The 55566-nt window shown below is 60.0% G+C and carries 53 protein-coding genes, 1 tRNA gene and 1 riboswitch (2 of these 55 only partly in view); of the genes, 23 read left to right on the forward strand and 31 right to left on the reverse strand.

Annotated features, from left to right (window positions below; translation table 11 throughout):
• The 3 genes from OA90_RS02850 to OA90_RS02860 form a co-directional block, all read left to right on the forward strand.
• Positions 1–1081, forward strand: partial view of a 3-hydroxyacyl-CoA dehydrogenase NAD-binding domain-containing protein gene (locus OA90_RS02850; RefSeq protein ID WP_068406895.1) — the end only. 1130 nt of this gene lie to the left of the window's left edge; the window shows 1081 of its 2211 coding nt (coding positions 1131–2211); its start codon lies beyond the left edge, outside the window; it ends in the stop codon at positions 1079–1081.
• 160 nt (positions 1082–1241) lie between these two features.
• Positions 1242–2300, forward strand: a complete 1059-nt coding sequence (locus OA90_RS02855; RefSeq protein WP_082836812.1) for an AraC family transcriptional regulator — start codon at positions 1242–1244, stop codon at positions 2298–2300.
• 598 nt (positions 2301–2898) lie between these two features.
• Positions 2899–3174, forward strand: coding sequence for a DUF6460 domain-containing protein (locus tag OA90_RS02860; protein WP_068407731.1), 276 nt, complete (start codon positions 2899–2901; stop codon positions 3172–3174).
• Positions 3175–3231: 57 nt separating this feature from the next.
• Here OA90_RS02860 and OA90_RS02865 read toward each other — a convergent pair whose 3' ends face one another.
• On the reverse strand, positions 3232–4167 hold the full coding sequence (locus OA90_RS02865) for a histone deacetylase (RefSeq protein WP_068406899.1): 936 nt from the start codon (positions 4165–4167) through the stop codon (positions 3232–3234).
• Positions 4168–4316: 149 nt separating this feature from the next.
• Between OA90_RS02865 and OA90_RS02870 the strand changes: the two genes are divergently transcribed.
• Positions 4317–5669, forward strand: a complete 1353-nt coding sequence (locus OA90_RS02870) for an MATE family efflux transporter (RefSeq protein ID WP_068406902.1) — start codon at positions 4317–4319, stop codon at positions 5667–5669.
• 23 nt (positions 5670–5692) lie between these two features.
• On the opposite strand, the gene OA90_RS02875 is transcribed toward OA90_RS02870, so the two are convergent.
• Entirely contained in the window at positions 5693–6787 is a 1095-nt protein-coding gene (locus tag OA90_RS02875; protein WP_082836813.1) for a quinone-dependent dihydroorotate dehydrogenase, read from the reverse strand.
• The gene (locus tag OA90_RS02880) at positions 6784–7128 is read right to left on the reverse strand and encodes a DUF952 domain-containing protein (RefSeq protein WP_068407734.1); all 345 of its coding nucleotides are present in this window, start codon (positions 7126–7128) and stop codon (positions 6784–6786) included. The genes OA90_RS02875 and OA90_RS02880 overlap by 4 nt, the downstream gene beginning before the upstream one ends.
• Before the next feature lie 257 nt (positions 7129–7385).
• Here OA90_RS02880 and OA90_RS02885 point away from each other — a divergent pair, with 257 nt between their 5' ends.
• Positions 7386–8273 (forward strand): thermonuclease family protein, encoded by an 888-nt coding sequence (locus OA90_RS02885; protein ID WP_068406908.1) that lies wholly within the window; start codon positions 7386–7388, stop codon positions 8271–8273.
• Between the two features lie 69 nt (positions 8274–8342).
• On the opposite strand, the gene OA90_RS02890 is transcribed toward OA90_RS02885, so the two are convergent.
• Positions 8343–10001 carry a lysine--tRNA ligase gene (locus OA90_RS02890; protein WP_068406911.1) on the reverse strand — a complete coding sequence of 553 codons (1659 nt, stop codon included), beginning with the start codon at positions 9999–10001 and terminating at the stop codon, positions 8343–8345.
• Between the two features lie 362 nt (positions 10002–10363).
• On the opposite strand from OA90_RS02890, the gene OA90_RS02895 reads away from it, so the two are divergent.
• Positions 10364–10738 (forward strand): tellurite resistance TerB family protein, encoded by a 375-nt coding sequence (locus OA90_RS02895; RefSeq protein ID WP_068407737.1) that lies wholly within the window; start codon positions 10364–10366, stop codon positions 10736–10738.
• A 117-nt stretch (positions 10739–10855) separates the two neighbouring features.
• On the opposite strand, the gene apaG is transcribed toward OA90_RS02895, so the two are convergent.
• Entirely contained in the window at positions 10856–11287 is a 432-nt protein-coding gene (apaG, locus tag OA90_RS02900; RefSeq protein WP_068406914.1) for a Co2+/Mg2+ efflux protein ApaG, read from the reverse strand.
• 157 nt (positions 11288–11444) lie between these two features.
• On the opposite strand from apaG, the gene OA90_RS02905 reads away from it, so the two are divergent.
• Positions 11445–12053 carry a CDP-alcohol phosphatidyltransferase family protein gene (locus OA90_RS02905; protein WP_068406917.1) on the forward strand — a complete coding sequence of 203 codons (609 nt, stop codon included), beginning with the start codon at positions 11445–11447 and terminating at the stop codon, positions 12051–12053.
• Here the strand turns inward: OA90_RS02905 and OA90_RS02910 are convergent.
• Positions 12050–13249: an O-succinylhomoserine sulfhydrylase gene (locus tag OA90_RS02910; protein ID WP_068407748.1), complete on the reverse strand. Its 1200-nt coding sequence runs from the start codon at positions 13247–13249 to the stop codon at positions 12050–12052. The two genes, OA90_RS02905 and OA90_RS02910, sit on opposite strands and share 4 nt — an antisense overlap.
• 43 nt (positions 13250–13292) lie before the next feature.
• Positions 13293–13372, reverse strand: a riboswitch (SAM riboswitch).
• A gap of 119 nt (positions 13373–13491) precedes the next feature.
• Here OA90_RS02910 and OA90_RS02915 point away from each other — a divergent pair.
• Both OA90_RS02915 and OA90_RS02920 read left to right on the forward strand, forming a co-directional pair.
• Positions 13492–14628 carry a 2'-deoxycytidine 5'-triphosphate deaminase gene (locus OA90_RS02915; protein ID WP_068406920.1) on the forward strand — a complete coding sequence of 379 codons (1137 nt, stop codon included), beginning with the start codon at positions 13492–13494 and terminating at the stop codon, positions 14626–14628.
• Between the two features lie 6 nt (positions 14629–14634).
• Positions 14635–15183, forward strand: a complete 549-nt coding sequence (locus tag OA90_RS02920) for a YigZ family protein (protein ID WP_068406922.1) — start codon at positions 14635–14637, stop codon at positions 15181–15183.
• A gap of 291 nt (positions 15184–15474) precedes the next feature.
• Here OA90_RS02920 and OA90_RS02925 read toward each other — a convergent pair whose 3' ends face one another.
• Positions 15475–16275, reverse strand: coding sequence for an ion transporter (locus OA90_RS02925; protein WP_068406925.1), 801 nt, complete (start codon positions 16273–16275; stop codon positions 15475–15477).
• 147 nt (positions 16276–16422) lie between these two features.
• On the opposite strand from OA90_RS02925, the gene OA90_RS02930 reads away from it, so the two are divergent.
• A tRNA-Gly gene (locus OA90_RS02930) sits at positions 16423–16496 on the forward strand.
• 54 nt (positions 16497–16550) lie between these two features.
• Here OA90_RS02930 and OA90_RS27915 read toward each other — a convergent pair.
• Positions 16551–16943, reverse strand: a complete 393-nt coding sequence (locus tag OA90_RS27915) for a DUF1127 domain-containing protein (RefSeq protein WP_082836832.1) — start codon at positions 16941–16943, stop codon at positions 16551–16553.
• Between OA90_RS27915 and OA90_RS02940 the strand changes: the two genes are divergently transcribed.
• On the forward strand, positions 16917–17366 hold the full coding sequence (locus tag OA90_RS02940; protein WP_068406931.1) for an Lrp/AsnC family transcriptional regulator: 450 nt from the start codon (positions 16917–16919) through the stop codon (positions 17364–17366). The genes OA90_RS27915 and OA90_RS02940 overlap by 27 nt on opposite strands.
• 22 nt (positions 17367–17388) lie before the next feature.
• Here the strand turns inward: OA90_RS02940 and OA90_RS02945 are convergent, their stop codons facing one another.
• On the reverse strand, positions 17389–19008 hold the full coding sequence (locus OA90_RS02945; RefSeq protein WP_068406934.1) for a GMC family oxidoreductase N-terminal domain-containing protein: 1620 nt from the start codon (positions 19006–19008) through the stop codon (positions 17389–17391).
• A 310-nt stretch (positions 19009–19318) separates the two neighbouring features.
• On the opposite strand from OA90_RS02945, the gene OA90_RS02950 reads away from it, so the two are divergent.
• Entirely contained in the window at positions 19319–20200 is an 882-nt protein-coding gene (locus OA90_RS02950; RefSeq protein WP_208985947.1) for a transporter substrate-binding domain-containing protein, read from the forward strand.
• Between the two features lie 145 nt (positions 20201–20345).
• Here the strand turns inward: OA90_RS02950 and OA90_RS02955 are convergent, their stop codons facing one another.
• The gene (locus OA90_RS02955; RefSeq protein WP_068406939.1) at positions 20346–21170 is read right to left on the reverse strand and encodes a sterol desaturase family protein; all 825 of its coding nucleotides are present in this window, start codon (positions 21168–21170) and stop codon (positions 20346–20348) included.
• A gap of 112 nt (positions 21171–21282) precedes the next feature.
• On the opposite strand from OA90_RS02955, the gene OA90_RS02960 reads away from it, so the two are divergent.
• Positions 21283–21924: an alpha/beta family hydrolase gene (locus tag OA90_RS02960; RefSeq protein WP_068406942.1), complete on the forward strand. Its 642-nt coding sequence runs from the start codon at positions 21283–21285 to the stop codon at positions 21922–21924.
• Between the two features lie 23 nt (positions 21925–21947).
• Here OA90_RS02960 and OA90_RS02965 read toward each other — a convergent pair whose 3' ends face one another.
• The 5 genes from OA90_RS02965 to OA90_RS02985 form a co-directional block, all read right to left on the reverse strand.
• Positions 21948–25340 carry an efflux RND transporter permease subunit gene (locus OA90_RS02965; protein ID WP_068406944.1) on the reverse strand — a complete coding sequence of 1131 codons (3393 nt, stop codon included), beginning with the start codon at positions 25338–25340 and terminating at the stop codon, positions 21948–21950.
• A gap of 11 nt (positions 25341–25351) precedes the next feature.
• Positions 25352–26662, reverse strand: coding sequence for an HlyD family efflux transporter periplasmic adaptor subunit (locus OA90_RS02970; RefSeq protein WP_208985948.1), 1311 nt, complete (start codon positions 26660–26662; stop codon positions 25352–25354).
• Positions 26663–26924: 262 nt separating this feature from the next.
• Positions 26925–27899 carry an Hsp33 family molecular chaperone gene (locus OA90_RS02975; RefSeq protein ID WP_068406950.1) on the reverse strand — a complete coding sequence of 325 codons (975 nt, stop codon included), beginning with the start codon at positions 27897–27899 and terminating at the stop codon, positions 26925–26927.
• Positions 27900–27911: 12 nt separating this feature from the next.
• Positions 27912–28841: an ornithine carbamoyltransferase gene (gene argF / locus OA90_RS02980; protein WP_068406953.1), complete on the reverse strand. Its 930-nt coding sequence runs from the start codon at positions 28839–28841 to the stop codon at positions 27912–27914.
• Positions 28838–30037: an aspartate aminotransferase family protein gene (locus OA90_RS02985; RefSeq protein WP_068406956.1), complete on the reverse strand. Its 1200-nt coding sequence runs from the start codon at positions 30035–30037 to the stop codon at positions 28838–28840. Before OA90_RS02985 ends, argF begins: the two co-directional genes overlap by 4 nt.
• Before the next feature lie 429 nt (positions 30038–30466).
• Here OA90_RS02985 and OA90_RS02990 point away from each other — a divergent pair, with 429 nt between their 5' ends.
• Positions 30467–30997: a GcrA family cell cycle regulator gene (locus tag OA90_RS02990; protein WP_068406959.1), complete on the forward strand. Its 531-nt coding sequence runs from the start codon at positions 30467–30469 to the stop codon at positions 30995–30997.
• Positions 30998–31136: 139 nt separating this feature from the next.
• On the opposite strand, the gene phoB is transcribed toward OA90_RS02990, so the two are convergent.
• From phoB to OA90_RS03030, 8 genes are all read right to left on the reverse strand, one after another.
• Complete coding sequence (gene phoB / locus OA90_RS02995; protein WP_068406962.1) at positions 31137–31835, reverse strand: phosphate regulon transcriptional regulator PhoB; 699 nt, start codon at positions 31833–31835, stop codon at positions 31137–31139.
• A gap of 186 nt (positions 31836–32021) precedes the next feature.
• Complete coding sequence (gene phoU, locus OA90_RS03000; RefSeq protein WP_068406965.1) at positions 32022–32720, reverse strand: phosphate signaling complex protein PhoU; 699 nt, start codon at positions 32718–32720, stop codon at positions 32022–32024.
• 31 nt (positions 32721–32751) lie between these two features.
• Positions 32752–33549, reverse strand: coding sequence for a phosphate ABC transporter ATP-binding protein PstB (gene pstB, locus OA90_RS03005; protein WP_068406969.1), 798 nt, complete (start codon positions 33547–33549; stop codon positions 32752–32754).
• Positions 33550–33560: 11 nt separating this feature from the next.
• Positions 33561–34910 (reverse strand): phosphate ABC transporter permease PstA, encoded by a 1350-nt coding sequence (gene pstA / locus OA90_RS03010; protein ID WP_068406974.1) that lies wholly within the window; start codon positions 34908–34910, stop codon positions 33561–33563.
• A complete protein-coding gene (gene pstC / locus OA90_RS03015; protein WP_068406977.1) occupies positions 34910–36382 on the reverse strand; it encodes a phosphate ABC transporter permease subunit PstC in 1473 nt (490 codons plus the stop codon). Before pstC ends, pstA begins: the two co-directional genes overlap by 1 nt.
• A gap of 83 nt (positions 36383–36465) precedes the next feature.
• A complete protein-coding gene (locus OA90_RS03020) occupies positions 36466–37503 on the reverse strand; it encodes a substrate-binding domain-containing protein (protein ID WP_068406980.1) in 1038 nt (345 codons plus the stop codon).
• A gap of 367 nt (positions 37504–37870) precedes the next feature.
• Complete coding sequence (locus OA90_RS03025) at positions 37871–39250, reverse strand: ATP-binding protein (RefSeq protein ID WP_068406983.1); 1380 nt, start codon at positions 39248–39250, stop codon at positions 37871–37873.
• Positions 39251–39437: 187 nt separating this feature from the next.
• Positions 39438–39917 (reverse strand): SRPBCC domain-containing protein, encoded by a 480-nt coding sequence (locus OA90_RS03030; protein WP_068406986.1) that lies wholly within the window; start codon positions 39915–39917, stop codon positions 39438–39440.
• Between the two features lie 526 nt (positions 39918–40443).
• Between OA90_RS03030 and OA90_RS03040 the strand changes: the two genes are divergently transcribed.
• On the forward strand, positions 40444–41349 hold the full coding sequence (locus tag OA90_RS03040; protein WP_068406993.1) for an MBL fold metallo-hydrolase: 906 nt from the start codon (positions 40444–40446) through the stop codon (positions 41347–41349).
• A 21-nt stretch (positions 41350–41370) separates the two neighbouring features.
• Here the strand turns inward: OA90_RS03040 and OA90_RS03045 are convergent, their stop codons facing one another.
• Complete coding sequence (locus tag OA90_RS03045; protein WP_068406996.1) at positions 41371–42360, reverse strand: DUF1499 domain-containing protein; 990 nt, start codon at positions 42358–42360, stop codon at positions 41371–41373.
• 493 nt (positions 42361–42853) lie between these two features.
• Here OA90_RS03045 and OA90_RS28460 point away from each other — a divergent pair, with 493 nt between their 5' ends.
• Both OA90_RS28460 and OA90_RS03050 read left to right on the forward strand, forming a co-directional pair.
• Positions 42854–43024 carry a hypothetical protein gene (locus tag OA90_RS28460; RefSeq protein WP_156510366.1) on the forward strand — a complete coding sequence of 57 codons (171 nt, stop codon included), beginning with the start codon at positions 42854–42856 and terminating at the stop codon, positions 43022–43024.
• Positions 43025–43153: 129 nt separating this feature from the next.
• Entirely contained in the window at positions 43154–44128 is a 975-nt protein-coding gene (locus OA90_RS03050) for a magnesium transporter CorA family protein (RefSeq protein WP_068407754.1), read from the forward strand.
• Between the two features lie 31 nt (positions 44129–44159).
• Here the strand turns inward: OA90_RS03050 and pdxH are convergent, their stop codons facing one another.
• On the reverse strand, positions 44160–44795 hold the full coding sequence (gene pdxH, locus OA90_RS03055) for a pyridoxamine 5'-phosphate oxidase (RefSeq protein WP_068406999.1): 636 nt from the start codon (positions 44793–44795) through the stop codon (positions 44160–44162).
• 80 nt (positions 44796–44875) lie between these two features.
• On the opposite strand from pdxH, the gene OA90_RS03060 reads away from it, so the two are divergent.
• Together OA90_RS03060 and OA90_RS03065 are read left to right on the forward strand one after the other, a co-directional pair.
• The gene (locus tag OA90_RS03060) at positions 44876–45343 is read left to right on the forward strand and encodes an RT0821/Lpp0805 family surface protein (protein WP_208985949.1); all 468 of its coding nucleotides are present in this window, start codon (positions 44876–44878) and stop codon (positions 45341–45343) included.
• A gap of 375 nt (positions 45344–45718) precedes the next feature.
• Positions 45719–46699: a J domain-containing protein gene (locus OA90_RS03065; RefSeq protein ID WP_068407003.1), complete on the forward strand. Its 981-nt coding sequence runs from the start codon at positions 45719–45721 to the stop codon at positions 46697–46699.
• 198 nt (positions 46700–46897) lie between these two features.
• Here OA90_RS03065 and OA90_RS03070 read toward each other — a convergent pair whose 3' ends face one another.
• The gene (locus tag OA90_RS03070; protein ID WP_068407007.1) at positions 46898–47386 is read right to left on the reverse strand and encodes an SRPBCC domain-containing protein; all 489 of its coding nucleotides are present in this window, start codon (positions 47384–47386) and stop codon (positions 46898–46900) included.
• An 11-nt stretch (positions 47387–47397) separates the two neighbouring features.
• The gene (locus OA90_RS03075; protein ID WP_068407011.1) at positions 47398–47751 is read right to left on the reverse strand and encodes a metalloregulator ArsR/SmtB family transcription factor; all 354 of its coding nucleotides are present in this window, start codon (positions 47749–47751) and stop codon (positions 47398–47400) included.
• Between the two features lie 97 nt (positions 47752–47848).
• Between OA90_RS03075 and OA90_RS03080 the strand changes: the two genes are divergently transcribed.
• Complete coding sequence (locus tag OA90_RS03080) at positions 47849–48379, forward strand: MarR family transcriptional regulator (RefSeq protein ID WP_068407014.1); 531 nt, start codon at positions 47849–47851, stop codon at positions 48377–48379.
• Between the two features lie 122 nt (positions 48380–48501).
• Positions 48502–49185: a GNAT family N-acetyltransferase gene (locus tag OA90_RS03085; protein WP_068407017.1), complete on the forward strand. Its 684-nt coding sequence runs from the start codon at positions 48502–48504 to the stop codon at positions 49183–49185.
• Between the two features lie 29 nt (positions 49186–49214).
• Here OA90_RS03085 and OA90_RS03090 read toward each other — a convergent pair whose 3' ends face one another.
• From OA90_RS03090 to OA90_RS03100, 3 genes are all read right to left on the reverse strand, one after another.
• Positions 49215–49856 carry a GNAT family N-acetyltransferase gene (locus tag OA90_RS03090; RefSeq protein ID WP_068407020.1) on the reverse strand — a complete coding sequence of 214 codons (642 nt, stop codon included), beginning with the start codon at positions 49854–49856 and terminating at the stop codon, positions 49215–49217.
• On the reverse strand, positions 49856–51178 hold the full coding sequence (locus tag OA90_RS03095) for an FAD-dependent oxidoreductase (protein ID WP_068407023.1): 1323 nt from the start codon (positions 51176–51178) through the stop codon (positions 49856–49858). The genes OA90_RS03090 and OA90_RS03095 overlap by 1 nt, the downstream gene beginning before the upstream one ends.
• A 282-nt stretch (positions 51179–51460) precedes the next feature.
• The gene (locus OA90_RS03100; RefSeq protein WP_068407026.1) at positions 51461–52786 is read right to left on the reverse strand and encodes an FAD-binding oxidoreductase; all 1326 of its coding nucleotides are present in this window, start codon (positions 52784–52786) and stop codon (positions 51461–51463) included.
• 211 nt (positions 52787–52997) lie between these two features.
• Between OA90_RS03100 and OA90_RS03105 the strand changes: the two genes are divergently transcribed.
• A complete protein-coding gene (locus tag OA90_RS03105; protein ID WP_068407759.1) occupies positions 52998–53228 on the forward strand; it encodes a hypothetical protein in 231 nt (76 codons plus the stop codon).
• A gap of 159 nt (positions 53229–53387) precedes the next feature.
• Here the strand turns inward: OA90_RS03105 and OA90_RS03110 are convergent, their stop codons facing one another.
• Positions 53388–54272, reverse strand: coding sequence for a LysR substrate-binding domain-containing protein (locus OA90_RS03110; RefSeq protein ID WP_068407764.1), 885 nt, complete (start codon positions 54270–54272; stop codon positions 53388–53390).
• Positions 54273–54455: 183 nt separating this feature from the next.
• On the opposite strand from OA90_RS03110, the gene OA90_RS03115 reads away from it, so the two are divergent.
• On the forward strand, positions 54456–55566 hold the 5' portion of the coding sequence (locus tag OA90_RS03115) for a GMC family oxidoreductase N-terminal domain-containing protein (RefSeq protein WP_068407768.1). Its footprint extends 506 nt past the window's final position; only the first 1111 of its 1617 coding nucleotides appear in the window; its start codon is at positions 54456–54458; its stop codon lies off the right edge, out of view.

The raw sequence follows: 55566 nt of genomic DNA on the forward strand, positions 1-55566 counted from the left end.
CGGCCGCGCCAGCGAGGAGCAAAAGGCTAAACTGCTTTCCAGAATTAACGCGACCACCAATTACGCTGCGCTGGGAGATTGCGACCTGGTGATCGAGGCGGTGTTCGAGGACCGCGAAATCAAGAAGACAGTGACGGAAAATGCTGAAGCCGTAATGAAATCCCGGGCGATTTTCGCGTCGAACACCTCCACCTTGCCGATCACCTCGCTCGCGCAGGCCTCAAAGCGTCCGAAAAACTTCATCGGCATCCATTTCTTCTCGCCTGTCGACAAGATGATGCTCGTTGAAGTGATCCTCGGCAAGCGGACCTCGGACAGGGCACTGGCAATGGCGTTGGACTATATCAAGGCCATCAAGAAGACGCCGATCGTGGTCAACGACAGCCGCGGTTTCTACACTTCCCGTGTCGTGATGACCTATATTCGCGAAGGCCTGATGATGCTGGCGGACGGCGTTCCGGCAGCCATGATCGAAAACGCGGGCAAGATGGCAGGCATGCCGGTCGGTCCCCTGTCACTGGGAGATGAAGTCGCTCTCGACCTTGCCTGGAAAATCGTGTCGGCGGCCCGCAAGGACCTGGGCGTCAAATACCTCGAAGGCCCGCTGGACAACATCCTGGAAGAAATGGTGGTCAAGCGGGAGCGCTTCGGCCGCAAGAACGGCAAGGGTTTTTACGACTACAAGGGCAAGGACAAGAGCCTTTGGCCGGGTATTCCCGAGGTCACCGGCCAGCCAAAGCCCGCCGAGAGTTTCAACATCGAAGAGTTGAAACAGCGCCTTCTTGTGATGCAGGCCCTGGAGACGGCGCGGATCTTCGAAGAGAAGTGCCTGACGGATGTCCGCGAGGCCGATGTCGGTTCCATCCTAGGGTTCGGCTTCGCTCCCTATTCTGGCGGGACGCTGAGTTACATCGACACGATGGGCACACCCGCCTTTGTCGAACTCTGCAAGAAATTCACCCGCAAATGGGGGCCGCGCTTCAAACCGAACCGGCTATTGCGGGATATGGCCCGGGAAAACGAATCCTTCTACGGCAAATTTCCTCCGAAGACTGAACAGAAACAGAAGGACGCTGCCTGATCGCGGTATCAATGCCGCTTCCAAGGGGGGGGGCGGCATTGATAGTTTTGCTTAAAGCATATGCAATACATGTTAGCGAACTGCGACAAAACTTGATCCTCCGCGTGTCATCATGCAAAGTTATGGGCAACGGTTGTGCATTGATCGGCTGGAGGGGTAGATGCCGATAGAGGGCGAATGGGCGCGCGCCGACGTATTCCGGGTCTTGCGCGATATCTGTTCAAATGAAAATTTGGACTGGCCCGGTATGGCGGATCGTTACAATTTCCAGCTTTCCAGTCTTGAGGAGCCCCGCGGGGTTGTTCCGATCGTCGCCTGGCATGGCGTCTTCGAACAAGTTGCCGAAACCCTCGGCAACGATGCGGTGATGTTTGACCTCTTCAACAATATCGAAATCGGTTGCTTTTCCATCTTCGACTATCTGTTTTCCTGCGCCCCTACCCTTCGGCATGCCTGCGAGGCCTGGGTGAAATACATGCCGATCCGCTCGAATGCCTACCGGATCTGCTTTCAGGAAACCGAAACGAGCGCCTATGTCGAATGGCCGATACTGGAAGGCCGCGGCGAATGGCGGCAGAACATGTTCGCCCGTGTCGGCTGGGCCACGCAGCAGTTGGAACACTCTCTGAACATGAACGTTCCACCGATTCTGATCGAGCTGGCAACATATGCGCCTGCGAACACGTCCGCCTTTCAGAAAAAATATCAAGGCCGTCTGAAGTTCGGCGCACCGCACAACCGGATTTCCTTTCCGCGCGCGCTGCTTTCGCGGCCACTGCGCCGCAACGATCCGCACTTGTACGAAATCATCCTGAAATCGGCGATGAGCGAAATGGAGTCGTTCGACCGGGTTGAGTCCCCCTTGTCGAGGATCGCCAACGAAGTCGCCTCCAGCCTTTCGAACGGGTCATGCACGCTGCCGCAGATCTCTTCAAAACTGGGTATGTCCCAAAGAGCCGTGCAACGCATTCTGGAAAAGGAAGGAACGAGCTTCCGCAAACTCAGCGAGGAAATCCGGCGCTCGGCAGCCGAAAGATACCTCCGAAGCACGGAATTGCCTATGAAGGAAATCGCCTATCTGCTGGGGTTTTCCGAACTGAGCACCTTTTCCAGGGCGGTCAAGACGTGGTTCGGCATCCCCCCCAGGAAGGTACGGGAAGCTCCGACCATTCCGGTCGACTCGATCTGCGGGCCGAACGGGATTCAAAAGTCGGCATGAGAGCCTCCGGAGCTCCGGACCGCATCGGTTTCTGACTGAAAGAATTGCGGCACGGGGCGCTTAGGGCTGTTACGCCACCGTGCCTGAGATGGGGCCTGAACCTGACAGACGTTCGAAACTGCTGTTCGAGCATCTTATAGTGCACAGTATTATGAGAACGTGCCTTCAGCGAAAACCGTTCTCTTGTTTCGGCGTCAGGGGCCACTCCGCAGCATGAAAGTCTTTTATCCGGCGCCTTTTCGGCTTTATGTCGGTGTCTGTCATTCGCTACAGGTCGAGAAAATCCGGTCAAATGCGGATGTGGGTGACCGCAAGAAACCGATTAAATTTTCCTGCTTACATAAATACCTCAGAGGATCATCCTCGTCTTTGGCCTGAGACGAATAGAACTATACCATTTACGACATCACGTGTAATTAATCCGGAAATTTGCCGATATTCGATCTTCTTCCAGCTTGTTTCCTTCCTGAGGCAGGTCACGGTCAACCGAAGCGGCAGGTGCCCTTTCACAGTTTAAGATCCACGAACATTGTAATCGGAAGAGTTTGTTCCTAACTTCCGTTCAATGTCCGGCATCAAGGTCAATCAGGAGAAACACATGTCCGATACTGGCTTGAGCCGATTTCTTGGAGGCTCACCCGCTCAGGTAATCCTGCGGCTCGTGTTTCTCTCTTTTGTGGTCGGCATCGTGCTTTCGGCCCTTAATCTGGATCCGTTAGATCTCGTCGAGATGGCGGTCGAATTCGTCCAGCGGCTCTGGAACATGGGTTACCACGCCATCTGGCGGCTTGGCGGTTATCTCTTGATCGGTGCGATTGTCGTCATACCGATCTGGCTCTTGACCCGCATCGTGTCCATGGGGCGAAGCCGGTAAGCACCTCTTTTACCGAACCACCCGTCGAGTCCCATCGTTACACAACTGCACGCGCTCTCACCCGGAAGTCCGGGCGAGAGCACCTGAGGCGTGATGGATCGAGCTGGCACTGCGATGCAGTGTCAGGTGGCGGTCCGCAAGTTCATCGATATCGGTGGAATAACCTCCCCCGAGAACACCGGCGAGCGGAATACCGGCGGCGGCCACCGTCTCGATCACGAAACGGTCCCGCAGGCGCAGACCTTCGCGTGTCAGTGCGAGGCGGCCCAGACGATCATGTTCGTAAGGGTCGACACCGGCATTGAAGATCACGATGTCCCAGGCTTCCTGTAGCAGAAGAACCGGCAGGATCTCAGAGAGCTGTTGCAGATAGAGCGTATCTCCGGTCGCGTCGGGCAAACCTATATCGTGATGCGACGGGATCTTGCGGACCGGATAATTCCGTTCCGAGTGCATTGAAAACGTGAAAATGTCCGGATCGCCCTGAAAGATATCGGCGGTGCCATCCCCCTGATGCACGTCGAGATCGACGATCAGCGCCTTGCCGATAGCCCCGTCCGCCTGCATGACCCGAACCGCAACGGCCACGTCGTTGAACACACAGAAGCCGGCGCCATGCGCTTTTCGGGCGTGATGACTGCCTCCGGCCGTGTTGCAGGCAATCCCGTGCTCCAAAGCCAGATAACAGGTCAGGACCGTCCCGCCGGTCGCGCAGCGTGCGCGCAGCGCAATGTCCTCGCGCATCGGAAATCCGATCTCTCGGGCAACTTTTTCCGGAACAGTGCCGTTGAACACCTGGTCCACATAGGCGGGGTCATGCGCCAGGGCGACCCATTCGAAGGGCGCCGGCCGAGGCCGGTAGAAACTACCACCATCCAGAAGGCCTTCCGTGCGGATCAGTTCGGCAACCGCGCGGAACTTGTCCATCGGAAACCGGTGATTGGCGGGCAGATCGGCGCAATACGCCGGATGATGGACAATCGGCAGGGTCATCGTCGACACTATATGGCGGGTTTTTCTTTCTGGCACCCTTTCGCATTTACGACAGCTGCCGCTCGTTTCACCGGCTGATGGCCCATGGAAACCAATTGACGCGGCGGACAAAGCGGGACAAGAAGGTTTTCCTACCCTTACGAGCGTCCATGACCCGACCCGCCACCATCAACGATCCGTCGAAACTCGCCTTCACGGTGACACACCGCTCGGTGCTTGCCGTGGCGGTTCCGATGACGCTTGGCTATCTGTCGACGCCCTTGCTCGGCCTCGTCGACATGGCGGTTATCGGACGGCTTGGCGACGCGGCGCTGCTCGGCGGCATCGCCATGGGCGGCATCATCTTCGATCTGGCCTTCACCAGCTTCAACTTCCTGCGATCCGGCACCACCGGTCTGACCGCGCAGGCGCTCGGCGCCCGCAACGACGTGGAAATCAGGGCAACGCTCCTCAGGGCGCTGATCATTGCCGCCGTCGGCGGGTTGGCGATCATCGCCCTCCACGTCCCTGTCCGCGAGGCAGGCCTGTGGTTTCTCGGCGGCAGTTCCGAAGTGCAGGCGGCGACGGTGCGTTATTACGACGTGCGGATCTTCAGTGCCCCGTTCCTGCTCGCCAACTACGCCATTCTGGGCTGGCTGATAGGTCTCGGCCGCGCCGGAACGGCCCTGGTGCTGCAGTTGTTCCTCAACAGCCTCAATATCGTACTCAGTGTGTGGTTCGTCATCGGGCTGGGCTGGAGCGTCGAAGGAGTCGCGCTCGCCACGGTTTTCAGTGAATTCGCAGCGATGGTGCTCGGCCTTGTGCTGGTTATTGCCGGCGTAAAGCGGGGGGCCTGGCCCTCTCTCGCGGTGGTGTTCGACCGGCGGTTGCTGATGCGCATGATGGCGGTGAACCGGGACATCATGATCCGGTCCTTCGCCCTTCTTTACGCCTATGCGTTTTTCATGGCCCGCTCGGCCGACCAGGGCGATGCGATGCTGGCCGCCAACGCGGTGCTGGAAAAATTCGTCGTCGTCTCCGGGTATTTCCTCGATGGTCTCGCGACGGCAGCGGAACAACTGGCGGGGCGGGCGGTCGGCGCAAGGCACCGGCCGGCCTTCGACAGAACATTGAAACTCACCGCGCTCTGGAGCTTTGCCCTGGCAGGCGGCCTTGCAGGTGTCTTCTATATTTTCGGCCCTGCCATGATCGCCTTCATGATCACCGTTCCGGAGGTCCGCGCGCTCGGCGACACCTATCTGATCTGGGCCGTCATGACACCGCTTCTGGGCGTTCTGGCATTTCAGATGGATGGTGTCTTTATTGGCGCCACATGGTCGGACACCATGCGTAACATGATGCTGATCTCGCTGGCGGCCTATATCGCGGCCTACTACATTCTCTTCCCGCTGCTTGGCAACCACGGGCTCTGGCTCGCGCTCGAATTGTTCCTGGGGATACGCGGCATCACGCTGCTTGCCGCCTGCCGCAAGCGGGCGGCACGAACTTTCGCGGATGCCTGACGGACAGCTAATCTAGAGATGCACTAACGCGTCTCCGCCGCCCAGGCATCGGTATTGGCATCCCTTGCCTCACGCAGGGACGACATGCCGTGTTTTTCCAGTCTGGCAGACAGACCTGACAGGATCTCTTCGATCAGGCCGGGTCCCCGGAACACCAGGGCCGAATACAGCTGCAGAAGATCGGCTCCGGCTGTGATCTTGGTCCAGGCAGTGTCCGCGCTGTCTATCCCTCCGACGCCGATGAGCGGCAGGTCGGGACCGGCGAGCTTGCGCGCACGGGCAAGAACGATCGTGGACTTGCGGAACAGGGGTGTTCCGGACAGGCCTCCGGCCTCTCCGATCGGCCCCGAAGCGCTCAACCCTTCGCGTCCAAGGGTCGTGTTGGAGACAATCAGGCCATCGACATTCTTGGCGAGGACTTCTTCGACGACATCCCGCAGATCCTCATCGGTCACATCCGGCGCGATCTTGAGCAGAACGGGAACATGGCGCCCGACTTTGACGGTGCATTCGTCCCGCGCGGATATGACCCCGGTCAGGAGCTCCGCCAGCGCTGTGCGGCCCTGCAGATCCCTGAGTCCCGGCGTATTCGGGGAGGAAATGTTGACAGTGAAATAGGACGCCATGTCGGCGAATGCGAAAATGCCCGAGACATAGTCCGCAACGCGATCCACGGAGTCCTTGTTCGCCCCGATGTTGATGCCGACAACGCCGTTCAGGCTCGCACGCGCATCCAGGCGCCGCCGCATCGCCCCTTCGCCCTCGTTGTTAAAGCCGTAGCGGTTGATCACCCCGTGATCGGCGGGCAGGCGAAAAACGCGGGGACGCGGGTTGCCGGATTGCGGCCTTGGCGTGACGGAACCGACTTCGGTATACCCGAACCCCAGCTTCAGCAGCGCATCGGGCACTTCGCCGTTCTTGTCGAACCCGGCTGCCATGCCGACAGGATTGGGAAAGTTCAGGTCCCAGAGCTTCACGGCCAGGCGTGGATCGGCGGACGTCTTGCGGCCCGGCATCAAACCCGACTTCAGAGCGAGGACCGTGAGGCGATGGGCGGTTTCCGCGTCAAGGCACCGGAGCCCCCTGAGGGCCGCGTCTTCAAGCCAGCGCATGGTCATCGCTCCAGACCGGGAAAGACATGGCTGCCGTCGGCCGCCAGCGGCAGTTCCTTCACCCAGACAGCGGAAGCCGGATCGAGTTGATCGTAAAGATGCGGAAACAGCGCCCCTCCCCGGGAGACTTCCCACTTCAGTGCCTCGCCGAACCCGGAAGCGTCAAAGGCCGCCAGCAACAGGTCCTCCTGTGCGGCGAAGTGTTTTGCGGCGGTTTCTCGGGCCTGCTCCGCCGTGGAGAAGTGGATGAAACCGTCTGCAAGGTCGACCGGAGCTCCCTTGAAAACACCGCGCTCGGCCGCCTCCTGCCAGAGGGACCTGGGGACGATCTTGAATATCAGTTTCATGCGTTTTTCCGGTTCCATCCGTTTTCGAGACCTGTCCGCGAGGCGGCAGTTCCAACCGGCTGGGACACTACTCAAAGGGGACTAGCCGGACAAGAAGGCAATCCGGTCTTTGCAGAATGTCCTGTAGTGTGGCAGGAAAAATCGGAGCAGAACAATTCGGGGCGGAGAAATCAGGGAACAAGCCGCGAGGCGCCCTCGGCATTCCATTGGCCGGACTGTATGGTCGCGGCAATACGGCAACAGTGAGAGAACCTGGAATGAAGCTGCGGCCTCTTTTCGTGCCGGCAATTCTCCTGACGGGCACCGGTGGCCTGTTGGCCTGGCTGTTGCTGTCCGATCCTCCTGAAGTTTCCGAGGGGCAATCGGCCAGCAGCCTGCAGGCCGCGCCAAAACAGGTCGAGGCGGCTTCCCCGGAAAGTGCAGAGAAGGTGCTGGAACGGGTGACCTCCGCGGCGCCACTTCCCGACAATATCCGCGACGTCTCCCCGGAAGGTGTGACGGCACCGAAGGTCAGCGGCAGTCTGAAGCGGGTCGAGCCGTCGAAACGCTATCTGGAACTCAAGAACCCGCCCGTCGAGCCGATTCCCGACGGGCCGATTGAGTTGACACGTGTGCAGGTTCTGGACAGCGGCCGTATCCAGTCGAACCGGCTGGTTGTCACTCTCGCCCATATCCAGCCCCTGAAGATCGATGAAACCTGCATGTCGCGGCTTGGCGGCAACTGGCCGTGTGGCGCCCGCGCCAGAACGTTTCTGAGAGGCCTGATCCGGCAGTTCAAGATCACCTGCGAAAAGATCGAGGAGATCGGGCCGCAGCAGATCATCGGCAGTTGCAGACGCGGGAATATCGATCTGAGTGCCCGGCTTGTCCGCTACGGCTGGGCAGATCCGACGCCCGATGCTCCCTCGCACATCACGGAACTCGCGCAAAAGGCCCGGGACCGGAAAGTCGGCAAATGGCAGGCGGAATGGCTCACCGACCTGCCGAAGTCGGACTGGGACGGAGACGCGACCGCCGCCTTGCCCGGACTTGAGTATCTGGAATCTGAAATTGTCGAGTGGAGCCAGCCGGCTGATCCGGAGGACCCGGATCAGAACCCCTTCCCCTTCGAACTCGACACGCCCGAGGACCAGCGCCCGCAATAGACCCGGCGGACATTCATTCGGTTTCGAGTGAACATCCGCCGTATGATTTATGGAATTAGCTTTATAGCTTTACGCGGCAAGCTGTCCGTCGAGTGCCTTGCGGATCATCTCGCGGGTTTCGGCAATGCCGTAGAGTGCCACGAAAGACCCGAAGCGCGGACCTTTTTCCTGGCCAAGCAGGAGCTGATAGAGCGCTGAGAACCAGGCAACCGAGACGCCCGGGCCACCATCGGGCCCCTTCTTGGATGGATCCTGATAGCGCTCGATGGCGCGGGCGACATCGAGAACCGCATCCTGGATAGAGGCGCCGTCCGCATCTGCCGGCAGCGAAGCCAGCTTGTCGTCCAATTGCTCAAGCGCGGTCCGCTCGACGTCGTCCGGCGTCTTGAACGATTTCTTCGGTTTGACGAAGTCGTCGAAATAACGGATCGCATAGGCGACCAGTGCATCCAGCTCCGGATGGGTTTCAGGCGTCACCCCCGGTGCGTAGCGGGAGATGAATGCCCACAGCACATCCTTGTTTTCCGCATTGGAGGCGGACACGAGGTTCAGCAGCATGGCGAAGGTCACCGGCATCTCGATCTTCGGGATATTTCCGGAGTGAATGTGCCAGGCCGGATTCTGAAGCTGCTGTTCCACAGGCATCTGCGCGTATTTCTGGACAAAAGTGAAATACTCGTCCACCGCCTTCGGAATGACGTCGAAATAGAGCTTCTTCGCCGTTTTCGGCTTCTGGTAATTGTAAAGCGCCAGGCTTTCCGGCGAGGCGTAGGTCAGCCATTCGTCGATGGTCAGGCCATTGCCCTTCGACTTGGAGATCTTCTCGCCATTCTCGTCCAGGAACAGCTCGTAGACGTAGTGCTCCGGGGCCTTGCCGCCGAGGATGTTGCAGATCTTGTCGTAGATCGGTGCGTTGGTCTGGTGGTCCTTGCCGAACATTTCGAAGTCGACGTCCAGAGCCGCCCAGCGCATGCCGAAGTCAGGCTTCCACTGCAGCTTTACCTGACCGCCGGTGACAGGCAGCGTGATGTCCTCGCCAGTCTCGTCCTCGAAGGTGATCGTGCCGTCCTTCGCATTGACGTCCTTCATCGGCACATAGAGCACACGACCGGACGTTGGCGAGATCGGCAGGAACGGCGAATAGGTCGCCTGCCGCTCAGCACCCAGGGTCGGCAACATCACATCCATGATCTTGCGGTATTTCTCGGTTGCCTTGATCAGCACATCGTCGAACTTGCCGGACCGGTAATATTCGGTCGCGCTGGCGAATTCGTAATCGAAGCCGAACGTATCCAGGAACCGGCGCAGCATGGCGTTGTTGTGGGCAGCAAAGCTGTCGAAATCGCCGCCGAACGGGTTCGGCACAGCGCTCAGCGGCATCTGCAGATAAGGCTCCATCGCCGCGCGGTCAGGCACACTTTCGGGGATCTTGCGCATGCCGTCCATGTCGTCGGAAAAGCACAGCAGGCGTGTGGGAACCTTGTCTTCCGTCAGCACACGGAACGCCGTGCGCACCATGGTCGTGCGCAGGACCTCGCCGAAGGTGCCGATATGCGGAAGACCCGACGGGCCGTATCCCGTTTCGAAAAGGACCGTTTTTTGTGGGTCCCGCTTTTCGATCCGTTTGACCAGTTTTCGCGCCTCTTCGAACGGCCAGGCTTTCGATTTCCGGGCCGCCTCGACAAAGTCTTGCGAAAGGTCAAGCGGAGGCAGGGATTGGTCGGTCATTTTCGAATATCGTTCTTCTGATTTGTCTGGGTTGAGTGCAGGTCAGGCAACCGCGGAAACCCTTGGGCCGGCTGCTGCGGCGCGACACTAGATCAACCTGCTTTCATGTGCAATCGCATCAAGGCAGGGAAGTTAATCGTGCTCGAAGCATTGACCCGGCCTGTCCGCATTTCTCCCGTAGCGGGATACCCGGGAACAGGCGCGGCGGCCAGCAGGCAAATGTCGCAGGTCCGTGACTTGAAGCTTTGACACCAAGCCTATACACCGGTCTTTCAATCTGCCTTTGAAGAACCGGCGCCACTGGAGAAGTTATAGTGTCTAAGAATGAGCCGATCAGCGTTCAGGAAGCCCTCATCTACGTGATGGTCATCGTTTCGGCGTCGGACAACTCAATGACCGACAAGGAACTGGCCACAATCGGTGACATGATCAAAATGTTGCCGGTGTTCAAGGACTATGACGGCAACAACATCATTCCGGCGGCCCAGCGCTGCGGAGACATTCTTCAGGAAGAAAACGGCCTGTCCCTGGTTCTGGAGCTCGTGCGTGACATCCTGCCGGTGAAACTCTACGACACAGCCTATGCGCTCGCTGTCGAAGTGGCGGCCGCTGACCTTGAAGTCCATCAGGAAGAGTTGCGGATTCTTCAGCTCCTGCGTGACCGGTTCCGCTTTGACAAGCTGACCGTTGCCGCGATCGAGCGTGGCGCGATCGCCCGTTACCGGACGGTGAACTAGGTCACAGCCCCGCGATTCATGAACCGGACAGTTTTCAGGCCTCCAGTCGTTTCCGATTGGAGGCCTTTCGATTCAGGTCCGTTTTCCGGGTGTGTGTGAGGCCGCGGCGGTATCCGCTCAGTTCAGGCTATGTATGGCATCCGGCAGATCGAGAGAAAAGGCCGGGATCGTGACGTCGAACAGGGTTCCGTCCGGGCGTTCCATGGAATAGGAACCCGCCATGATGCCGGAATCGGTGGCCAGCGGACAATGGGACGAATATTCGAAGGTCTCGCCGGGTTCGATCACAGGCTGTTCGCCGATGACCCCGTCCCCGTGAACCTCCGCCTTGCGCCCCATGGCGTCGGTGATCTGCCAATAGCGCGTCTTGAGCTGCACCGGTTGGGTGCCGCCATTGTGGATCTCCACCATATAGGCCCAGATAAACTCGCTTTCATCCGGCTTCGATTCATCGTCCAGATAAAACGGTTCGACCGAGACTTCGATCCCTTCGGTAGTGGCGCTGTAACTGCCAGACACGTTTGTTCCTTCTGGGTTAAGGTCAGGCATGACCTCTCCGAAAATAAGTCCGGATCCTTGGGGCTAAGCCCTTAAATATGAAGGGGCTTATAGGGCGAATGACGCAAGCGTGAAAGACACCAACTTGCGATTTTCGAGTGAATTCTGCATGAAACCCGCTGATAAACTCTAAAAAAGTGCTCCCTTGATGCTCGACGCCCGTTTGCGCCCCCTGATTGACCCGCCGCTGAACCGGATGGGCCGGATGCTTGCCGCAACCGGTATCGGCGCAAATGCCATGACGCTTGCGGGGTTCGCGCTCGGAGTGGCGGCTGCCGTTGCCATCGCAGCAGGCGCCTTCCTGGCCGGACTTTTACTGATTGCACTCAACCGGCTTGCCGACGGTCTGGACGGTGCGATCGCCCGGGCGACACGCAAAACCGACCTTGGCGGCTATCTCGACATCACGCTGGACTTCTTTTTTTACGGCGCAATCCCGTTCGCCTTCGCCATCAACGATCCCGCAAGCAACGCGCTTGCCGCCGCGGCTCTGCTGACAAGCTTTTACGCCAACGGCTCCGCCTTTCTGGCCTTTGCCATCATGGCGGAGCGGAAAGGCCTGACCACCGACTCCCAGGGGTCGAAGTCGCTTTATTATCTCGGCGGCCTGGCCGAGGGCACGGAGACCATCACATTGTTCCTGCTGATGGCGCTCCTGCCCGGCTGGTTCGCGCCGCTGGCCTGGATTTTCGCGGTCGTCTGCTTCGTTTCCGCAGCCGCGAGGGTATTGATCGGCGTGAAGGCGCTGCGGACCTAAACCGCCGCAAGCGCCTTTTCGACATCTTCCAGCAGATCCTGCGGGTCTTCGAGACCGACAGACAGGCGCAGAATGCCGTCGGAAATGCCAAGTTCCGCGCGAGCTTCCTCGCCGATGGACTGATGCGTCGTGGTCGCCGGATGGGTGATGAGGCTTTTCGCATCGCCCAGATTGTTGGAAATACTGACGATCTCCAGCGCGTTGGTGAAGCGGAAGGCCGCTTCCTTGCCGCCTTCGATCTCGATGGCGAGCATGGTCGAGCCGCCACGCATCTGCCGTTTGGCGACGTCCGCCTGCGGGTGATCGTCCCGGCCCGGATAAATCAGCTGTTTCACCTTGGGTTTGCCGGCCAGGAAATCGGCGATCTGCCGGGCGCTTTCACTCTGTCGGGCGACGCGGATCGGCAGGGTTTCCAGTCCCTTGAGCAACACCCAGGCGCTGAACGGGCTCATGTGCGGACCGGTGTGCTTGACGAAAGGCATCACTTCCTCGGTGATCCACTCCTCGTCGGAGAGAACGACACCGCCGAGACAGCGCCCCTGGCCGTCGATGTGCTTTGTCGCGGAATAGACGACCACATCGGCGCCAAGCTGCAGCGGCGACTGGTACATCGGTGTCGCGAAGACGTTGTCGACGATCAGGCGGGCATCGGCCTCCTTGGCGATATCGGCGACGGCGGCGATGTCGATGACTTCCAGTGTCGGGTTTGTCGGGCTTTCCAGAAACAGCGCCCGGGTGTTCGGCCGGACCGCGGCTTTCCATTGCGCGATATCCGTTCCGTCCACCAGCGTGCTTTCCACGCCGAAACGCGGCAGCAGCGTTTCACAGATGTAACGGCAGGAGCCGAACAGCGCCTTGGCGGCGATCACATGGTCGCCCGCCTTGACTGCGGCCATCAGCGCCAGGTTGACGGCGGCCATACCGCTGGCGGTGCCCCGTGCAGCTTCCGCCCCTTCCAGCGCCTTGAGGCGGTCCTCGAACATGGAGACGGTGGGATTGGCATAACGGGAATAGACGTAGCCCGGATCTTCGCCGTTGAAGCGCGCTTCGGCGGCTTCCGCGTTGTCATAGACGAACCCCTGGGTCAGGTAGAGGGCTTCAGAGGTTTCACCGAAGGGCGACCGCATGGTGCCGCCGTGAACCAGTGTGGTTGACGGGCGCCAGTTTTCACTTCCGGTCTTGGTCTTCTCAGTCATCTTCAGTTCGCTCCAAATGCAAAAAACCCCAGCCAAAGGACCGGGGTTTGCACCTCCGGCCTTTTTAGCAACTTATTTAACGTGGCTGCAAGCCGGCCGGCCCAAATCACCACAACGCGCATTTGTCCTAAGCGAAAACGGCTTCCGGGTCAATCGCCTTGCACAAAGAACCAGAAAGCCTGTTGGCGCGAAGCGCTGCATCCGTTAAGGACGGTAGGAAGAAGACCAAGCGGGACACCTACATGAATGTGACAACGGGTCAGGCCTTGAACGGAAGCGCTTCTCTTTCAGCGGACGGCATTTTGCCCGAACGCGTCATTCACGCCATGTTCGCATCCGGCGAAATATCCGCGCCCGCGCCACCCGTCAGCGGTCAGGTGCAGCCGGCAAGCCTCGACCTGCGCCTCGGCACGGTCGCCTACCGGGTGCGCGCCAGCTTCCTGCCGGGGCCAAAGATCAGGGTTGCCGACCGCCTGGAACAGCTCAAGCTGCACACCGTGGACCTTGCGGTCGGTGCGGTGCTTGAAACCGGCTGCGTCTATATCGTTCCCTTGCAGGAAGGCCTGGCGCTGGCGGACGATGTTTCCGCGACCGCCAATCCGAAAAGCTCCACCGGGCGGCTCGATGTCTTCACCCGCGTGATCACCGACAACGGGCTCGCCTTCGACACGGTGCCGGCCGGCTATACCGGCCCGCTTTACGCGGAGATTTCTCCCCTCACCTTTCCGATCCTGGTGCGCACCGGATCCCGCCTCAGCCAGATCCGTTTCCGGCGCGGGCACTCCCTGATCGCGGACAGCGCGCTGGAGGAGGTTCACAAGACCCACACGTTGATGAGCGGCGGCAATGAGCGCATCGGCAACGGTGTCCAGCTCTCCATCGATCTTGAGGGGGATGGTCCCGGCAGCCTGATCGGCTATCGCGCCAAACAACATTCCGGCCTGATCGACGTCGACAAGGTCGGCGCGCATGATCCACTCGACTTCTGGGAGCCGATCTACCGCCGCCGGACGGCGGAGCTGATCCTCGATCCGGATGCGTTCTACATCCTGGTCAGCCAGGAAGCGGTGCATGTGCCGCCCGATTATGCCGCCGAGATGGTGCCCTTCGACCCGCTGGTCGGCGAGTTCCGCGTGCATTACGCCGGCTTCTTCGACCCCGGCTTCGGCCATGTGGGCTCGGGCGGCGTCGGTTCACGGGCCGTGCTGGAAGTCCGCTCCCATGATGTTCCCTTCATCGTCGAACACGGCCAGACCATCGGCCGTCTGGTCTATGAACATATGGCGGAGCGTCCCGAACGGCTCTACGGAGAGGGCATCGGCTCCAATTATCAGGGTCAGGCGCTCAAGCTATCCAAGCATTTCAGGATGTCTGCCTGAGTTCCGATGGCACTCAAGACGATCCACCGCGAATTCGAAGGCTTTCTGGAAGACCGGAAATCCCGCTTTCTGGCACATCTCGTTCCGGTGGAGATGTTCGAGCAGCGGCTTGAAGAGCTTCGCAAGGAGCACAGGAAGGCGGCGCATGTCGTCACCGCGCACCGGCGTCTTCTGGAAGACGACCGGATCGAGGAAAGCGGCAAAGACGACGGCGAACCGGCGGGCACCTCCGGCATGCCGACGCTGCGGGTGCTGCAGGGCGCGCAGCTGATCAATTGTGCCGTCCTGATCGTGCGCTATTTCGGCGGAACGAAACTTGGAGGCGGCGGCCTCGCCCGCGCTTATTCGGGGGCCGCGCAGGATGCGATCAACACCGCGGAACTTGTGCCGTTTCAGAAGATCCTGACCAGACAGATCAGCGCCGATTTCGCTTCAAGTTCGGAGCTGGAGCGGCGGATCGAACACCTGGGCCTGAGCGTGGTTTCGCGTGACTTCACCGAGGACGGTGTGACGCTGACGGTCGAGGGTCCGGCGGACGCGCTGGCGGGGCTTTAGCGCGTGTCGCGTTCAAGCGGTTTCATGGTTTCAGAAAGACGCCCGAGGCAGCGTTTGCGCAGCAATTGCGTTCGGGCGGTTTTCTGAATTCAAACTAACGCGACATGCTTTAGAGCGTTGCTCACGGGCTCCCCTCTCCCTTGTGGAGAAGGGGCAGGGATGGGGGTGAACCGCCAAGCGGTAAATTGGTCAGGTCCTGACGCCGGGAAGGATACCCCCCTCCCCACAAGGGGTAGGGGAGCTGCCTCACCGAAAGACTTCAGGAAAGCGCCACGCCCCTGAAGGTCTCATTCAGCCCTTCGCTTTGCCAACTTCATTTCGCAAGACCTTCACCTCGTCCCTGAGCGCCCGGACCTCTGCCAGGATCAGCCCCGTATCGTCATGGATGGCCTGGCGGTTGGCGTCCGCCTCGGCGTCATGTTCTTCCTGCATGGCCGAGACGATGATGCCGATGAAAAGGTTCAGCACGGTGAAGGCGGTACACAGGATGAAGGGCACGAAGAACAGCCACGACCAGGGGAACGCTTCCATCACCGGCCGCACGATGCCCATGGACCAGCTTTCCAGCGTCATGATCTGGAAGAGTGTGTAAAGCGAGGCCCCGATATTGCCGAACCACTCCGGAAACGCCGCGCCATAGAGCTTGGTTGCCATGACGGCAAACACATAGAACACCAGCGCCATCAGAACCATGATCGATGCCATGCCCGGGAGCGCGGCGACAAGGCCGCCGATGACACGGCGCAGGGACGGCACGACGGAAATAAGACGCAACGCCCTGAGGATACGCAAGGACCTGAGAACCGCAAAAGCGCCGCTGGCGGGCATCAGGGCGATGGCAACGATGGTGAAATCGAAAACGCTCCACGGGTCTTTGAAAAACTTCAGGCCATGGGCATATAGCCTCAAGGCAAGCTCGATCACGAAAATGGCGAGGATCAGCCGATCCAGAAAAAGCAGCGCGCCGCCGATGTCCCGCATCACGGCCGGACTGGTTTCCAGCCCGAGCGTCACCGCGTTCAGTACGATGATGGCGATGATGCCGTATTCCCAATTGCGCGAGGAGACCAGCGCGCTGACTTGATTTCGCATTTTTCTGCCCTGGATTGTGACCCATAACCTGCGCCGATGCGCCGGGCGGAAGATGGCGGTTCCGGCGCTGCAGTGCAAGATCCTGTCGCACAGGAAAAGCCGGCTTGACACCATGCGCTACTCGGAGCAGAAAGCTCGAAGATCCCGGCGGGTGTAGCTCAATGGTAGAGCAGAAGCTTCCCAAGCTTAAGACGAGGGTTCGATTCCCTTCACCCGCTCCAGATTTTTTTCTGCCCGACCGAAAAACCAGCCAATCGAACCTTCCCTTCTCAGGCTCAGCGCAGCGTTTCGCCGACGCGGTCCGGCCCCGGCAAATCGCTGCGAGACAGGCCGATGTCGTCCAGCAGGTAGTCCGGCATTTCGGACAGTATTTTCATGTCGCGCCGATGACGCAACCGGCGCAGCAGGTCGCTGATGACACGGCTGAACAGGTCTGAGCGCAACGGCTGAAAGGTCAGGGTGGCAATAGCATCGGTTCTCATCTTGCTTGCTCCAACTGAAATTCGATGCAGCCAGCTTACGAAGAAGAGTCGCGTGTGATGCGCAAACTTCAAGCAATCATGCGTATCTCTCGCAAATTTTTCGACCTGGTGATAAAATTTCGCAAGACAGCACTCAAGACGATATGAACGGCGAGCGACATGGACCATCTCGACAAATTCGATCATCGGCTTTTGAGCCTGCTGCGCAGTGACAGCCGCCGGACTGGCAAGCAGCTCTCCGAAAAAGTCGGTCTTTCCCAGGCTGCCTGTCTGCGCCGGGTTCAGCACCTGCGGGACATCGGGGCTATCGAGAAGGAAGTCGCGATCATCTCGCCCGAGGTGGCAGGAGCCTCCGTCACCCTTCTGGTTATGCTGGTGCTGACACGCGGGCAGCCGGAGAAGGCCGCTCAGCTACGGCGCGATCTTCTGAAACTCCCTCAGGTCCAGAAGATCTATCACGTGACCGGCAACGCCGATCTGGTGCTGACACTGCAATGCGCCTCCATGGAAGCCTATTCCAATTTCACCGAAGCTCATTTCTACTCCGACGAGATCAAGGGCTTCGACACGATCGTCGTTCTGCGATCATACGACCCCGAGCCGGATTGATTTTTCCACGAGTAAAATTGGCCTAGGCCACTTTCTCACTCCGGATCATGTCCGCCGCCTTTTCCGCGATCATCACCACCGGTGAGGCCGTATTGCCCGAGACAATCTTAGGCATAACCGAAGCGTCGATGACACGCAGACCGTCCAGGCCGCGCACCCGCAGCTCGGGATCGACCACGGCCTTGCCGTCCACACCCATGCGACAGGTGCCGACCGGATGGAAGATGGTCGTGGCGATGTCGCCGACCTTCGCGAGCAGATCCTCTTCGCTGTCGACCGCCGGACCGGGCAGGATCTCTTCCGGCTGGTAAGGCGCAAGGGATTTGGCGGTCATGATACGGCGGGCCTGGCGCACGGAGGTGACCGCAATCTGGCGGTCCTTTTCGGCGGAAAGGTAGTTCAGACGGATATCGGGCTGCTGCGACACGTCCCGGGTCTGGATGTGGACCGAGCCGGTACTTTCCGGGCGCAGGTTGCAAACCGAAACGGTAATAGCCGGGAAGCTGTGCAGCGGGTCGCCAAGCTTGTCGGTGGAAAGCGGCTGGACGTGATACTCGAGATCCGGCATGTCCAGCGACGGGTCGGATTTCGTGAACATGCCGAACTGGCTCGGAGCCATGGCCATCGGGCCGGAGCGGGTCAATCCGTATTGCAGCGCGATCGCCGCCTTGCCGAAAAGGCTGTTGGCCATCGTGTTCAGCGTTTTGGCGTTCCGGACCTTGTAGACGGTGCGAATCTGCAGGTGATCCTGCAGGTTGCCGCCGACATCGGGGCTCTCGTGGCGCAGTTCGATGCCGTGACCGGTCAGAACCTCGCCGTTGCCGATGCCGGAAAGCTCCAGGATCTTGGGCGAGTTGATCGCACCGGCCGCCAGCAGAACTTCCCTCTCTGCCCTCACTGTCGCGTCCCGGCCCTTGTGGGAGAACGCCACGCCAACGGCGCGCTTGCCTTCAAGCAGGATGGATTTCGTTTCCGCGTGGGTGATCAGTCTGAGATTCGGGCGCTTAAGAGCAGGACGCAGGAAGCCTTTGGCGGTGTTCCAGCGCACGCCCCCTTTCTGGTTGACTTCGAAGAAGCCGCTGCCTTCATTATTGCCGTCATTGAAGTCCGCGCGCGGTTCGACACCGAATTCACGCGCGCCCTCCTGAACCGCTTTGAGGATGTCCCAGGTGAGCCGCTGTTTGGCGACCTTCCACTCACCGCCGCCGCCATGCATGGTAGTGGTGCCGGCATGGTGATCCTCGGACTTCACAAAATAGGGGAGAACATCGTCCCAGGCCCAGCCGACATTGCCGAGCTGGCGCCAGTGATCGTAGTCGGCGGCCTGCCCGCGCATGTAGATCATGCCGTTGACGGAGGTGCAGCCGCCGAGGACCTTGCCGCGCGGATAGACAAGGCTGCGTCCGTTCAGCCCCGGTTCGGCGGCGGTTTTCATCATCCAGTCTGTGCGCGGATTGCCGATGCAATACAGATAGCCGACCGGAATATGAACCCAGTGGTAATTGTCCGATCCACCGGCCTCCAGAAGAAGAACCCGCACGGAGGGATCTTCCGTCAGGCGGTTGGCCAGAACGCAGCCGGCAGTGCCCGCGCCGACGATGACATAATCGTAGGTTCCTTCCAGAGCATTCTGCCCGCTCATCCCGTCTCGCTCCCAAATTCCGCTGAAGGGAACATGGCCCCTCCCGGTCCCATGCTCCCGCTTCCTTGTTCCGCACATCCGAAGCACTCGGTGGCAGCCTGACCCCATGCATATCCGCAAAATCGTTCTTCCGCCATTCAGCGCAAGAGCTTAAATCGGCTCAGTCCGATTTGCAGGCGCGAGAACGCATCCACGCTTTGCGAGAAGTTCCGGGCTGACAAAAGGGCCGGCGTCGCGATAATCTGCTTTTGCGATTCCCCGGCTGCCGATGGCGGTACGCCGATTTCCAGTTTCGTCCCAGGACCGCCGTGTGATTTTAACAATGTCCTTCGCCCGATTGTGCCGGTCCCTCGTCAGACCTCTTGTCGCCGGTGCGGTGGTTGCCAGTTGCTGCGCCGCCCTGTTGTCCGGCATGGCCCTGGCGCAGGATACGCAGGTCCGAGTGCCGAATTTCTGGGACCCGAAGGCTGTCCACGACCGGCCGGCCGCCATTCCCGACAAGATCCAGTTTCTGGCAACCGACGACTATCCGCCCTTCGTCTTCCGCGATCCGCAAGGGCGGCTGACCGGTTTCAATGTCGATCTGGCGCGGGCGCTCTGCCAGGAACTCGGCAGTTCGTGCTCGCTCAGGATCAAGGATTTCGAGGTTCTGCTTCCGGCTCTCGAGGAAGAGAAAGGCGATGCCATCATCTCCGGCCTTTCCCGCGGTCTCCCCTCGACGCGGAGCCTGAATTTCACCGACGATTATCTGAAACTGCCCGCGCGCTTCGTCGTGCCGACGGATCAAATCGAGACGTTCGATGAGCAGAAGCTCGCAGACAAGACCATCGCCGTGGAAACCGGCTCGCGCTATGAAGCCTTCGTGACGCGCTTCTGGCCCGAGGCGAATGTCCTCAGCCTTGAAAGCGAAGCGGCCGCGCGCGAGGCTGTCAGGACCGGAGAGGCCGACGCGCATTTCGGCGACGGCCTCAGCCTGTCCTTCTGGCTGCCAAGCGTGGCGGCCGAGGGCTGCTGCACGTTTGCGGGCGGCCCCTGGCTGGAAGAGGGGTATTTCGACCAGGGCATGGCGATCGTCACCAGACAGAGCGATCCGGAACGCGCCGCAGCGCTCAACTACGCCCTGCGCCAGCTTCACCAGAAGGGCGTCTACCGGGAGCTTTACCTCCGCTATTTCCCGCTGAGTTTCTACTAGGGTGTGGACTCATAAATGAAGCCGAAATGGCATCGGAAATGGCGAAACACCGTCAGGAAGCGTGCGCGGAGCGGCCCCCCTGCCCGGTCAAGCACGCTGACGACACGGGGTGAGGCCATTTTGGCTTCATTTACGAGTTCACACCCTAATCCCTGTCGGTGGACCGGCGTCTGGAATTCTTGAAGAACGGGATGGACAGGCTGAATAGGAAGGAATGGGCTTTCGGCGTCAAAGCGGGGCCGAGACCGATCTCCATGCCGTCGTGGCCTTTTTCCGGCTGATCCACATAGGTTCCGAACAAACGATCCCAGAAGGAAAAATAGAAGCCGTAGTTGCTGTCGGTTTCGCGCCAATAGACGGAATGATGGACCCGGTGCATGTCCGGTGTCACGATCACGCAACGCAGCAGCCGGTCCGCCCATAACGGGATGCGCAGATTGGCGTGGTTGAAGATAGCCGAACCGTTGAGCACGATCTCGAAGATCAGCACCGCTTCCACCGGGCCGCCCAGGGCGGCGATCACCAGTCCCTTCCAGATGAAGGACAACAGGATCTCAACGGGATGAAATCTCAGCCCCGTGGTCGCGTCGACTTCGCTGTCCGCATGATGTACCCGGTGTATCCGCCAGAAGAGCGGGACCTTGTGCGACATCAGGTGTTGAAACCAGACAGCGAGATCAAGCGCCACAAATGTGAGCAGCCCGGCGAGCAGGCCCGACAGGCCGAGCAGCGGGAACAGCCCCCAGCCCTTGTCTACCACCAGAAGCGCCAGACCGACGCCACCGATCGGGAAGATCAGCCGCACCACAAGGGCATCGAGCAGAATAAGACCCCAGTTGGCCGGCCAGCGTCTCAGGCGGCCGGATGTCCTTTGCCGCCTCGGCAAGCCCGCCTCCAGCAGCGCCATCAGCAGGAAGATGCCGGCAAAACACGCCATGCGAAGCTGATTGATGTCTATCTGGTCAAACATTGCGTTCTTTCAGCCTTTCGAAGCAAACCTGCTTGCCAGGTCAGCCATGGCTCTATAGGTCGGAAGCATAGCCGTCTATACACCTCCTGCCTCTGCGACAGATCACATCACCATGAACACCTTTGTCTGGACCCGCCCTGAAACGCCTGTAACTGCAACGCTGCTGCTGGCGCACGGGGCCGGCGCACCGATGGATTCCGCTTTCATGAACAAGCTGGCGGCGGCGCTGGCGGCGGAAGGCATTGCCGCCGTCCGGTTCGAATTCGCCTATATGGCCGGCCGCCGCACAGGCGGAGCCAAAAAGCCGCCACCGCGCGCGGAAAAGCTGATCGGGGAATTTCAGACCGCCCTTCAGGCCGTAATGAAGGAAACGGACGGCCCACTGCTGATCGGCGGCAAATCCATGGGTGGGCGCGTTGCCGCCATGCTGGGTGGTGGAGCTTCCCTGCCCGGCCGCGTGGCCGGTGTCTGCTGTTTCGGCTATCCCTTTCACCCGACCGGCAAAGCGGACGCCGAGTGGCGGCTTGCGCCGCTGGAAGACGCCAAGCGCCCCGTGCTGATCCTGCAGGGCGACCGCGACCCGTTCGGTTCAAAAACCGAGCTGGAGGACATCACCCTGCCTGCGCATGTCCGGCTGACTTATCTTGAAGACGGCAACCACGATTTCGGTCCGCGCGGCAGGTCCCCGGCGACGCTCGACGGCAATATCACCGCCGCCGCCAAGGCTACCGCCGCCTTCGCGCAAACACTTTAGGCCCTAATACAAGCCTGACCGGTCTACTCCGCCGGAGTGAGCGCGTGCCCCTTCCCGGGAAGACGCGGTGCCCGCCTCAGGCGGATCAGCCCGCCCAGGTCGTCACCGATCTTGATCAGGGCCGGCACCAGCACCAGAACGAGTGCGGTTGCCGATCCAAGACCGAAAACGATCGTGATGGCCATGGGCAGAAGAAACTGCGCCTGAAGGCTTGTTTCGAACATCAGCGGCAGCAAGCCGCCAATTGTCGTGAGCGATGTGAGCAGCACGGCCCTCAACCGGTCGCAACTCGATCCGATGGCCGCTATTTCCAGATTCTCGCCCGTTGCCCTGCGCTCTTCGAAACGCGCCACCAGGATGATCGAATTGTTGACCAGGATGCCAGCGAGCCCCAGAAGTCCGATCAGACTGAGAATGGTCAGATTATAGCCCATCAGATAGTGGCCGACGATGGCTCCGACGGTTCCGAACGGAATGATGGACATCACCACAATCGGGCGCGCGTAGCTCGCGAAGATCGCCGCCAGGATGATATAGATTCCGGCCACCGCCATCAGAACTCCGGTCAGGAGTTCGGAAAAGGCGTTCGACTGTTCCTCCGCCCGGCCGGCGAAGGAATAGTCGAGGCCATAGCGCTCTGCGAGGTCGGGCAGGAATTGGCTGTCAAGCTCGGCGATGATGCGGTTGTTGGAGGTGACGGTACTGTCAACATCCGCGACGACGGTCACCACCGTCTGACCGTCCCGCCGCAGAACCACCGAAAATCCCTGCGCGTCCGTCAGATTGACCACCTCGGTCATCGGAACAAAGTCTCCCGCGGTCGTTTTCAGTGAAAGCTGGCGCAGCGCGGCCGTTCCCTCCTGATCGAACACCTGCTTCACCCGCACGGTGACTTCCTCATCCCCTTCGGCAAAGCGCTGCGCGATACTGCCTTCAAAGGCGTTGCGGATCTGCCGGGCGGCGCTCTCGACCGTGAAGCCCAGCGCCCGTCCACGCGGGGTCAGTTCCACCACCAATTCGGGCTTGCCGTAAGGCAGGTCGTCTTCCACGGCGCTTGTGCCGGGAAATCCGGACAGTTCCTGCTGCAGTTCCTGCGCCGCGGCCTTCAGGTCCTTCAGGGACGCACCGGACAGCCGGATATCAAGGTCGCGGCCAGGAGGGCCACCCCTGCGTTCGGCAATCGCGATCCGCGAGGTGCCGGGAATGGGCGGCACAGCCGCCCGCCAGGCCCGGACGATTTCCGGCGTCCTGATTGTTCGGTCTTCCGACAGCGTGAGCTGCACGCTGATATTGGCGACATTGTCTCCGCTGCTGTTGCCCGCGGAGCCAAGCGTGGCATAGGTGGCGAGCACCAGTTTCTGGTCGCTTCCGGCGGTAAGGCTCTCCTCGGCCTCTGTCAGCGCATCTTCGATCCGAAGAATGGCGGCGATGGCCTGGTCCTCGGGGATGCCGGCGTGGAAAAAGATCGACGCTGTCAGGTTTTCCGCTTCGGGCGAGGGAAAGAAAGTAAAGCCGACGCGGCCACCGCGCACCAGACCGACCGCCAGGATCATGGCGGCAATCGCGAAGGCGAGCGTCACATAGCGCCAGCGCACGGCCACCGCCACCAGAGCCCGGAACGGATAGTCCCGCATCCAGTCGAAACCCGTGTCGAAGCCACGCCGGAACCATCCGGGCTGATCGTCCGTGTCCTTTGCCTGACGACCGCGGCGCAGCGCCAGCAGAAGAGTTTCGACGGCAAGTGCCAGCAGGAAGCAGACAACAACGACGACGACTTCGAACACAAAGGTGCCGGCCGAGTCCTTCAGGCCGCGCAGCGGATCGTCAATCAGGTCGAGATAGGGCGGCACGGACATGTCCGGCTGCGCGACAAGCGCGCTCAGGAAAAAAGCGGGGGCGCCGGCGATGATGACCACACGCCACCAGTTCCAGGCCGGTTTTCTGGCAAGCGCATGGGAAAGGTGTCCGGGCAGGACAAGAAAACACTCGACCAGCGACGCGATCACAACGGCCACGACCACGACCGGGAGCGTGCCCATGATCTGACCGAGAACATCGCCCACCAGCAGGATCGGCAGGAAGGCGGCGATGGTCGTCAGGCTCGCGGCGAAGATCGGCGCCAACATGGTGGTCGCCCCGTTGACCGCCGCGTCCTGGGGCGTATCGCCCAGGCTCTGCCGGGTTGCCGTATGTTCTCCGACCACGATCGCGTCATCGACGATCACGCCGAGCATCATGATCAACGCAAACAGGGAGATCATGTTGATGCTCTCGCCCATAAGCCACATGATGCCGAGCGTCGCCATCATCGCGACCGGAATACCGGCGGCGACCCAGAGCGCGATCCGGGCATTCAGGAACAGAAAGAGGATGGCCACAACCAGAACCAGTCCGGAGAGACCGTTTTCCACGAGCAGAGAGATGCGCCCTTTCACGGCGTCCGCACTCACGTCGTATTTCAGGATCTCGAGCGTCTGCGGCAGTTGCGGGGTGATTTCGGCCAGATAAGCATCGACAATCGCCGCCGCCTTCAGCGTGTCGGTTTTCTCCGCCCGCAGGATCTGCATTTCAACGGCCCGCGTCCCGCCTGAGAACCCCTGCTTTTCGCTGGAGTCGAAATCACGGACCACGGTCGCGATGTCTTTGACGAGCGTCTTTTCGCCTGAGGTGAAGGACTTGACCTCCACCCGCCCGACCGCCTCCGGAGACCGGGCTTCGGACAGGGCGCGTATCTGCCGCTCGACGGCACCGTCGAGATTTCCGGCCGGAAGGTCGGTAGTGTTGCCGGCGATCTGGCTGGAAATATCGGCAACCGTCAGATCCAGACGGTGCAGTTCCCGCTCGGGAATCTCCACCAGATATTCCGGCGACCTGTAGCCATAGAGCTCGACCTTGTCGATGCCGCGCGCCAACAGATCATCGCGCATCTGGCGGGCAAAGACCTTGAGCGCCTGTTCCGAATAGGGCCCGCGCAGGGCCAGGGTCGCGACACTGTCGGTGAACGTCGATGCGGAGACCACCGGTGTTTCACTGTCGACCGGCAGGGTCGTCACGCCGGACACGGCCTGCTCCACATCGGACAGCGCCTGCTGCATATTGGTGCCTTCGACGAATTCCATCTGGATCGACGCAGCGCCTTCCCGGCCATAGGAGACGATCTCGTCCAGCCCGTCGATGAACCGCAGTTCCGGTTCGACCACCTCGAGGATATTCGCGGTCACGTCTTCCGCACTTGCTCCGGACCAGCTGATGGAAACGCTGATCCGGTCGGTCTTGACGGTTGGAAAGAACTGGGTGTTCAGCTTTGCAAGGCCATAGGCCCCGAACAGCACCATGACGGCCATGATCAGGTTGGCCGCATTCGAGTGGCGGACGATCTGTTCCAGAATGCCGCGGTTTGTTGCACCTATCGCCATGACCCGCTCCGTTAGCCGCCCTGGCTGGTGTTGCCGGTCGCGGCAAGCGGGGCAGCCGTGTCTGGCGCCTCCTGAGCTGCATCGACATCGTTCACAAGCAGGCCGTTGCCTGCTTCCGGAATACGTGTCGCCAGAAGAGTCTCACCATCCTCGAGCGCGCCTTCCACGAGAATGTAGCCGTCATCGATTGCCAGCGACGTTACTTCGCGCGGCTCAAGGCGGCTGTCGCGGACCACGTAAACCGTCCCTTCGCCGTAAAATGCCGTTTCCGGAATGCGGAAGCTGTCCCGGTATGCCCGGTCCGACAGCGTCACCTCGACGAATGCGCCAGGTCGAAGAGGAATGTCGACCGCAGAGCTGTCGATAGAGGCGATCAGGTCGACGCCGCCGCGCGCGCTGGCGACATCCGCGCCGATCCGCGTGACTGTTGCCGGATAGGTCACAGGCTGGTTGCCGAGATACCAGGTGACCTGCACAGGACGCCCGGCGACCGTACCGCTTTCTGCCAGGAGGCGGCCATACTGGTTGTCCGACAGTGTGAACCGCACCTCGTAGGCGTCACTGCCGTAGAGCGAGACAACCGCATCGTTCACGCCGACGAGCCTGCCGAGTTCGGCGGCTTCGGAGCGCACGATGGCGTCGAAAGGCGCTTCCAGAACCGTGTTTTCCAGTTGGCGCTGCGCGTTTTCAAGCCGCCACTCGAGACGCTCGATCGCCGCGTTCTGCTGGACGACCCTGGCTTCTTCCAGGGTCAGGGAGTTCTCGGCCTGCTCCAGTGTCTGCTGCCGCTGGGAGACGAGCAGCTTGCGGTCATCCAGCGTCTGCTCCGTCACCGTGCCCCTGCCCTGCAGATCCTCGGCCCGCTGAAGGTCCTTGCGGGCAAATTCCAGCTGTTCCTTCGCACGCAGCACGTTGCCGGTTTCAAGCTTGACCCGGCCTTCACTTTCAACGAGCGCCGCCCGGGCTTCGGCCAGATTGGCCTGCGCCTCGGTCACCGCACCTTCGTAGTCGAAGCGATCGATGGCAACGAGAAGCTCGCCCTTTGACACGCCGCCGCCGGCCTTCAGGTTCGGATGAACCTCAACCACCTCGCCGGCGACAAGCGAGCGCAGCTCAACCTCTCGCCCGGCGGCCGTCTCGCCATAGACGCTTATTTTCGGCGCGTGGTCGCCACGCGCGAGCGTTACGGTTTCGACGGCGTAGCTTTTTTCCTGGACAGGTTGCTTGGGAAGATCTGCGCGGGTGGCGACAAGAAGGTTCATTCCCTTGACCGCGCCGAACAGAATGGCGAGTGCCAGAACGGCTTGCAGAACAGCCTTCATCAGCAGCGCAGTCCGCCGAGAGCGCCTTCGCCCACGCGGTTCGGCGGGCGGTATCACTTCGGAAACGGACTGCTTCCCGGTATCTGACTGTAACGACTGCAACATTTGCGGCTCACCAGGAACATGGAGGAATGATCTTGCCTGCACACGGTACACATTTGTTTCGCAGCGCAATATTCAAGTCCGGCTTACCGCCGGAGGCAGCCATTTACATGCGAAAAAGTGTAACAAAACGTGTCTGGCGAGTCTGCAGGGGCAGCAATCAGCCGTCGAACGTGTATCTGGTGTTACAGAATTCGCAGGTCACAACGATCTTACCGCCGACCGTTACCTGCCGGATTTCCTCGGCGCTGAAGTTGGCCAGCACGCTTTCGATCTTTTCCCGCGAACAGCGGCATTTGTCGGCGAGCGGCTGTGGCTCGTAGAGACGCACTCCGCGTTCATGAAAGAGGCGGAACAGCAGCATTTCCACGCTGACTTCCGGATCCGTCAGCTCCACATCCTTGACCGTGTCGACCAGCGCCTTGGCTTCCACCCACGCGTCGTCTTCCTCGACCTCGTGCGAGTGCATCCCCTCCGGGGCATCGCCCGGATCGATATCGGCCTGTCGCATGCGTTCCGGAGCTTCAGGCAGAAACTGGATAAGGATACCACCCGCCGTCCAGGTCCTGGCGTGCCCTTCCCCCTCCTGGCGGGTGAAGAGTTCTCCAACACCCAGGCGTACTTCCGTCGGAATCTGCTCGGAGCGTTCGAAATACCGGCGCGCGACGTCTTCCAGGGACACCCCGTCCAGTTCCACCAGCCCCTGGTAGCGCTGCATATGCTTGCCCTGATCGATGGTCATGGCGAGATGGCCGTGGCCAAGCAACTCTTCGGGCGTTGCCGTTCCTGCCGCCATCAGCACTTCGACCCGTTCGGCATCGAATGTCGCACAGGCGCGGATCGCGTCCGGCGACGCAAAATCCACCACCAGCATGGACACCGGCCCATCGGTCTGGGTCTGGAGCGTGAAGCGGCCGTCGAATTTGAGCGACGTTCCAAGCAGTCCGGTCAGAACGATGGCCTCGGCCAGCAGGCGCGAAACGGGTTCGGGATAGTCATGACGGCCCAGAATGGTTTCCAGGACGGGACCGAGCGCCACGGCGCGGCCGCGCACATCCAGTCCTTCCACGGCAAAGGGCCGGACAGCGTCCAGCCCTGCAGGCATAATGCCCAGCTCATCGAGATTCAGTGCCACTTTGGCCTTGCCTTAAACTGCGCCGAAACACCAGGCCAGAATGCCTTTCTGGGCATGGAGCCGGTTTTCGGCTTCATCGAACACAACGGAATTGGGACCGTCCATGACTTCCGAGGTGACTTCCTCGCCCCGATGGGCCGGCAGGCAGTGCATGAACAGCGCGTCCTTGTTTGCCTCGTCCATCAATCGCTTGTTCACCTGATAGGCACCGAGAAGATTGTGACGCGTCTCGCTGTCATCGTCCCCCATGGACACCCAGCAGTCGGTAACGACACAATCGGTCCCCTTGACCGCCTCATATGGGTCTGGTGTGACGAGAATGGAACCACCCTTTTTCCGGGCGGCGTCGATCAGCTCCCGCGGCGGCGCCAATTCCTCCGGAGTTGCGATACGCAGCTCGAAATCGAAACGGGGCGCGGCATGGATCCACGACGCCAGCACGTTGTTGCTGTCGCCGGTCCAGGCAATGCTTCGGCCCTTCACCGATCCGCGGTGCTCCTCGAAAGTCATCAGATCCGCCATGATCTGGCAGGGATGCGAGACCTTGGTCAGGCCGTTGATCACCGGTACCGTCGCGTTCTCAGCCAGTTCGCGCAATTCGTTGTGATCGAGAATACGGATCATGATTGCATCGACGAAGCGTGAGAGAACACGCGCCGTGTCGCCAATGGTCTCACCCCGTCCGAGCTGCATTTCCGCTCCAGTCAGCATCAGCGTTTCGCCGCCGAGTTCGCGCATGCCGATATCGAAGGAGATCCGTGTTCGCGTGGAGGGCTGTTCGAAAATCATGGCGAGCACCTTGCCGGCCAGCGGCCCCTCGCCCCGGCGAACGCCGTCGCGCGTCGCCTTGATCTTCTTTCCCGTATCCAGGATGGCCCGCAGTTCGTCGCTTTCGATTTCCGTCAGATCCAGAAAATTCCGGTAGGGTTGTCCGGCGGTCATTCGGCCGCTCCTTCCAGCAATTTCGCCTCGATTGCACACGCAGCCTTGTCCAGGCGCTCAACAGCGATGGCGATTTCGTCTTCACTCATGTTCAGCGGCGGCATAATGCGTACCACATTGTCACCCGCCGGAACGGCCAGCAATCCGGCATCGCGAGCCGCGGCGACATAGTCGCCAACGGGAACTGCGCATTTCAGGCCAAGCATCAAACCGGTGCCGCGCACTTCGTCCAGAACCTTCGGATGACCGTCCACCAATCCGGCCAGCTTCTGCTTGAAGCTGAGACCCTTGCGGCTGACCTCCTCCAGGAAGCCTTCGCCGAGCACGACATCAAGAATGGCATTGCCGACAGCCATGGCCAGTGCATTGCCACCGAAGGTCGTGCCATGGGTTCCAGGTGACAGCGCCCGGGCGGTTTCCGCCGTTGCCAGGCAGGCCGCCATCGGAAAGCCGCCGCCGATACCCTTTGCGACCGCCATCAGGTCGGGTTCGACACCGGTCCACTGGTGAGCGAACAGCTTGCCGGTCCGTCCGACACCGGTCTGGATTTCGTCGAAGATCAGCAGGATGCCGTTCTCGTCGCAGATCCTGCGCAGCGCACGCAGAAAATCGGTCTGGATTTCCCGGATGCCGCCCTCGCCCTGGATGGGTTCGATCGCGATCGCAGCCGTTTGCGGTCCGATCACGGCCTTGAGCGCGTCCAGATCGCCTGCCGGCACCTGATCGAAACCGGGCGCTTTGGGGCCGAAGCCTTCCAGATACTTCGCCTGGCCGCCGGCAGCGATGGTCCCCAGCGTCCGGCCGTGGAAAGCGCCTTCGAAGGTCACGATATGGAAGCGATCCGGCTGTCCGTTGTCATAGTGGAAGCGGCGCGCGCATTTGATGGCTGCCTCCATCGCCTCGGCGCCTGAATTCACGAACAGGACCTTGTCGGCGAAGGTCGCCGCGCACAGCCGCTGGGCCAGCCGCTCTCCTTCCGGCGCCTGATGCAGGTTGGAGACGTGCCAGAGTTTGGCGGCCTGATCCTGCAGTGCCTTGACCAGATGCGGATGGCTGTGTCCGAGCGAATTGACGGCAATACCGGAACCGCAGTCGAGAAATCGTCGGCCGTCACTCGTAACCAGCCACACACCTTCCCCGTGATCGAATGTCAGGTTCGATCTTGCGTAATTCCCGAATAGTGCACTCTCGGACATAACTCCATTTGCTCCTTTAAACGCCTCTTCCGCCCCAAGGTGTTCACACCGGTTGAGGTTTTTCCCTCGGAGTCCATGCGGAAAGGCCAAAACGAAACGTGCCGCCCCGATGAGGCGGCACGCAGCGGTTTGTTATACACCGTCCCTACCGTTGCCTGTCAATGGAAATGCCGCATCCGTGCGATATCTGAAATTCGTGAAAATTCTCAATGACCTCGCCTTATTTGGGGAAAAGTTGCTTCATCCCCAACTGGTTTGGGCCGGATGGTTGCCTGACAAATTAACACTATTGTAACCTCTGGTCAGTCAGACGCGATATCTCGTGAGGCACATCAGCTAGAGGCACTAGATATGCCAATTAGGCGCTCACATGCTGTGCCTAACGCGAGGTTAATGGCCGCAAGGCGGCCAAAATAAAAGGGTGCGGCAATGAGTTGGACGAACGAACGGGTTGAGCTTCTGAAGAAACTCTGGAGCGAAGGCTTGAGCGCGAGCCAGATTGCAGGCGAACTGGGTGGCGTTACGCGCAATGCCGTCATCGGCAAAGTGCACCGTCTCGGTTTGTCGGGCCGCGCCAAGACGACTTCCTCAGCTTCCAAGGCGCGCCGCGCACGGCCCAATCCGGCCCCCGCAAGTGCAGCGCCGAAAAGACCGGCCTCTCAGCCGCAGTCCATCGGAGCAACGGCACTTAAAGCCGATTTCACACCCGCACCGGAGGTCGAAGCCAGCCCCCAGGTTGAGCCGATTGCCGAACTGGTGCCGATTTCCCAGCGCGCGACAATTCTCACGCTGACGGAGCGCACCTGCAAATGGCCGATCGGCGATCCTTCCACGGATGATTTCTATTTCTGTGGCCGCCAGTCGGACCCGAACGCGCCTTACTGCGTGCATCACTGCAAGATCGCCTATCAGCCGGTCTCTGACCGCCGCAGCCGCAAAGTGGTGGCACAGGCAGGCTGAGCGGCCTTTCGCCAATCCGCGGATGACCCAGACAAAAACACCCTGCGTTCACCTGAACGCAGGGTGTTTTTTTGCAGATCGGTGAATCCCAACCGTTCCGGACAGCCATAGCTGTTGAACCGGCTGGCGCCTTATACAGTCAGCCCGCCATCGAGAACTGATCGTTGAAGGCGTATCCGGCGCCACGGACAGTGCGGATTGGATCCTTGGCCTTGCCCTTGTTGAGTGCCTTGCGCAGCCGGCCTACATGGACATCCACCGTGCGCTCGTCGACATAGACATCGTGGCCCCAGACCCCGTCCAGAAGCTGCTCGCGCGAGAACACCCGGCCCGGAGCCGTCATCAGAAATTCCAGCAGGCGGAACTCCGTCGGACCGAGATGGATCTCCTTGGTGTTCCTGCGAACACGATGGGTTTCCCGGTCCAGCTCGATATCACCGGAGCGCAGCATCGAGGACACTACCTCCGGGCTGGCCCGGCGCAGGATGGCCCGCACGCGCGCCATCAGTTCCGGCACGGAGAAGGGTTTGACCACATAGTCGTCCGCGCCCGTGGACAGTCCGCGAATGCGTTCGGCTTCCTCGCCGCGGGCCGTGAGCATGATGACCGGCAGGCGCTCGGAGTCTTCGCGTGCGCGCAAACGGCGGCACAGTTCAATTCCAGACAGTCCCGGCAACATCCAGTCCAGAAGCAGGAGATCGGGAAGACTTTCCCGCAAGCGGATTTCCGCTTCGTCCCCGCGGACACACGATTCAACCGCATATCCTTCCGCTTCCAGATTGTATCTCAAAAGAAGGCTCAGCGGTTCTTCGTCTTCAACGATGAGCACCTTCGGCATACGTTCTCGCTCCAATTTCATCAACCGGCGCCGCAGCGCCGACCGGGTCATTTTTCCGCTTCATTCCGCTTCCGGGGCCCTTGCCCTCAAGTGAAAACAGCAGCCTTTTCCAACACGTCAATAACGGTCTCTTTTCGATCTCCAACCGTTTCCGTTCGAAGGTCGCGCGAAAAAAGGGTCAAGCGGCTAGGCGGAAACAGTCGTTTCGTCATACTTCACGCGGTCTTCCGGCAACCGCTCACCGGTCACCATGTAGTAGACGTTCTCCGCGATGTTGGTTGCGTGATCGCCGATCCGTTCGATGTTCTTGGCGCAGAACAGCAGATGGACGCATTGGGTAATCACCCTGGGATCCTCCATCATATAGGTCAGCAGTTCGCGGAACAGCGACGTGTAGATGGCATCGATCTCGGCGTCGGCTTCCTGAACGCGGCGCGCCGTTTCCGCATCCTTGCGGGTATAGGCATCCAGGACCTTCTTGAGCTGCGACAGCGTCAGCTCGGTCATGTGCTCGACACCGATCGCAAGTTTCTTCGATTGCAGGTCGCTGTCGATCGCGATCACGCGCTTGGCGACGTTTTTCGCCAGATCCCCAACCCGCTCCAGATCGTAGGAGATACGGGTCGCGGCGGTGATTTCACGCAGATCCTGGCCCATGGGCTGGCGGCGCGCGATAATCTCGATCAGCTTGACCTCGACTTCCTGGTGAAGCGTGTCGAGACGGGCGTCCTTCTCAATCGTTTTTTTGGCCAGTTCCAGATCCTGGGAAACCAGGGCCGAGACGGCATCGGCAAAGGCTTTTTCCGCCAGTCCGCCCATTTCGGCGACCTTGCCGGCCATTTCCGTCAGCTCCTCGTCATATGCCGAGACTGTATGTTCAGACATCCTGTGTCCCTTTCAGAGTTTCTGAATTCGCTTAGCCGAAGCGGCCAGTAATGTAATCCTGTGTCCGCTTGTCTTTCGGATTGGTGAAAATATCCTGCGTCGAACCTTCCTCAACCAGGACACCAAGGTGGAAGAACGCCGTGCGCTGTGACACGCGGGCAGCCTGCTGCATGGAATGGGTCACGATGACGATCGTGTAGTTCTCGCGCAGCTCGTCGATCAGTTCTTCAACCTTGGCAGTCGCAATCGGATCGAGAGCTGAGCAAGGCTCATCCATGAGGATCACTTCCGGGCTTACGGCAATCGCGCGGGCGATGCACAAACGCTGCTGCTGACCGCCCGACATGCCGGTTCCCGGCTCATCCAGACGGTTCTTCACTTCTTCCCAAAGGCCCGCCTTTTGAAGACTTGAGGCAACGATGTCGTCCAGTTGGGACTTGTTGCGGGCCATCCCGTGAATGCGCGGACCATAGGCGACGTTGTCGTAGATCGACTTGGGAAAGGGGTTCGGTTTCTGGAACACCATGCCGACCTTTGCGCGAAGCTGCACCGGATCGACCTTTGCGTCGTAGATGTCCTCGCCGTCGATCTTGATCGAACCCTCGACCCGGCAGATGTCGATGGTGTCGTTCATCCGGTTGATGGTGCGCAGGAAGGTCGACTTGCCACAGCCCGAAGGGCCGATGAAGGCGGTGACCGACCGCGGCTGAATTTCAATATCGACGTCTATGATGGCCTGCTTGTCGCCATAATAAACCTGAACCTTTTTCGCGGAAATTTTGCTTGAAGTCATGGCGCTCGCCTGTTCCAAATTCGGCATCTCGTTCATCGGATCGTTCCTTACCAGCGGCGTTCGAACCTGCGGCGCAGAATGACCGCGAGAATGTTCATGGTGAGGAGGAACACCAGCAGAATGATGATGCCGCCCCAGGCTTTTTCGTAAAACGCGTAGTCCGCACGGGCAGCCCACGTGTAAATCTGTGCAGGCATTGCCGAATTCGGCTCGATAAAGCCCGTGATAAAGCCGTCGGGATAGCCGCGTGCGACAAACCCGACCATGCCGATCAGCAACAGCGGAGCCGTCTCGCCAAGCGCCTGGGCTAGACCGATGATGGTCCCGGTCAGAATGCCCGGCATGGCCAGAGGCAGAACATGGTGGAAGATGGACTGCATCTTGGAGGCCCCGACCCCGAGCGCCGCGTCGCGGATGCTCGGCGGCACCGCTTTGAGAGATGCGCGGGTCGAGATGATGATCGTCGGCAGCGTCATCAGCGTCAGGACCAGGCCACCGACAAGCGGCGCGGATTGCGGCAGGTGCATGAACTGGATGAACACCGCCAGACCCAGAATACCGAAGACAATCGAGGGAACGGCGGCCAGATTGGAAATGTTCACCTCGATCATGTCCGTGAACCTGTTCTGCGGCGCGAATTCCTCCAGGTAGATGGAGGCCGCGACACCGATTGGCAGCGACAGGAACAGAACAACCAGCATCATGAAGAACGAACCGACGACGGACGCCCCTATGCCTGCGCCCCCCGGATTATCGACGCCGGAGTCGGCACCGGTGATGAAGTTCCAGTTGAAGACCGTCTTGATGATACCTGTCTCGACCAGCGCATCGACGATGTCGAGGTCGGATTTTTCCAGGAAACGGCTGTCGGTCAGCGTTTCGCGGGTGACACGGCCGTTCGAATACCCGTCAACCCGCGACGAGGCCGCCAGCTCGAAGGCCGCCGGTGCGCCGAGAGCCCCCGGATTGGCCTTGAAGTACTCGCGTATCGTGCCGCCGGTCTTGCCGACGATACGTTCGATAGCCTTGGCGTCGAACGGGACGCTCATACCGCTTTCTTCAAGCTGACCCTGAAGCGCGTTGATAAAGAACTGCTCATAGGCCTTGGTCTTGAAGAGTTCCTTTTCCGCAGCGTCATATTGCTCCTGCGTCAGCGTGAACTCGACTTCGACAATCGTGCGGGTGAAAGCCGGAATTCCCTCGGAGATGATCGCCGTGGCCAGAACCACGAGGAAGAACAAACCGATAAGAACAGCGCCGAGGCCGTAGTATTTGAACCGCTTTTCCGACGCGTTGCGCTTGCGGGTCAGATCGTCGAGCGCGTAGAGCGACTTCGGCTTCGCCGCGTCTCCGGCCGCTGCCGGGCTGGTCTCGGGAGAAAGAGTTGTGTCAGTCATCAGTCATACTGCTCCCGGTATTTGCGCACGATGTAGAGCGCGACGATATTCAGACCAAGGGTCACCACGAAGAGCGTCATGCCCAGCGCAAAGGCGACCAGTGCCACGGGAGAGGCGAAATCCGCGTCCCCGGTCAGCTGACTGACGATCTTTGCCGTTACGGTGGTCATGGCTTCGAAGGGGTTGAGACTGAGCCGCGCGGCCGCGCCGGCTCCGAGAACCACAATCATCGTTTCACCGATGGCCCGAGAGGCCGCCAGCAGAATTGCGCCGACGATACCGGGCAGCGCGGCAGGAAGGATAACCTGCTTCACCGTCTCGGACTTGGTGGCGCCCAATCCGTAGGATCCGTCCCGCATGGCTTGCGGCACCGCGTTGATGATGTCGTCTGACAGCGAACTCACAAAGGGGATCAGCATGATGCCCATGACGAGGCCCGCCGTCATGACCGCAGTGCCCGCCTTCATGATCCCCAGCCCGTTATCGCCGAAGACCGACAGCAGCATCGGCCCGACGGTGAGCAGGGCGAACAGGCCGTAAACAATGGTCGGGATGCCGGCGAGAATTTCCAGCATCGGCTTGGCCACCGCCCGAACCCTTGGGCTGGCGTATTCGGAAAGATACACGGCGGCGAAAAGACCAACCGGCACCGCAACAGCGAGGGCGACGAAGGAGATGTAAAACGTGCCCCACAAGAGGGGGAGAATACCCAGCTCCGACGATCCGCCGCGCCCGGAGAAGCTCGGCGACCAGGTCAGGCCGAAGAAGAAGTCCATCGCCGGATAGAGCCGGAAGAATTCCACCGTGTTGAAGACAAGCGACAGAACGATGCCGAGTGTTGTCAGAACCGCGATCAGGGCGGCACTGAACAGGATGACCTGAATGCCGCGTTCCACGGTGTTGCGCGCCCTGAATTCGGCGCTGGTTTCACGCACACCCCACAACGCCCCGGCAATTGCCGCAAGAAGCACGACAATGGACATGTAGAAATTGCCGTTCGAGACCATGATCCTGTAGGCCTGCGCGGCACGCATGATCGGCTGCGTGATCTGGGACGTAACGATTTGCCCGGCATCCTTGAGGCGGGTGGTGATATCGTTGAAATCGGTGCGCGCATTGCGCGCGAAATCGTCGGTCATCTGCCCGCTTGCGACGGCGTTTTCGAGCCCTTCGGCGGTACGGCGCACTTCAGCCATCACCAGCCCGAGGGACGAGCCATCGCCGACCGCGCTTTCCGGGATCATGCCGGAAATGTTGCTGTGCACGACAAACGGCTGCACCAGCAACCAGAGCACAAGGATCAGGAAAGCCGGCACCGCGGCTTTCATCGCCACGTTTGCCCCGTAGTAGACAGGAAGAGAATGCAGATCCCGCATATCTCCTCCGGCGCTGGCCAGAGCACGCGCGCGCCCTGCAATGTAGCCAACCAGCGCGATGGCAAGCACGATCACGACGAGCCAGAACAAGGACATGTGGTTCCCCGAAAGATTTAAAAATCACACAAATGAAAAGGGGCGGCGGGAATCGCCGCCCCCCGGATAGAGCCGAAGCCCTGTTACTTCATGGTATCTTCAGCAGCAATGGACGCCTGGGTCGCAGCCAGTTCAGGATCGGCAACAAGGCCGTACTGAGCCAGCGGGCCGCTCGGGCCTGCGATTTCGTCAGCGACGAAGAACTGGGCATATTCCTTCAGACCCGGGATCACGCCGATGTGCGCCTTCTTGATGTAGAAGAACAGCGGGCGGGAAACCGGATACTCGCCGGACGCGATGGATGCCGTGTTCGGAGCCACGTCGCCCATGGTTGCGACCTTCAGCTTGTCGGTGTTGTTTTCGTAGAACGCCAGACCGAAGACGCCGATGCCGTTCGGGTTGGAGTCGATACGCGCCAGGGTTTCGGTGTAGTCGCCGTCGATGTCGGTGGACTTGCCGTCCGCGCGAACGTCAATGCAGGCGTCTTCAGCGTCGTCTTCCGACATGCCGCTGTCGATCATGGCCTGAAGAGCGCCAGTGGCTTCACAGCCAACAGCCAGAACTTTTTCTTCAAACACTTCACGGGTGCCGTGCTTGGTGCCCGGAATGAAAGCAGCAATACCGACGTCCGGCAGATCGGCGTTGAATTCAGCCCAGTTGTTGTACGGGTTGTCAACGATCTCGCCGTCCTTGAGCACCTTGGCACCAAGAGCGTTGAAGATGTCGGCGGGCTGGAAAGCGGTGAAGGCCGGACCGTCTTTCTGGGAAGCGAAGACGATACCATCGTAGCCGATGCGGACTTCGATGATGTCCTTCACGCCAGCTTCCGCACAAGCCTTGATTTCCTTCTCGCGAATTTTGCGGGAAGCGTTTGCAACGTCGATGGTGTTTTCGCCAACACCTTCGCAGAAGCGCTTCAGACCGGCGGAGGATCCGCCCGATTCCACGACAGGGGTCGGGAAATCGGTGTTTTCACCGAAAGCTTCCGCGACGATGGACGCGTACGGCAGAACTGTGGAGGAACCGGCGACCTGAACCTGGTCACGAGCCTGGGCGGCACCAACGAATGCAGTGGAAGCAACAGCAAGAGCAGTTGCGCTAACGAGGGTCGTAAATTTCACTTGACCACTCCCTTTGAATGTCAAGGTTTATAATGGATCACCGGGCATGGGGTTGCTCGAGCGATGCCGGGACCCTAGGCCCCATGGATGAGAGTTCTATGACAGTTATTTTTCAGTTTTATGACAATTTAAGACGTTGAAATATAAAGGATAAAATCATTATTGATGTTTTCATGTCGCGGAATCGGTCGAATTGACGACAATCAGCACCGTGCCCGCGCCATTTGCTTTCCGCGTGCGCAGACGTCCGTCTCCAGAACATCCCGCTTTGTAGTGCAGGAAAAGGACGGGTCGTCCCAGGGTACGGACTCATAAATGAAGATGAAATGGTTTGAGGCGGATTGGTCCTCCTCAAACCATTTCCGCCCTAGTCGTGGCTTCCAACGTGGGGAGGCATTGATTTGGACTCAATCGGCTGATCGGTGCTTTCAAGTGCCGGAAGTTTCACCTTGAAAGTCGCGCCCTTGCCGGGATCGCTCTCGATGTCCAGGCGTGCCCTGTGCCGGGTGAGGATATGCTTGACGATCGCAAGGCCCAGACCCGTGCCTTTCAAGGCGCGGCTGGATTCGACATCGATGCGATAAAACCGTTCCGTAAGCCGCGGCAGATGCTCCGGTGAAATGCCTTCGCCGTAATCCCGGACGGACAAAACCCAGGACGGCGCGTCGTCCGTGTCTGTCTGCTCCTCCAGCCTCACATCCACATATTTGCCGACGCTGCCATATTTCAGCGCGTTCTCGATCAGGTTTTCAATCACCTGAATGAGTTCGTCCCGGTCCCCCTTCACACGGACGGGTTTTTCCGGCGCCTGGATGCGAATTTCGACGTCAAGATCCACCGCAAGAGGTGTCAGCGCGTCCTTGGTATGACGGACGATCTCGGATAGGTCCACGACGCTTGCCGGCCGGACATTGGCCTTGAGTTCGATCCGGGAGAGCGACAGGATATCGTCGATCAGACGCCGCATGCGGCCTGCCTGATCCAGCATGATCGCCAGAAACCGGTCCTGCGCCTCCGGGTCGTTGCGAGCCGGCCCCTGAATTGTTTCGATGAAGCCGGTCAGGGACGCCAGTGGCGTTCGCAGCTCATGGCTGGCGTTGGCGACAAAGTCCGTTCGCATACGTTCGAGCCGACGGTTTTCCGTCAGGTCCTGAATGACCACCAGAATGAAGTCCGGGCGACTGTGCTGGCGTTCCTGGTCGCCGGAGCCGGGCATGTAGATCGGCGCGATGTGAGCCTCGTACCAGGTTTCGGTCGGCACCTTCTCGATCCAGTTGATCCGTTCCGTGCCGCCTGTGCTGCAGACGCGGTCAAATGCTTCCAGCAAGGACGGCGCACGCAGGGAAAAGGACAGTGGGTCACCTGGTTTCACACCGCTGTAAATGACCTGCGCCCGCGCATTGACATAACGGGTTATTCCACGGCCATCGGCCACGAAGCATGGGGATGGCAGCGCATCGACAGTCACCTTCATGCCGGTGCCCGGCCACATCCTGCGGATCTCCCGCTGCGCTTTCAGCTTGACCCTGCGGCTGGACGACCGCCGTGGGATCAGCGCTGCCACGACAACCAGAGCAGCAAGGCCGGCTGCCGCGGACAAGATCGGAACATCAAATGCAAAAACGCCATAACCCGCAGCACAGAACGCGGTGACGAGAATCCACCGCGCCTCGCTTATCCGCGTGAGCGGTGATACGGCGGCCTGCGCCTCGGCAGTTTCCTCGAATGGCGATGGGGATTCAGTCATGGATACTTTGAGCGATTACCTGCGAGAAATGTCCGCCACGAAGGAAAGATACTATTTCGACGTCTTGGTAAAGGCGCAAGACCGGAAACAGGCTATCGGAGCGTCGGTGGACCCCTTCCCTAACACAGGAAGCATGTCATCCAAACGACAGCGCGACCCTGAGTTGCGGATGGGGGCACACGGACCACTAACGCGAGCCTGCGCCGCGGGCGGCCTTCTGAAGATTTTCAACGATGCGGGGCCAGCCATCGGGCCGGCACATGAAGTTCAGATACTCCGAGCCGTGCTCGCCATGCCGCAGGAATTCATTGTGGACGATCTCAAGTCGCGTCGATTCCCCTGCGCCGCGAAAGTTGATCATCACACGGCTCGCCGCGGCGGGATCGGCGATTTCCCTGCCGTCCAGGGATACCTGCCAGGCCAGGCGCACATACAGGGGGCTTTCGATCGAAAGCACAGTTCCCCAGATCCGCCGATGGCCCTGACCGTCCGTTTCATAGCAACTGCCGCCGGCGAAAGGTTCGATTTCCGCATCCAGTTCGCCAGTGTCCGGTACATCGAAGGGGGAGACCCACCACAGAACCGGTCGGTCGACGACCAGCGAAAACGCCTGGTCACGCGGCAGGTTCAGCACGCCTTCAAAGCGGCATTCCGTTTCGTCTGCCATGGCCCCCTCAAAAATATATTCAGATCAGCTCCCGCCAACAGCTTCCCATAGAAGGGCTACGGTTGGCAAAGCCGGGCTTCCCTACCCTAGAGCGTAAACTCCTAAATGAAGATGAAATGGTTTGAGGCGATTTGGTCTTCATCAAGGAGCGAAAGCGCAGGAAATGTGTTTCATTTTCAAACCTTTCGCGACGCAGAGGAGGACCAATCCGGTCAAATCCGAAGGACATGAAAATGGCTTCACCCCATGTCGTCAGCGTGCTTGACCGGGTACGAAGCCCGCTCATCGCACGCTTCCTGCCGGGGTTCCGCCATTTCCCATACCATTTCGTCTTCATTTATGAGTTTACGCCATAACCCGGCGACATATAGATGACGCACCAGAAACAACCAGCCCCAGGTGATACCTCGGGGCCGCATCATGGACTTTGCAGGAAACCACTGACGCATTTGCCATCCCCTGGCAAATCAAACAATCTCACCTTCCACCGATCACCAACTCCCCTTAGTTCGCGGCACAGAGATTTATGAAACACGATCGAGACTTCGACCCGAATTATGGCATCGCCGTTGAAATTTTTCCGGGGGTACGGCGGCTGACGGTGAACAACCCCGGGCCATTTACTTTTTTTGGAACCAATACCTACCTGCTCGGCACCAGCCGGCTTGCGGTCGTCGATCCCGGCCCTGAGGACGCGGCGCATGTCGATGCCATACTGAGGGCAGCGTCGGGCGCAGCCATAGAAGCCATCGTGGTGAGCCACACCCATGTCGACCATTCGCCCGCAGCCCGCCTTCTCAAGGAGAAAACCGGCGCACCGATCGTCGGATGCGGCGTTCACAGGGCCGCGCGGGACCTTATGGAGAATGAGATCAATCCGCTCGATGCCAGTGGCGACAGAAAATACGCACCGGACCGGCAGTTGCACGATGGCGAGATTTTCAATGCCGCGGGCCTGTCGCTTCAGGCCGTCGAGACACCGGGTCATACCGCCAATCACCTGTGCTTCGCGCTTGCCGACGAAGACCTCCTGCTGTCGGCCGACCATGTCATGAGCTGGTCCACCTCGATTGTCGCACCGCCGGACGGCAACATGCGGGACTACATGGCCTCGATCGACAAGCTGCTGAATCGGCCTGAACAGGTTTACCTGCCCGGACATGGCGGCGTCCTTCGGGATGCGCGCTCCTATGTCCGGGACCTGAAGCAGCACCGGCTGGGCAGGGAAGCCTCGGTCCTGCGGGAACTTGCAGGCGCACCACTGACAATTTCGCAGATTGTCGCCAGACTTTACGCGGATGTTAACCCCGCCCTGCATGGCGCAGCCGGGTTGTCGGTGTTCGCCCATCTGGAGGACCTTGCCGGTCGCGGTCTGGTTTCCGCCTCGCCCGGTCTGTCGCTGACGGCTGTTTTCAGCCTGCAAACGTCCTGATGCGATGGAAGATCAGGCCGTTCAGCCCTCAAGATCGGTCAGTGCCTGATCGTCGGCGACCGGTGCGTCCTCTTCTTCGTTGTACGGTTTGAAGCCCGGAATCGGTGCGGTCTCGCGCGGCTCCTCCAGCGATTCCGGCTGAAGCTCCACCTCAGGCAGAACGCCTTCCTCGACGGACAACCGCGCCAGGTCACCATATGTTTCGAGCAACACCTGGTCGATTTCGGTAAAAACAGCGCGGATATGGTCGGGATTACCGGAAAGATCCGTGAGCGGGGTCCGCGATCTTGCGCGCACGTCGAGCAGGGCTCCAACCGGATCGGGCCGGATACGCAAAGTCACATCATGCTTCAAGCCCAGGATCCGAGAGGTGCCTTCCGCCTGCAGCCGGGTGGGCGCATCCAGAAGATCGGGAGGCAACTCGTCGACGATTTTCCAGTTCATGGCCCCGAATGCCTTGGTTCCGGCAGCATGAAGCTGGGCGGGCGCAATCCTGTATCTGCGTGACACGATGTCCGGATAGAGCACTGCCTCACCTGCGGAGGCATGGGGATCGGCGGCGGCGCCCTTCGACAGGACCGGCCAGACATGCTCCAGCGCCATGGCGTTCATCCAGGCGAGAAAAGGCTGCTCTTCGGACACTGCCTGCGGTTTCAGATAAGGCGGGTCGGCACGGTCCGTGGACAGATCGATTGTGCCCGGACGCAGGACCAGCAGGCCCAGAACCAGAGCAGGGGGAACAAGCGCCAGGCCGCTGAAGATCAAGCCCCATAACGCCGCAGGAATGCCCGGCCCGCCAAAAATCCAAATGCGGTAAAGCGCGGCAGCGGCCAGCGCCAGCGACAGCAGCGCCACTGCCGCAGCGGCAATGAGGGACAGAACAAAGACGTCCGCGTCGATCACGCCGAACCGCTGCGCCAGCAAGGCGGTGCATGCCACAGCCAGTCCGACCGCACCGGTGGTCCGGCTGACAGGTGCCGAGGCTGACTTGTAGGCGGCGTAGCGCTTCATTTCTTTCCCACTTGAGTCGCCCGCAATCGAACAGGGGGCACCGGCGTAACAATTGTTTCTTAATTTACAGGCGAATTGTCAAAATGAACTTCATTTCCGCAACCTTCTCCAGAAATTTCTGTCCCAGCAGGCTTCAGCGCCGGTGACAATCAGCCCGGAAAGCGGCGAGAAATATGTCTCCGGATCGCTCCAAATTTACTGCTCCGCTCACGGGCCAAAGTACCGGCCAAGCCCGCCACCGGCCGCAAACCTCGTCAGAAATCCGGACCCCCAAGACAATCGGTAAACAAATACTTACGGAAAACGTTCAATTTCCTGTCCATATCGTTACATCCTGTTATTTATTTTGACTAGCCGGACTTTGGCGAGAAGCGCATACTTAGCCATCCAAGTAAGAGAAAAGTCCGTGCGGACACGCCGTCTGCCCTTCGAACGCCTTATTTGGATAAGACATGCACATGTGCCCGCGAATTCCCCGTCAGAAAGCACCAGAATGCGGGTACTGAAAAACGGACAAGAGAAAATGTCTAAGCAAATTGCCAGCCCGATCGTCAAAGCACCGGATGGCGCAAAACTCATCAACTATTACAAACCCGTCGGCATCGCGGCACTTACCGCGGCAGCGCTTTGCTGCAAGAGTTCAGCCGTAAAAAAAGTCAAGTAAGCCGCCTCGGGCCTCCGCTGTCCCAGCCTGTTTTTTCCGGCTCCGCAGGGATGGTTGCCGTGGACCGGTCTGTTGGGCAAACTGCCGCTGATTCCGACACCGCTTGTGTCGCTGCGGAGATTCGCCCCGATGATCATTGCCTATTGCCCCTCTGTTAATGGCCTGGAGCGTATTGAACTTGCTCCCGGCGCGCCGCTGCCGGCCACATCGGTCTGGATCGATCTCGTTTCTCCAACGCACGACGAACAGATGGCGGCGGAGAAACTCATGGGCGCGGAAATTCCCACGCGCGATGAAATTGCTTCGATTGAAACGTCCGAACGGCTCTACGTGGAACCGGGCGCGGTGGTGATGACGGCGCAAATGCCGATTTTGGCGCGGACAATCGATCCGACGATTTCCTCCGTCACATTCGTCCTCAACGCGAAGAGACTTGTCACGGTTCGCTATGGCGAACCGAATTCCATTCTGATCGTCTCCAGAAAGGTTCAGTCCGACCCGACCATCGCGCATCTGGGACCGGCGGTCTTTTTCGCCATGCTTGAGGTTATCGTTGACCGCTGCGCCGACGAAATGGAGGCGGCTTCCAGCGAGTTCGACCAACTTTCCGTCGAAGTTTTCGAGTTCGGTCTCAACACCCGCAAGACTGACAGCTATCAGGTCGCCATCAAGCGTGTCGGGCGTATCGGGCTTCACGTCGCGAAGATGCACGATGTCTGCACCAGCCTGTCACGGACGCTGCTTTTCCTGAGCACCCATGCAAAGCGGCTCGGCCTTTCGGAAGAGCAATCCGTCGATTGCAAGATGTACGGCCGAGACATTCATTCCATCAAGGAACATGGCGACGCGCTGGACAGCAAGCTGAACTTCCTGCTCGATGCCACAGTCGGCCTGGTAACGCTCGAGCAAAACCAGATCGCGAAGATCTTCACGGTGCTGGGGCTGATTTTCCTGCCCCCCACGCTGATTGCCTCGATTTACGGCATGAACTTCGCAAACATGCCGGAGCTGCACTGGGAAAAGGGGTTCCTGTTTTCCATCAGCCTCATGCTTGTCTCCGTCATCGTGACCTTCGCATTCTTCCGCTGGAAACGGCTTCTCTAGAGCGTGTCGTGTTCAAGCGGCATGCTTTCATCTAAGGATAGAGTCGTTCTTTGGACCATGGCTGATCCGGCACGGTGCGGGTGAACAGGACACGGTCATGCAGGCGGAACGACCTGTCATGCCAGAATTCGATCGAAGTCGGAGCGAGACGCATGCCGGACCAGTGATCGGGCCTTGGAATCTCGCTGACGCCGAATTTCGCGGTATATCTTGCGACTTCCTTTTCCAGCGCGAATCGGCTTTCCAGAGGCCGGGACTGTTTCGAGGCCCATGCGCCTATCCGGCTGCCGCGCGGCCGGGTGCGGTAGTATTCGTCAGCTTCCTCATCTGAGACCTGAGACACAGGTCCACGGATGCGGACCTGGCGACGCAGGGACTTCCAGTGAAAGCACATGGCCGCCTTGCCGGCGGACAGAAGTTCCTGTCCCTTGGCGCTTTCGAAATTCGTGTAAAACACGAACCCGCGCTCATCGACTTCCTTCAGCAGCACCATCCGCACGTTCGGCAGGCCCGTCTCGTCGACCGTGGCCAGGGAAAGCGCGTTCGGGTCGTTCTGCTCCGAGGTCTTGGCGTCCTCAAACCATTCACGAAAAAGATCAAATGGGTTCTTGACCTCCGTGAAGTCACCTTTTGTTAATTCTTCGCGGGGATGTTTGAGATCTGTCATTTGTAACCTGTCGAGGGACGTAGCGGCCTCAATCGCGGCAAGGAACAGCCGGGCCCGGGAGCTGTCTGAAGATGTTTAGTATGCGTTCATATACTGCCGGCAACATCAAGATCCAACTTTTTGTGGCGATTCTGGTCATCTTTGGCCAGGCGCTTGGCGGCTGCAGCATGGTCTCCATGCCGATGGGCAGCAACAACATCGATTCCCCTACCCTCCTGACAGGCTCCATCGGGTCTTCCTCGGATGTCGCCTATGCCGACATCAATGACGACGACCGCCAGATCATTGCCGAAAACCTGGACGCCATCGGGCCGGAACTTGCGGCGGGCAACACCGCGGAAGACCTCACCCTGCCCTGGTTGAATGCCGTCAGCGGAAATTCCGGAACCTTGTCGAAACTCGAAACGGCCAGCCTCGGCGACACCGGTTGCCTGTCCTTCGAGACCACGGCGAACACCATTGCCGGGATCAAGCTTTATTCCGGCACCGCCTGCCGCGACGTGGCTCAGAAGTTCGCCGTCACGACGCTTTCCGTCTCGGACGCTTGAAGCGGCTGGAAAAGCGGCTAAAAACATGCTGTCCTTGAACTTGGGGACAATGCAAAAGAGTCTTGATAATGACCCATCTGATGGCCCATTTCCGTCCGCCGGCCAGGCGCATCGCGCCGCGCGGTCTTGTCGACAGTGCGAACGGTGCAACAAAGTCCGGCACATGGATGCGGGGCATCAAGCTCGGTCAAATGAATCATAATCAACACTCTTTGGTATCAGGCTCTGGTTTTTTTCCGGTTTCAGTCCGATATAAGGTACAAGTCCTGTCGGGTGAGACCTCGGACAACCGCACACCTGGGAAGATGGCCTCTTGTTCTCTGCGGGTATGCGTGAGGCGGCCTCCCGGACAATCTTGGAAACCTGGTAAGACGAATGCGTGATCCCTACAGCGTTCTCGGCGTGGCGAAATCCGCCAGCGAGAGCGACATCAAGAAGGCCTTCAGAAAACTGGCCAAAAAATACCACCCGGATCAGAACAAGGACGATCCGGGGGCGCAGCAGCGTTTTGCCGAAGCGAACCAGGCCTATGAAATCATCGGCGACAAGGAAAAGCGCGCCCAGTTCGACCGCGGCGAGATCGACGCGGAAGGCAAGCAGCGCTTCCAGGCGCATGGATTCGACGGCTTCGAGGGCGCCGGCGCTGCGGGCGGGGCGCGTGGCTTCAAGTCAACCGGCGGCGGCGGCAGTTTCGACGACATCCTGAACGACATCTTCGGCGGTTTCGGCGGTGGCCGGGCGCGCTCCGGTCCGGGTGCCGGCGCCGGCCCGGGTGCAGGTGCCGGGTTCACCGGCGCGCGTACCAAGGCCCCTCCGAAATCCAAAGGCAGGAATGCGGAAATCGTCGCCCGGGTGTCCCTGGAAGACATGGTCAACTCCGGCAAGACGCAGGTGACGCTGCCAAGCGGCAAGACCGTCAACGTCACCCTGCCCAAGGGGGTGGAGGAAGGCGAGAAAATCCGGCTGAAAGGCCAGGGCTATCCCGGCGAGAACGGCGGTCCGGCCGGGGATGTGATGGTCGAAATCCGCTTCCGGCCGCACAAGCTGTTTGAAGTGAAAGGCTCGGATCTGCATCTGGACCTGCCGCTCACCCTGTATGAAGCGGTGCTGGGTGCCAAGGTGAGGACGCCGACGCTTTCCGGCGCTGTCAACCTGACGATTCCGGCCAATTCCTCCAGCGGCAAGATCATGCGGCTGAAGGGCAAGGGCCTGCCGACCAAGACCGGCGGCCATGGAGACCTTCTTGTCAAGCTGCAGATCGTCATGTCGCCGAACAGCGACGACGAGTTGGAGACACTGATGAAGGCCTGGAAGGAAATCACTCCCTACCGTGCCCGCGGTCCCGAGTTCGACTAGAGCATGCCGCATTAAACTGAAATCAGGAAACCGCCCGACCGCAGTTGCCAGACAAACGCTGCCTCGGGCGTCCTCCTGAATTCATGAATCAACTCAAACGCAAAATGCCATGGACATCATGTTCCGGTATCAAAACCCTGTGTCCGAGTGCCGCCCCGGGGCGGCACCTGTCTGATTGAACCCGATTGCCCCGGACAGCTACTGCAGTTCCGCAAGGAGCTCTTCCAAAAGCTCCATACCTTTGCCCCAGCCCTTGTCCAGACCACTGATAGCGCCTTTGAAACAGGCAATTTCAGCATCGGTTGCCTCATGGGGCGTCCAGACCAGCCGGACGTCGGTGTTCTCGCCCGCCACCAGAAACGTCACGGTTGTCATCAATACGCGCGGCCAGTCGGGCATCATCGAATTCGCGGCTACATTCCAGTCCGCGTCAGCTACCGAATGCAGCCAGACCAGTTTTTCCGGTGGAAGGACCTCCGTGTACTCGACCCGCTGATAATGCGAGCCGCCACCCATTTTCATCTCGTTGAGCCAAAGGCCGCCCGGTCGGACATCCAGCTTGTGGATGATTGTCTCGACACCCGGGCCATACCAGCGTGCGAGCAGGTCCGCCTCCGTCCAGCTTCTCCAGACAAGGTTGCGTGGTGCCTTGAAACGTCTTTCAAGTATGAACTCCGGCAAAGCCACTTTGCTTCTCCCTAAAAATCCGTGTTTTTCAATTCTCTCAAGAGATCATCGAGCTGATCGAAGCTCGACGACCAGAACCGGCTGAACTCTTCGAGCCAGGCTATGGCGCTTTTCATCGGTGCTGCGTTCAGTCGGGCGGGTCTGCGTTGCCGGTCTGAAGCCCGTGTGATCAAACCGGCCCTTTCCAGAACCTTCAGATGCTTCGAAACCGCCGGCTGGCTCATTTCAAAAGGTGCCGCAAGCTCGTTGACCGACGCTTCGCCTGCCGCAAGCCGCGTCAAGATCTGCCTGCGCGTCGGATCGGCAAGCGCTGAAAAAACAGCATCGAGGTCGATCCGTGCATTTTCATAACCAACTTGTTCCATAACCAATCAGTTATATTAGTTCTCCTTAAGGCGCAAGTTTTCTTCTTGTGTGAGATAATATCTTTTTATATAACTTGTTATATTAATGGAGACTCGCATGGTTGAAGATGTCGTCCGTTCGCTCGGCTATGCCACGCTTGGCAGCCGGTTGAAGCGGATCGGGGAGAAGCTGCAGGCGCAGACGCAGGAGTTGACGGAGGTGCTGGCGGGCACAGATCTGCCGACACCGCACAATCCTGTTCTGGCGGCGCTGGACCTGCACGGTCCCCTGAGCATCGGCGATCTGACGAGAGCTTTGGGGCAGAGCCAGCCGGGGGTGACCCGGATGGTCAACAGGATGAAATCGGATGGCCTCGTCGAAGCACGGCCCGACGAAAAGGACGGACGGGTTAGCCGGATTTCGCTGACGGACGCGGGCACTCGCCTGGTAGCGCATTTGCAGTCGACGCTCTGGCCCGCTGCCTTTATCGCCGTGCAGGACGCCTGCGCGGCGCTCGAAGGGCCGTTGCTGGATCAGCTTGCCCAGTTGGAAGACGCGCTTGCGGACAAGCCTCTTTCCCGGCGGAAACCGGATGAACCGCTGCCTCCCTGGAACACGCTTAGCCGGGCTCCTGAGAAAGAGCGATGATCTGGTGTATCCAAAACGGCTGGACCACACCGGAAAATGCCCGGACCTCTCGTCAGATCCGGGACCACATAAAGCGCGTGGCACTATGAGTTCGAACACAAGCGTTCCCTAGGGTGAACCCGATGACACAGATTTTCAACCGCTCCGTCTGGTCCGCCTTGACGACGAGACAGAGCGCTTTTTCGCGCGGCGGCGATCTGGCCAAGAGGTTCGATCCCGCTGTCTCGCCCTTCGCGGCGTCCAAGGACAACTCCCATCAGGCGCTCGAGGCACTGGCTGACCTGATCGCCCCCGGAGAGGATCACGTTTATCTGCTGCAGGCCGAGGATATCGCCCTGCCCGATGCGCTGGACGCGGAAGTGGCAGCGCGTGGTGTCCTTATGACGGAGCGGCGCTCCGGACCGGATGCAGAAACGCAGGACCGCATTGTCCCGCTGACCGCCAACGATATTCCGGAGATGGTTGCCCTTGCAGACCTGACCAAGCCCGGCCCCTTCACCGCCCGGACGCCTGAACTCGGGCGGTTCTGGGGCGTGAAGCACGAGGGGCGGCTGGCGGCCATGGCAGGAACCCGTTTGAATGTGAGCGGGTTCACCGAGGTCAGCGGCATCTGCACCCATCCAGATTTTCGTGGGCGCGGACTTGCTTCCAAGCTTTCCCGCCACGTCGCCGCTGAAATCCGGGCGCGCGGTGACACACCCTTCCTGCATGCCTATGCAGACAATCACGGTGCGATAACGCTTTACCGCAAACTCGGCTTTGAAATCCTCAGAGAGGTGAATGTCGCGGTCGTGCGGCGGCGATAGGCCTTCTCGTTTCCGGAAGGTTTCCAAAGCTACAGATTGACCTCAAATCCGCACCAAATCGTGCCTCTGGAGCCGCCACTCCGGTCTTCAAGAACCGGTTTGAACCCTCTGGCCGCCCAGAACTTCAGTCCGCCGTCGTTCACGGCGCTCACACCTGCATGCACCGTGGTGACGCCTTCGGCTCCCGCCGCCGCGAGCCAGGCCTGCAAAAGACGTGAGCCGATGCCCCTGCCCTGGGCGCGGGGATGCAGGTTCATGTGAATATGCGCAGGGTAAAGGCGCACGATTTCGTCCGGTACAGACTTGAGATGATGGATCATCCAGGAACGGACCTCGTCTGGCGACCAATCTGCCCGGTCCCCTTCCGGCTCGGCGTATCTTTCACGCAGTTCCGGCCACCAGTCCGTCTCCAAGCGGCGTTCGAAACCTCGGGTATCGGCCGCGCCGACCGCATATCCGGCAACGCCTTGCAAATCTTCTGCGACAACCGCAATCGCCCCCTTCAGCGCCACATAGGGCGCGGCGTAAATCGCGCCGATCAGGCCGGGATCCTTATAAAGGGATGAGGCGTCCTTGCCGGCGTCCCCAGTCAACAGACAGATAGAATTGACTGCGTCCAAATCGCGGGGCTGAGCACGACGGATCTCCACTGGCTCCACCGAAAGTGCCATCACCAGTCCTTCAGCCCGTACCACCAATAGGCCCCCTGCAGGTAAAGCTTGCGCAGGGCCGGGAGCGGGAACTTCTTGAATGGGCGCAGCAAGGGTGACGGCAGATCCTGCGGCCGCAGCGTGCCCATGATCAGGCCGGCGACTTTCTCGCCGGAGATCGAGGCCATGGCGATGCCGCTGCCGTGCCAGCCCATTGCGGCATAAAGGCCAGCCGCACCCGGAACCTCGCCGACGAAGGGCGTCAGCGTGCGGGCAAGGCAGACATGCCCGTACCAGCTGAAGTCCGCTTCCACATGCGCCCAGGCCGGGAACATGGTTTCGAAATCGGTGCGCGCGCGGTTTTGCATGGCCGCCAGCGCCGCGGCATTCTCGAAAAGTCCGCCACGGGTTCCAAACAGGAACCGCCCGTCCGGCAGAAGCCGGAAATAATGCAGGAGCGTGCGGGTGTCGGCCGCCATCGTTTCCGATGTCCAACCCTGGGCTGCCAACTCGCCCTTGGTCAACGGGCGGGTGACACGGATCGACGACATCACCGGCAGCGTGCGGCCGTGTATCCACCTGGGAACATCTTCACGTGCGTAGCCGTTTCCCGCCAGAACCACTTTCCGGGCGCGGACAAATCCATGTTCGGTCTCAAGGCGCCAGCGGTCGCCATCACGGCTCAGGGAGGTCACGGGCGACTTGCCGAAGATCTTGCCACCGCTCTTGCGCACCCGGTCCGCAAGCGCCTGGACGTAGATCATCGGGTTCAGGGCAAAGCCGTAGGGCACATGCAGGCCGCCATGAAAATTGGGGCCGCCATAGCCCTCGCCAGCCAGTTCGTCCCTTGCAAGGAACCGCGCCTTGATACCGAAGGTTTTCATGAGAAAATCGACGTCCGAGCGCAGGCCCACGGCATCTTTCGGGCGATGGGCAAGGAAGATCTCGCCTTTTGAATGGCGCTCGGCATCCACACCCCAGCTGTCGAGCCGTTGAGCTACGAGATTGACCCCTGCCACCTGATAGGCAACGAACTTGCGGGCTTCATCGAGCCCGAATTTGCGAAGCAACTGATGTTCGTTGAGCTTGGTGCCACCCATGCAGCAAAACCCGCCATTGCGGCCCGAAGCCCCATAGCCGACGTGTTCGGCTTCCAGAACACAGACCGAGACGCCCGCCTCCGCAAGTTTCAATGCAGCGCTCAATCCCGCATAGCCGCCGCCGATCACGGCAACATCGAACAGCGCATTGCCGATCAGTTGCCGATCGGCGCGCGGCTGGGGAATGCTGGCTTCCCAGTAGCTGCCAATCGTCTGGCGTGTTTCCGATTGAGTCTGCTGCATCAGGTCATGGCCCCATGGACGAGAAGAGAACGGTGTTGAAATCGGAGACTGCAGGCAGGGAAAGTGCCGACAGCACAGCCTCCCGTCGGCCGGGACAATCCGGATATGGAAGACATGTGTCCTTCCATATCCTTCCGATCAGATTTGTTGGCCCTTTCCCCATCCGGCTAACATTGGTAAAATGACCTATTTTTCCTGCGCTTTCGTTTCCCCTGTAAGCGCAAATCGTTTCAAACCGTCTCGATTTCATTGTCAGCGCCATAACCTAATTGTCCAAAGACTCTAGACCCCAAGCCTGTCGCGCAACGAGAACCACGTCATTGCCAGAACAAGCAGTGGAAAGCGGAGACGGTCGCCTCCCGGGAACGCCGGAATGTCAAGTTTTTCAAACACGTCGAACCGGCCGGCTTTTCCGGCAACCGCATCCGCCAGGATCTGTCCTCCAAGCGTGGCCATGGCAACCCCATGGCCGGAATAGCCGGATGCCGTCAGCACATTGGAGGCGGGCCGCGCGAAATAGGGCATGCGTTTTGGCGTGATCGCCAGGGTCCCGCCCCAGCCGTAGTCGATCGCCGCATCTTCAAGCTGCGGGAAGATCTCCAGCATTGGCCTGCGCACAAAGGACCTGATGTCCTCGGGGAACCGGTAGCCGTAGTTTTCGCCCCCTCCGAACAACAGACGGCGGTCGGCGGAAAGACGGAAATAGTTGATGACGAACTTGCTGTCCGCGACAGCGACATTGTTGCGGATGATCTCCGCCGCTTCTCCTTCCGAGAACGGCTCCGTCGCGACAATGAAATTGTTGATGGGCATCACATGTGCGGCCGTTCGCCGTTCGAGCCGACCGAGATACCCGTTGCAGGCCAGGATCAGGTGGTCGGCACGGACTTCACCGTCCTCGGTCTTTACCGTGACGCGGCCCTGCCCCTGCCCTTCAATGCCCGTGACCCGGGTCTCCTCGAACAGCGTCGCACCGGCGCTTTCCGCCGCCCTGCCGAGCCCAAGCGCAAAATTGAGCGGATGAAGATGCCCGGCGCCCATGTCGAGCGAGCCGCCGAAGTACCGCGGGCTACCCACATGCTCGCCAATCTCGTCGCCGTCTATGAAGCGGATGTGCTCATACCCGTAGGCAAGATGCAGATGCTCGACATAGTCCCGGCTGTCCTCGACAAACTTCCTGCGGTGATCGGCATGCAGAATGCCGGGAGTGTAATCGCAGTCGATTTCATGGGTGGCGATAAGGCGCTTTACCAGCGCCTTGGATTCTTCGGCAAGCTCCCACAAGAGTTTCGCATGCGCCTTGCCGTGACGCGCCTCCAGAACCGTCTGTTCGACCCGCTGCCCGGAACCGACCTGTCCACCGTTGCGGCCCGAGGCACCCCAGCCGATCCTGTTGGCTTCCAGCAGGATGACGTTCAATCCGTGCGCGGCCAGATGCAGTGCCGCCGACAGGCCTGTGTAACCGCCGCCGACGACACAGACGTCGCAACTTTGCGGTCCGTGCAGAGGCGGATGCGATGTCGTCCAGTTAGCGGTGGCCGCGTAATAGGACGGTGCATGCCGGCCGGGAGCATCGTTCGCCGTCAGGAGATCAAGTGCTGTGAGCATGTCCGATCACCGGCTCCTATGGATCCATTCTGCAATAGAGTTGATATGTTGCCCCACCAGAAGGTACACCTTCCATTGTTCACAATTGAGTTTCAAGGTGAAATCGGTTCACGACGGGCAGGTTTTTGCCTGATTTTGCAACATCTTGCATCTCTCCCAGCGTCAGCTCCGGAGCGATGCCGCCCACTTGATCCGAAAGGAAGGCAAAACCGTGTTAGGCCCCGTTGAACATCCCTGGTTCGATCCGCTGTGGAGACGCTACCTGCTTGTTGCCGTGTGCGCCGCCTGGACAGGCGTGGAGTATTATTTCGGCAGCACCACATGGTTTTATGTGACGCTGGGCATCACGGTTTATGCGGGCTGGTCGTTTCTTTATCATTACAAGAGCCCGGACGACCCTGCGCGAAATCCCAAGCCAGAGACAAATCAGGATGAGGAATGACAATCCGCCTGCCGCAGGATAGTTGTTCGATTTTGCTCCCTCTTCAGCCTGCCGTCTGCCGCACTCATCTTTCATTCCTGCCGCCACAATCGCGTTCCCGGGACGCTCCGGCTTGACCGGACGTCTGTTCAGATGACGCCTTAATTCCAGTGAAGTCGGTCAGACCTTCATTTCGCGGATCATCCAGTCGCAGAAAACCTGGGCATCGGGGCTGAGGCCCTGGCGTGGGCCGGAGGTGACGAGAAAATAGCTGTGCCGGCTCTTGATCTTCCTGGGAGACGACCTGATCAACCGCCCATCCTCCAGATAAGGCTGTGCGAGAGTTTCCAGCACCAGCGCATGACCGTGGCCTCGGGCGGCCAGTTCCAGTGCCGACAGGCTCTGGTCCACCTGAAGTCCGGTGCGCGGAGGAACCGGGTGCGCGTAGCTGCGAAAGAAGCTCTCCCACGTATCGACAACACCCATGATGTCCAGACGGGTGGCTCCGGCGAGAACGTCCAGATCCCTTTGGCCGGGGTCGAGCGCCAGGTCCGGATGACAGACCGGGACGATGGGATCGTTGAGCAGAAATTCCACCGACCCGTCTGTCCAGGCGCCGTCACCGAAGCGTACGTCGATGTCGAACAGGTCCGGATTGAGAACCTCCGCCCAGGACGCCGAGATCATCTGAAGGTCGATTTCCGGATACGCCTCCTGAAAGGCCTTCAGGCGCGGGATCATCCACAACTGGCAGAAGCTGTTCAGGCAGCGGAAGCGGACCGGTTTTCTGTCCCGTTCTCCGAAAACGGAAACCGTGGCGATGGACAGGTCGGAGAAGGCCTTTTCGACGCTCGGCAGGTAGGTCTGCCCAAGCCGTGTCAAAACCACTTCCCGGTGCACCCGGCCGAAGAGCGGATAACCGAGATGCTGCTCGAGCTGGCGCACCTGGTAACTGACTGCGGCCGGAGTGATCAGCAGTTCTTCAGCGGCCCGGGTGAAATTTCCCAGACGCGCGGCCGCCTCGAAAGAGCGCAACCAGGAAAGCGGGGGCAGATTATAGGCCATGCCGGTGTCTCCGTTGGCGTATTCTTCCACTGTGATCCAATGGCGAGCGATCAAATCATCGTTTTATAAACAGGACCCTCTTTCAAATTTTTTCAATACTATGTCAAAAAATTATTCGTTTCAGATTTTTCAGATCTTGCCGGAAACTTGTGCCCACGAACAGGCATCACGGCAGTGCGGCGCATGGAAACAGTCGATTACATCATTGTGGGAGCAGGGTCCGCCGGATGTATCCTGGCAGAGCGGTTGAGCGCAGATCCCCAGACCAGCGTTCTGCTGCTGGAAGCTGGCGGACCGGATTCCTCTCCCTGGGTGTCCCTGCCGCTCGGCTATGGCAAGCTCAATGCCGACCCGAAGCGGACCTGGCGTTTCATGACCGAGACGGACCAGGAGTTGGGTGGACGCAGTATCTGCTGGCCGCGCGGCCGTCTGCTGGGCGGCTCCGGATCCATCAACGCCATGGTCTATTGCCGCGGTCTTCCCGGCGATTTCGAGGACTGGGAAAGATCCGGTGCTGTCGGCTGGAACTGGCGGGACGTCAAATCCACCTTCGAACGGCTTGAAACCAAGGTGGGGCCGCTCGGTGAGAAACAGGGGAACGGACCCATCCATGTTCAGAACATCACCAATCAGATCCACAGGGTAAACCGGCACTTTCGTGCCGCAGTCATGGAAGTCGGCCTGCCCTGGTCGGACGATTTCAACGGCGACAATCCCGAAGGCGGCGGCATCTACCAGATCAACACCCGCAATGGCCGGCGCTGCTCGTCCGCGCGTGCCTTCCTGCGTCCTGCCCTTGCCCGCCGCAACCTCGCCCTGCGCATGAATGCCCAGGCCAGACGCATCCTGTTTGACGGACTGACCGCGCATGGGGTCGAGCTGGTCAGCGGCGAGACAGTCTTCGCCCGGCGCGAGGTTATCCTGTCAGCGGGGGCAATCGGGTCACCGCAGCTGTTGCAGGTTTCCGGCATCGGTCCGGGCGCGTTGCTCAGCGGTCTGGGCATTCCCGTGATCCACGACAACAGGAATGTCGGCGGCAATCTGCAGGATCATCTCGCCGCGAATTTCACCTTCCGCGCCCGCGAGGCAACGCTCAATGCGGTATTGCGCCCCCTGTTCGGGCAGGCACTCGCGGCCCTGCAATACGCGGCAACACGCAAGGGGCCACTGTCGCTGTCGGTGAACCAGTGCGGCGGTTTTCTGAGATCGCGCCGGGAGCTAGACCGGCCAGACCAGCAGCTTTACTTCAATCCGATCAGCTACCGCCTGACGCCCTATCGAAACACGACACGGT

Source organism: Labrenzia sp. OB1, assembly GCF_001624695.1.
GTDB lineage: Bacteria > Pseudomonadota > Alphaproteobacteria > Rhizobiales > Stappiaceae > Roseibium.

What these genes read in the sequence shown, in the direction of transcription:
- OA90_RS03030 (WP_068406986.1), bottom strand. Translation starts at nt 39,917, where the DNA reads ATGGCAGACGAAACGGAATGCCGCTTTGAAGGCGTGCTGAACCTGCCG.
- OA90_RS03090 (WP_068407020.1), bottom strand. Translation starts at nt 49,856, where the DNA reads ATGGCACTTTCGGTGGAGCCAGTGGAGATCCGTCGTGCTCAGCCCCGC.
- OA90_RS02865 (WP_068406899.1), bottom strand. Translation starts at nt 4,167, where the DNA reads ATGACCCTGCCGATTGTCCATCATCCGGCGTATTGCGCCGATCTGCCC.
- pstA (WP_068406974.1), bottom strand. Translation starts at nt 34,910, where the DNA reads ATGACTGACACAACTCTTTCTCCCGAGACCAGCCCGGCAGCGGCCGGA.
- pstC (WP_068406977.1), bottom strand. Translation starts at nt 36,382, where the DNA reads ATGTCCTTGTTCTGGCTCGTCGTGATCGTGCTTGCCATCGCGCTGGTT.
- OA90_RS03095 (WP_068407023.1), bottom strand. Translation starts at nt 51,178, where the DNA reads ATGCAGCAGACTCAATCGGAAACACGCCAGACGATTGGCAGCTACTGG.
- OA90_RS02965 (WP_068406944.1), bottom strand. Translation starts at nt 25,340, where the DNA reads ATGGCGATAGGTGCAACAAACCGCGGCATTCTGGAACAGATCGTCCGC.
- OA90_RS02985 (WP_068406956.1), bottom strand. Translation starts at nt 30,037, where the DNA reads ATGTCCGAGAGTGCACTATTCGGGAATTACGCAAGATCGAACCTGACA.
- OA90_RS02905 (WP_068406917.1), top strand. Translation starts at nt 11,445, where the DNA reads ATGCTCGACGCCCGTTTGCGCCCCCTGATTGACCCGCCGCTGAACCGG.
- OA90_RS02910 (WP_068407748.1), bottom strand. Translation starts at nt 13,249, where the DNA reads ATGACTGAGAAGACCAAGACCGGAAGTGAAAACTGGCGCCCGTCAACC.
- phoU (WP_068406965.1), bottom strand. Translation starts at nt 32,720, where the DNA reads ATGTCTGAACATACAGTCTCGGCATATGACGAGGAGCTGACGGAAATG.
- OA90_RS03050 (WP_068407754.1), top strand. Translation starts at nt 43,154, where the DNA reads ATGATCATTGCCTATTGCCCCTCTGTTAATGGCCTGGAGCGTATTGAA.
- OA90_RS02915 (WP_068406920.1), top strand. Translation starts at nt 13,492, where the DNA reads ATGAATGTGACAACGGGTCAGGCCTTGAACGGAAGCGCTTCTCTTTCA.
- pdxH (WP_068406999.1), bottom strand. Translation starts at nt 44,795, where the DNA reads ATGACAGATCTCAAACATCCCCGCGAAGAATTAACAAAAGGTGACTTC.
- OA90_RS28460 (WP_156510366.1), top strand. Translation starts at nt 42,854, where the DNA reads ATGCGGGTACTGAAAAACGGACAAGAGAAAATGTCTAAGCAAATTGCC.
- OA90_RS02990 (WP_068406959.1), top strand. Translation starts at nt 30,467, where the DNA reads ATGAGTTGGACGAACGAACGGGTTGAGCTTCTGAAGAAACTCTGGAGC.
- OA90_RS02970 (WP_208985948.1), bottom strand. Translation starts at nt 26,662, where the DNA reads ATGAAGGCTGTTCTGCAAGCCGTTCTGGCACTCGCCATTCTGTTCGGC.
- OA90_RS03080 (WP_068407014.1), top strand. Translation starts at nt 47,849, where the DNA reads ATGGTTGAAGATGTCGTCCGTTCGCTCGGCTATGCCACGCTTGGCAGC.
- OA90_RS02940 (WP_068406931.1), top strand. Translation starts at nt 16,917, where the DNA reads ATGGACCATCTCGACAAATTCGATCATCGGCTTTTGAGCCTGCTGCGC.
- OA90_RS03065 (WP_068407003.1), top strand. Translation starts at nt 45,719, where the DNA reads ATGCGTGATCCCTACAGCGTTCTCGGCGTGGCGAAATCCGCCAGCGAG.
- OA90_RS02890 (WP_068406911.1), bottom strand. Translation starts at nt 10,001, where the DNA reads ATGACCGACCAATCCCTGCCTCCGCTTGACCTTTCGCAAGACTTTGTC.
- apaG (WP_068406914.1), bottom strand. Translation starts at nt 11,287, where the DNA reads ATGCCTGACCTTAACCCAGAAGGAACAAACGTGTCTGGCAGTTACAGC.
- OA90_RS03040 (WP_068406993.1), top strand. Translation starts at nt 40,444, where the DNA reads ATGAAACACGATCGAGACTTCGACCCGAATTATGGCATCGCCGTTGAA.
- OA90_RS02955 (WP_068406939.1), bottom strand. Translation starts at nt 21,170, where the DNA reads ATGTTTGACCAGATAGACATCAATCAGCTTCGCATGGCGTGTTTTGCC.
- OA90_RS02880 (WP_068407734.1), bottom strand. Translation starts at nt 7,128, where the DNA reads ATGAAACTGATATTCAAGATCGTCCCCAGGTCCCTCTGGCAGGAGGCG.
- OA90_RS02960 (WP_068406942.1), top strand. Translation starts at nt 21,283, where the DNA reads ATGAACACCTTTGTCTGGACCCGCCCTGAAACGCCTGTAACTGCAACG.
- OA90_RS03110 (WP_068407764.1), bottom strand. Translation starts at nt 54,272, where the DNA reads ATGGCCTATAATCTGCCCCCGCTTTCCTGGTTGCGCTCTTTCGAGGCG.
- OA90_RS03100 (WP_068407026.1), bottom strand. Translation starts at nt 52,786, where the DNA reads ATGCTCACAGCACTTGATCTCCTGACGGCGAACGATGCTCCCGGCCGG.
- OA90_RS03060 (WP_208985949.1), top strand. Translation starts at nt 44,876, where the DNA reads ATGCGTTCATATACTGCCGGCAACATCAAGATCCAACTTTTTGTGGCG.
- OA90_RS03085 (WP_068407017.1), top strand. Translation starts at nt 48,502, where the DNA reads ATGACACAGATTTTCAACCGCTCCGTCTGGTCCGCCTTGACGACGAGA.
- OA90_RS27915 (WP_082836832.1), bottom strand. Translation starts at nt 16,943, where the DNA reads ATGATCGAATTTGTCGAGATGGTCCATGTCGCTCGCCGTTCATATCGT.
- pstB (WP_068406969.1), bottom strand. Translation starts at nt 33,549, where the DNA reads ATGAACGAGATGCCGAATTTGGAACAGGCGAGCGCCATGACTTCAAGC.
- argF (WP_068406953.1), bottom strand. Translation starts at nt 28,841, where the DNA reads ATGACCGCCGGACAACCCTACCGGAATTTTCTGGATCTGACGGAAATC.
- OA90_RS02920 (WP_068406922.1), top strand. Translation starts at nt 14,635, where the DNA reads ATGGCACTCAAGACGATCCACCGCGAATTCGAAGGCTTTCTGGAAGAC.
- OA90_RS02945 (WP_068406934.1), bottom strand. Translation starts at nt 19,008, where the DNA reads ATGAGCGGGCAGAATGCTCTGGAAGGAACCTACGATTATGTCATCGTC.
- phoB (WP_068406962.1), bottom strand. Translation starts at nt 31,835, where the DNA reads ATGCCGAAGGTGCTCATCGTTGAAGACGAAGAACCGCTGAGCCTTCTT.
- OA90_RS02860 (WP_068407731.1), top strand. Translation starts at nt 2,899, where the DNA reads ATGTCCGATACTGGCTTGAGCCGATTTCTTGGAGGCTCACCCGCTCAG.
- OA90_RS02870 (WP_068406902.1), top strand. Translation starts at nt 4,317, where the DNA reads ATGACCCGACCCGCCACCATCAACGATCCGTCGAAACTCGCCTTCACG.
- OA90_RS03075 (WP_068407011.1), bottom strand. Translation starts at nt 47,751, where the DNA reads ATGGAACAAGTTGGTTATGAAAATGCACGGATCGACCTCGATGCTGTT.
- OA90_RS03025 (WP_068406983.1), bottom strand. Translation starts at nt 39,250, where the DNA reads ATGACTGAATCCCCATCGCCATTCGAGGAAACTGCCGAGGCGCAGGCC.
- OA90_RS02895 (WP_068407737.1), top strand. Translation starts at nt 10,364, where the DNA reads ATGGTCATCGTTTCGGCGTCGGACAACTCAATGACCGACAAGGAACTG.
- OA90_RS02925 (WP_068406925.1), bottom strand. Translation starts at nt 16,275, where the DNA reads ATGCGAAATCAAGTCAGCGCGCTGGTCTCCTCGCGCAATTGGGAATAC.
- OA90_RS02855 (WP_082836812.1), top strand. Translation starts at nt 1,242, where the DNA reads ATGCCGATAGAGGGCGAATGGGCGCGCGCCGACGTATTCCGGGTCTTG.
- OA90_RS03045 (WP_068406996.1), bottom strand. Translation starts at nt 42,360, where the DNA reads ATGAAGCGCTACGCCGCCTACAAGTCAGCCTCGGCACCTGTCAGCCGG.
- OA90_RS02875 (WP_082836813.1), bottom strand. Translation starts at nt 6,787, where the DNA reads ATGACCATGCGCTGGCTTGAAGACGCGGCCCTCAGGGGGCTCCGGTGC.
- OA90_RS02885 (WP_068406908.1), top strand. Translation starts at nt 7,386, where the DNA reads ATGAAGCTGCGGCCTCTTTTCGTGCCGGCAATTCTCCTGACGGGCACC.